This window comes from Candidatus Brocadiaceae bacterium (assembly GCA_012728835.1).
Taxonomy (GTDB): Bacteria; Planctomycetota; Brocadiia; order SM23-32; family SM23-32; genus JAAYEJ01.
Window position 1 is genome coordinate 57672 of record JAAYEJ010000067.1, and the last position, 54847, is coordinate 112518.

The 54847-nt window shown below is 70.4% G+C and carries 48 protein-coding genes (1 of these 48 running past the window's edge); 34 read left to right on the top strand and 14 right to left on the bottom strand.

The annotated features are described in order from the left end of the window. The 12 genes from GXY85_11150 to GXY85_11205 all read left to right on the top strand — a co-directional run. Positions 1 to 308: the 3' end of a type IV pilus twitching motility protein PilT gene (locus tag GXY85_11150; protein NLW51377.1), read on the top strand. The gene continues 913 nt to the left of window position 1, outside the view; the window shows 308 of its 1221 coding nt (coding positions 914-1221); its start codon lies off the left edge, out of view; the stop codon is at positions 306 to 308. A gap of 45 nt (positions 309 to 353) precedes the next feature. Further along, positions 354 to 947, top strand: a complete 594-nt coding sequence (locus tag GXY85_11155; GenBank protein ID NLW51378.1) for a hypothetical protein — start codon at positions 354 to 356, stop codon at positions 945 to 947. Then, complete coding sequence (locus GXY85_11160; GenBank protein ID NLW51379.1) at positions 944 to 1639, top strand: NAD(P)H-hydrate epimerase; 696 nt, start codon at positions 944 to 946, stop codon at positions 1637 to 1639. The genes GXY85_11155 and GXY85_11160 overlap by 4 nt, the downstream gene beginning before the upstream one ends. A 19-nt stretch (positions 1640 to 1658) precedes the next feature. Continuing rightward, positions 1659 to 2141 (top strand): nucleoside 2-deoxyribosyltransferase, encoded by a 483-nt coding sequence (locus GXY85_11165; GenBank protein NLW51380.1) that lies wholly within the window; start codon positions 1659 to 1661, stop codon positions 2139 to 2141. Then, entirely contained in the window at positions 2138 to 2425 is a 288-nt protein-coding gene (locus tag GXY85_11170) for a hypothetical protein (GenBank protein NLW51381.1), read from the top strand. The genes GXY85_11165 and GXY85_11170 overlap by 4 nt, the downstream gene beginning before the upstream one ends. A 116-nt stretch (positions 2426 to 2541) precedes the next feature. Beyond that, positions 2542 to 3339 carry a 3-ketoacyl-ACP reductase gene (locus tag GXY85_11175; GenBank protein ID NLW51382.1) on the top strand — a complete coding sequence of 266 codons (798 nt, stop codon included), beginning with the start codon at positions 2542 to 2544 and terminating at the stop codon, positions 3337 to 3339. Between the two features lie 4 nt (positions 3340 to 3343). Beyond that, entirely contained in the window at positions 3344 to 5401 is a 2058-nt protein-coding gene (locus GXY85_11180) for an FAD-binding protein (protein NLW51383.1), read from the top strand. A gap of 8 nt (positions 5402 to 5409) precedes the next feature. Further along, on the top strand, positions 5410 to 6855 hold the full coding sequence (locus GXY85_11185) for an NADH:flavin oxidoreductase (protein NLW51384.1): 1446 nt from the start codon (positions 5410 to 5412) through the stop codon (positions 6853 to 6855). A gap of 121 nt (positions 6856 to 6976) precedes the next feature. Next, a complete protein-coding gene (locus GXY85_11190) occupies positions 6977 to 8326 on the top strand; it encodes a M48 family metalloprotease (GenBank protein NLW51385.1) in 1350 nt (449 codons plus the stop codon). Positions 8327 to 8372: 46 nt separating this feature from the next. After that, positions 8373 to 9473 carry an AmmeMemoRadiSam system radical SAM enzyme gene (gene amrS, locus GXY85_11195; protein NLW51386.1) on the top strand — a complete coding sequence of 367 codons (1101 nt, stop codon included), beginning with the start codon at positions 8373 to 8375 and terminating at the stop codon, positions 9471 to 9473. 267 nt (positions 9474 to 9740) lie between these two features. Next, positions 9741 to 10265, top strand: a complete 525-nt coding sequence (efp, locus tag GXY85_11200) for an elongation factor P (protein ID NLW51387.1) — start codon at positions 9741 to 9743, stop codon at positions 10263 to 10265. Between the two features lie 48 nt (positions 10266 to 10313). Then, entirely contained in the window at positions 10314 to 11888 is a 1575-nt protein-coding gene (locus GXY85_11205; GenBank protein NLW51388.1) for a DUF2851 family protein, read from the top strand. 9 nt (positions 11889 to 11897) lie between these two features. Here the strand turns inward: GXY85_11205 and GXY85_11210 are convergent, their stop codons facing one another. Genes GXY85_11210 through GXY85_11225 form a run of 4 tightly spaced genes read right to left on the bottom strand, consistent with a single transcriptional unit; the run spans position 11898 to position 16830 of the window. Beyond that, positions 11898 to 13058: a glycosyltransferase gene (locus tag GXY85_11210; protein NLW51389.1), complete on the bottom strand. Its 1161-nt coding sequence runs from the start codon at positions 13056 to 13058 to the stop codon at positions 11898 to 11900. 22 nt (positions 13059 to 13080) lie between these two features. Beyond that, the gene (gene purH, locus GXY85_11215; GenBank protein NLW51390.1) at positions 13081 to 14682 is read right to left on the bottom strand and encodes a bifunctional phosphoribosylaminoimidazolecarboxamide formyltransferase/IMP cyclohydrolase; all 1602 of its coding nucleotides are present in this window, start codon (positions 14680 to 14682) and stop codon (positions 13081 to 13083) included. A 28-nt stretch (positions 14683 to 14710) separates the two neighbouring features. Continuing rightward, positions 14711 to 15346, bottom strand: coding sequence for an MBL fold metallo-hydrolase (locus tag GXY85_11220; protein NLW51391.1), 636 nt, complete (start codon positions 15344 to 15346; stop codon positions 14711 to 14713). A 23-nt stretch (positions 15347 to 15369) separates the two neighbouring features. Continuing rightward, positions 15370 to 16830, bottom strand: a complete 1461-nt coding sequence (locus GXY85_11225) for a hypothetical protein (GenBank protein ID NLW51392.1) — start codon at positions 16828 to 16830, stop codon at positions 15370 to 15372. Between the two features lie 204 nt (positions 16831 to 17034). Between GXY85_11225 and GXY85_11230 the strand changes: the two genes are divergently transcribed. Both GXY85_11230 and GXY85_11235 read left to right on the top strand, forming a co-directional pair. Next, positions 17035 to 19080 carry a beta-galactosidase gene (locus tag GXY85_11230; GenBank protein ID NLW51393.1) on the top strand — a complete coding sequence of 682 codons (2046 nt, stop codon included), beginning with the start codon at positions 17035 to 17037 and terminating at the stop codon, positions 19078 to 19080. After that, the gene (locus tag GXY85_11235) at positions 19077 to 20096 is read left to right on the top strand and encodes an NAD-dependent epimerase/dehydratase family protein (protein ID NLW51394.1); all 1020 of its coding nucleotides are present in this window, start codon (positions 19077 to 19079) and stop codon (positions 20094 to 20096) included. Before GXY85_11230 ends, GXY85_11235 begins: the two co-directional genes overlap by 4 nt. On the opposite strand, the gene GXY85_11240 is transcribed toward GXY85_11235, so the two are convergent. Together GXY85_11240 and GXY85_11245 are read right to left on the bottom strand one after the other, a co-directional pair. Beyond that, positions 20032 to 21147, bottom strand: a complete 1116-nt coding sequence (locus GXY85_11240; protein NLW51395.1) for a DUF192 domain-containing protein — start codon at positions 21145 to 21147, stop codon at positions 20032 to 20034. The two genes, GXY85_11235 and GXY85_11240, sit on opposite strands and share 65 nt — an antisense overlap. Before the next feature lie 118 nt (positions 21148 to 21265). Further along, the gene (locus tag GXY85_11245) at positions 21266 to 21883 is read right to left on the bottom strand and encodes a radical SAM protein (protein NLW51396.1); all 618 of its coding nucleotides are present in this window, start codon (positions 21881 to 21883) and stop codon (positions 21266 to 21268) included. 242 nt (positions 21884 to 22125) lie between these two features. Between GXY85_11245 and GXY85_11250 the strand changes: the two genes are divergently transcribed. Further along, the gene (locus GXY85_11250) at positions 22126 to 23106 is read left to right on the top strand and encodes a hypothetical protein (protein ID NLW51397.1); all 981 of its coding nucleotides are present in this window, start codon (positions 22126 to 22128) and stop codon (positions 23104 to 23106) included. On the opposite strand, the gene GXY85_11255 is transcribed toward GXY85_11250, so the two are convergent. Next, positions 23107 to 23748 (bottom strand): uracil-DNA glycosylase, encoded by a 642-nt coding sequence (locus GXY85_11255; protein ID NLW51398.1) that lies wholly within the window; start codon positions 23746 to 23748, stop codon positions 23107 to 23109. A gap of 208 nt (positions 23749 to 23956) precedes the next feature. Here GXY85_11255 and GXY85_11260 point away from each other — a divergent pair, with 208 nt between their 5' ends. The 10 genes from GXY85_11260 (at position 23957) to GXY85_11305 (ending at position 36811) form a co-directional block, all read left to right on the top strand. Then, the gene (locus GXY85_11260; GenBank protein NLW51399.1) at positions 23957 to 24571 is read left to right on the top strand and encodes an ATP-dependent Clp protease proteolytic subunit; all 615 of its coding nucleotides are present in this window, start codon (positions 23957 to 23959) and stop codon (positions 24569 to 24571) included. Between the two features lie 146 nt (positions 24572 to 24717). Beyond that, positions 24718 to 26808 (top strand): type II secretion system protein GspD, encoded by a 2091-nt coding sequence (locus tag GXY85_11265; protein NLW51400.1) that lies wholly within the window; start codon positions 24718 to 24720, stop codon positions 26806 to 26808. Continuing rightward, positions 26805 to 27065: an outer membrane protein assembly factor BamE gene (locus tag GXY85_11270; protein ID NLW51401.1), complete on the top strand. Its 261-nt coding sequence runs from the start codon at positions 26805 to 26807 to the stop codon at positions 27063 to 27065. Before GXY85_11265 ends, GXY85_11270 begins: the two co-directional genes overlap by 4 nt. 40 nt (positions 27066 to 27105) lie before the next feature. Beyond that, the gene (locus GXY85_11275) at positions 27106 to 28821 is read left to right on the top strand and encodes an ABC transporter ATP-binding protein (protein NLW51402.1); all 1716 of its coding nucleotides are present in this window, start codon (positions 27106 to 27108) and stop codon (positions 28819 to 28821) included. A 96-nt stretch (positions 28822 to 28917) separates the two neighbouring features. Further along, positions 28918 to 29814, top strand: coding sequence for a hypothetical protein (locus GXY85_11280; protein NLW51403.1), 897 nt, complete (start codon positions 28918 to 28920; stop codon positions 29812 to 29814). A gap of 33 nt (positions 29815 to 29847) precedes the next feature. Next, positions 29848 to 30858: an RluA family pseudouridine synthase gene (locus tag GXY85_11285; GenBank protein ID NLW51404.1), complete on the top strand. Its 1011-nt coding sequence runs from the start codon at positions 29848 to 29850 to the stop codon at positions 30856 to 30858. A gap of 206 nt (positions 30859 to 31064) precedes the next feature. Further along, positions 31065 to 32012: an FHA domain-containing protein gene (locus GXY85_11290; GenBank protein ID NLW51405.1), complete on the top strand. Its 948-nt coding sequence runs from the start codon at positions 31065 to 31067 to the stop codon at positions 32010 to 32012. Between the two features lie 78 nt (positions 32013 to 32090). Beyond that, positions 32091 to 32957, top strand: coding sequence for a DUF4438 domain-containing protein (locus GXY85_11295; GenBank protein ID NLW51406.1), 867 nt, complete (start codon positions 32091 to 32093; stop codon positions 32955 to 32957). Beyond that, positions 32954 to 35371: a protein kinase gene (locus GXY85_11300; protein NLW51407.1), complete on the top strand. Its 2418-nt coding sequence runs from the start codon at positions 32954 to 32956 to the stop codon at positions 35369 to 35371. The genes GXY85_11295 and GXY85_11300 overlap by 4 nt, the downstream gene beginning before the upstream one ends. Positions 35372 to 35443: 72 nt before the next feature. After that, entirely contained in the window at positions 35444 to 36811 is a 1368-nt protein-coding gene (locus GXY85_11305) for a replication-associated recombination protein A (protein ID NLW51408.1), read from the top strand. A 39-nt stretch (positions 36812 to 36850) separates the two neighbouring features. Here the strand turns inward: GXY85_11305 and GXY85_11310 are convergent, their stop codons facing one another. Further along, entirely contained in the window at positions 36851 to 38590 is a 1740-nt protein-coding gene (locus tag GXY85_11310; protein NLW51409.1) for a DUF4838 domain-containing protein, read from the bottom strand. 144 nt (positions 38591 to 38734) lie between these two features. Between GXY85_11310 and GXY85_11315 the strand changes: the two genes are divergently transcribed. From GXY85_11315 to GXY85_11330, 4 genes are all read left to right on the top strand, one after another. Then, the gene (locus GXY85_11315) at positions 38735 to 39397 is read left to right on the top strand and encodes a fused MFS/spermidine synthase (GenBank protein ID NLW51410.1); all 663 of its coding nucleotides are present in this window, start codon (positions 38735 to 38737) and stop codon (positions 39395 to 39397) included. Next, positions 39387 to 40331, top strand: coding sequence for a fused MFS/spermidine synthase (locus GXY85_11320; GenBank protein ID NLW51411.1), 945 nt, complete (start codon positions 39387 to 39389; stop codon positions 40329 to 40331). Before GXY85_11315 ends, GXY85_11320 begins: the two co-directional genes overlap by 11 nt. An 846-nt stretch (positions 40332 to 41177) precedes the next feature. Next, the gene (locus GXY85_11325; protein ID NLW51412.1) at positions 41178 to 42392 is read left to right on the top strand and encodes a hypothetical protein; all 1215 of its coding nucleotides are present in this window, start codon (positions 41178 to 41180) and stop codon (positions 42390 to 42392) included. Positions 42393 to 42807: 415 nt separating this feature from the next. Next, positions 42808 to 43005, top strand: a complete 198-nt coding sequence (locus tag GXY85_11330; protein NLW51413.1) for a hypothetical protein — start codon at positions 42808 to 42810, stop codon at positions 43003 to 43005. Here the strand turns inward: GXY85_11330 and GXY85_11335 are convergent. The 5 genes from GXY85_11335 to GXY85_11355 form a co-directional block, all read right to left on the bottom strand. Beyond that, the gene (locus GXY85_11335; GenBank protein ID NLW51414.1) at positions 43002 to 43970 is read right to left on the bottom strand and encodes a hypothetical protein; all 969 of its coding nucleotides are present in this window, start codon (positions 43968 to 43970) and stop codon (positions 43002 to 43004) included. The genes GXY85_11330 and GXY85_11335 overlap by 4 nt on opposite strands. A 71-nt stretch (positions 43971 to 44041) precedes the next feature. Next, positions 44042 to 44470, bottom strand: a complete 429-nt coding sequence (locus tag GXY85_11340; protein NLW51415.1) for a hypothetical protein — start codon at positions 44468 to 44470, stop codon at positions 44042 to 44044. Continuing rightward, positions 44467 to 44865, bottom strand: a complete 399-nt coding sequence (locus GXY85_11345; GenBank protein NLW51416.1) for a helix-turn-helix transcriptional regulator — start codon at positions 44863 to 44865, stop codon at positions 44467 to 44469. Before GXY85_11345 ends, GXY85_11340 begins: the two co-directional genes overlap by 4 nt. A gap of 41 nt (positions 44866 to 44906) precedes the next feature. Beyond that, entirely contained in the window at positions 44907 to 45551 is a 645-nt protein-coding gene (locus tag GXY85_11350) for a protein-tyrosine-phosphatase (GenBank protein NLW51417.1), read from the bottom strand. 258 nt (positions 45552 to 45809) lie between these two features. Next, on the bottom strand, positions 45810 to 46061 hold the full coding sequence (locus tag GXY85_11355; protein NLW51418.1) for a transposase: 252 nt from the start codon (positions 46059 to 46061) through the stop codon (positions 45810 to 45812). A gap of 172 nt (positions 46062 to 46233) precedes the next feature. Here GXY85_11355 and GXY85_11360 point away from each other — a divergent pair, with 172 nt between their 5' ends. From GXY85_11360 to GXY85_11370, 3 genes are all read left to right on the top strand, one after another. Next, positions 46234 to 46728, top strand: a complete 495-nt coding sequence (locus GXY85_11360; protein ID NLW51419.1) for a GNAT family N-acetyltransferase — start codon at positions 46234 to 46236, stop codon at positions 46726 to 46728. Positions 46729 to 46774: 46 nt separating this feature from the next. Continuing rightward, positions 46775 to 47986 (top strand): Zn-dependent exopeptidase M28, encoded by a 1212-nt coding sequence (locus tag GXY85_11365; GenBank protein NLW51420.1) that lies wholly within the window; start codon positions 46775 to 46777, stop codon positions 47984 to 47986. Between the two features lie 63 nt (positions 47987 to 48049). Beyond that, positions 48050 to 48574, top strand: coding sequence for a flavin reductase family protein (locus GXY85_11370; protein NLW51421.1), 525 nt, complete (start codon positions 48050 to 48052; stop codon positions 48572 to 48574). Between the two features lie 18 nt (positions 48575 to 48592). Here the strand turns inward: GXY85_11370 and GXY85_11375 are convergent, their stop codons facing one another. Then, positions 48593 to 49777, bottom strand: coding sequence for a glycosyltransferase family 4 protein (locus GXY85_11375; protein NLW51422.1), 1185 nt, complete (start codon positions 49775 to 49777; stop codon positions 48593 to 48595). A 102-nt stretch (positions 49778 to 49879) separates the two neighbouring features. Between GXY85_11375 and GXY85_11380 the strand changes: the two genes are divergently transcribed. Together GXY85_11380 and GXY85_11385 are read left to right on the top strand one after the other, a co-directional pair. Further along, positions 49880 to 52405 (top strand): DNA internalization-related competence protein ComEC/Rec2, encoded by a 2526-nt coding sequence (locus tag GXY85_11380; protein NLW51423.1) that lies wholly within the window; start codon positions 49880 to 49882, stop codon positions 52403 to 52405. A 51-nt stretch (positions 52406 to 52456) separates the two neighbouring features. Beyond that, a complete protein-coding gene (locus tag GXY85_11385) occupies positions 52457 to 54364 on the top strand; it encodes a hypothetical protein (protein NLW51424.1) in 1908 nt (635 codons plus the stop codon). Positions 54365 to 54847: the final 483 nt, after the last annotated feature.

Consider the following 54847-nt stretch of genomic DNA (forward strand, 5'->3'; position numbering starts at 1 on the left):
CGATCCAGACGGGCCGCAAGTACGGCATGTGCACCATGAACGAGTCGCTCATGCAACTGGTCGAGGACGGCTTCATCGATCTGGAAGAGTCCTTCAGCAAGTCCGTCGACAAGCAGGACATGAACGACCGCGTGAACAACTACCTGCTCGCCCTCGTGCAGCAGGGGCAGATCGCGCCCGTCGAGGCCGTCAAGCAGTCCTACTTCCGCCCCAACATGATCGAACTGCTCCGGGCCCACGGACACGGGAAGAGCCTGCGAGACGTCGATCTGGCCCACCTGGACCTGGCGGACGAGCAGATCATCTGACGGGACGGGGCCGGACCGTTGGACCCCGAGGGGAGGTGACGGCCCGTGCGCTTCTCGGTGGCCCTTCTGGCGGCGTTCGCGGGGCTGGCGCTGGCCGGTTGCCATCGCGGCCAGATTCGCCTGCCGACAGCGGCCGGGGCCGAAGGCCACACCTGGCGCAATCCGGTGGACCTGGAGATCTACCGCGCCCCCGCCCGTGCGCTCCTATACACCGTCGAGCCCCCCGTCGGCTACGCCGAAGCCCGTCACCGGCCGGGCCGTAGCCTTGCGATCGCCCTGCGCCTGAACTGGAACGCCGCCGTTCGCCCGCTGTCCGATGCCTTCGAGCGCCTGGCCATGGAGCACAACGCCGCCGAAATCGCTCTGAGCGACTTCACCGACCGGGAGAGGAACCTGGGCTTCGTCCTGGACGCCCTGAGGCCCCTCAGGGCACGGTTCGACGGGCTGCTGGCCGAGTACGACGACCTCATGTCCGCCACCGAGCCCGACTCCCCCGATCAATACTCGGCTACGAACGCGATTCGAGCCCGGGCACGGCAGATCAACCTGGAGGCTGCCGAGTGCGTCGCGGCCGTCTGCTGCCCCGAATCGCCTCAACACGACCCCGACGCGGTTCACCCTCAGCCGGTGCGGCCATGATCGAGCGCCCCCGCATGACCCGCGAACAGGTGCGGGCGGTCGACCGGATCGCCATGGAACGCTACGCGATGCCGGGCGTCATCCTGATGGAGAACGCCGGGCGCGCCTGCGTCTTGGCCGCTGTCCGGCTGATGGGCGGCGAGGCCGCCGGACGCCGCGTGGGCATCCTCTGCGGACGCGGGAACAACGGAGGCGACGGACTGGTCGTGGCCCGCCACCTGAGCAACGCCGGAGCGCGGGCCGACGTCGTGCTGCTCACAACGGTCGATGAGGCCCTCGAAGCCGGAGGCGATGCCGCCGTGAACCTCCGGATCGTGCGTCATATGGCCCTGCCGCTCCGACAGGCTCCGACCGCTGCAGAGGCGGCCGAGGCCGTCGGCGGCCTGCTGGACGCCGACCTGATCGTGGACGCCATGCTGGGCACGGGAGCCCGCGGCGAGGTGCGCGAACCGGTGCGTTCGGCGATCGAAGCCCTCCAGGGATATGAGGGCCCCGTCCTGGCGGTCGACGTGCCGTCGGGGCTCGACTGCGACACGGGCCGCCCGATGGGCGCCTGCGTGCGTGCCCGGTGCACCGTCACGTTCGTCGCCCGCAAGGTCGGTTTCGACGAACCCGGGGCCGGGGCCTGGACGGGCGCCGTCGAGGTGGCCGACATCGGCGTCCCGCGCGCCGTCCTGGACGAAGTGGCGTAACGCTGGAGAGAGGGGGACGATGGAGATCTACCTGAGCGCGCCCCTGTTCACGCAGGAACAGAGGCGCTGGAATCGCCTGGTCGCGCGGGGGCTGGAGAAGCGCATCGCCGGCGCCCGCGTGGTGCTGCCCCAGGACTACCGCGTCCATTCGTCGTTCAACAAGCGCACCGACTTCCCGCACCTGTTCAGGTCCTGCGTCGAGGGCGCGCGCGAGGCCGACCTGATGGTGGCCGTTCTGGACGGCCCGGACGTGGACAGCGGGACCGCCTTCGAAATGGGCATCGCCTACGAGCGCGACATCCCCATCGTCGGCATCCGCACGGACTACCGCGAGAGCCAGCAGAAGGGCGTGAACCTGATGATCTCCGGCGCCTGCACCGTGCTGCTGCGCGAGATGGCGTTCGGCGAAGACGTCGAACAGCTCCTCAAGGACCTTGCCGACAAGGTCGTGCACGCCCTGAAGCGCACGGGCCGCCGTGCGCCTCCCGGGGAAGAGACATGACGGTGCGGCCGACCGCCGGCAAGCTCATCGCCCTGGGCGTCGCGGCGGTCCACCTCGTGCTTCTCGTCAGCGGAGGGGCTGTCCGGTGGTCGCAGCTTCTCCAGTACCTCGTCTTCCTGCTGCTGGCGCTGGTGCTCGTCTGGTTCCCCGGGCAGATCGGGGAATTCACCGGCTACGTCGGGCGCGGGGGCGGCATCGACGTAGAGACCCCTGCCATCTTGGTGTCGCTCGCCGGCTGGTTCTTCCTCGTGGGTCTTCCCGCCGTGCTGTGGCTGCTGAGCTGAGCGCGCACGAGCGCGCTTCGGCCGGCGTTGACGGTCGGGGAGGGCAGGGTTAGAATGCGCCGGTGCCGCCCTGCGTCGGGCGAGCTTGTCTTGTCCCTCCGTTCCGGAGTGTTCCCATGGCAGCATCCGACCTCCCCGTGGCGCTCGTCACCGGCGCAGGCCAGGGCATCGGCCGGGGCATCGCCCTCCGACTGGCCGCCGACGGGTTTTGTGTCGTCGTGAACGACGTGGTGGCCGACCCCTCGAAGACCGATGCCGGCGCCTACGAGGTCAAGGCGAAGATCGAGGCCGCCGGCGGCCGGGCGGAGGTCTGCCGGGCGGATATCGCGTCCGCCTCCGACCGCCGCACCATGCTCGACTTCCTCGCCGACCGTTTCGGGCGGCTGGACGTGCTCGTCAACAACGCCGGCGTGGCGCCCCGGCAGCGCATGGACATCCTGGAAGCGACCGAAGAGAGCTACGACCGCGTGATGGCCATCAACCTGAAGGGCCCGCACTTCCTCACGCAGGCCGTCGCGCGACGCATGGTCGAATGGAAGAACGCCGGCGTCGTCGAGCAGCCGCGGATCGCCTTCATCACGTCCGTCAGCGCCTACGCGTCCTCGCCCAACCGCGCCGAGTACTGCGTGAGCAAGGCCGGCCTGAGCATGGTCGCCAAGCTCTACGCCGACCGGCTGGCCGAGTTCGGCATCCCGGTCATCGAGATCCGCCCGGGCATCATCGAGACGCCGATGACGTCCGTCGTGAAGGAGAGGTACGACGCCATGATCGCCGGCGGGCTCCTGCCGACGGCCCGCTGGGGGCGTCCCGACGACGTGGCGCGCGTTGTGGGCGCCTTCGCGCGCGGCGACCTGGACTACTCCACCGGCCAGGTCATCGAGGTGGGCGGCGGCTTCGGTCTCCGGAGGCTGTAGCCACATGATCCGACAGGAGACCATCGACTTCGACGGCCTGAGCGTGCCCGTCCGTTCCCTGAACACCGCCGTCATCGGCAGCGGCGCGGCGGGGCTGGCGTGCGCGGCGCGGCTGTTCCGCCTGATGGAGGAGACGGGTGTGCACCGCCCGCAGGACCAGGTGGCGGTGGTCACGCACGGCATGGGAACGGGCACCTCGCACAACGCCGGGTCCGACAAGCAGACCTACTACAAGCTCGGCACGGACGCCGCATCCCCGGACACGCCGGCCGAGTTCGCCGCCACGCTGACGGCGGGGGGCTGCGCCCATGCCGATCTGGCGCTCGTGGAGGGCCTCAACGCGTTGCGCGCCTTCCATCACCTGGTGGACGCGGGCGTGCCGTTCCCGCACAACGCGCGCGGCGGCTTCGTCGGCTACAAGACGGACCACGACCCCAGCCAGCGCGCCACGTCGGCCGGGCCGTGGACATCGCGGTTCATGGTGCGGAAGCTCGCCGCCGAACTGAAACGCTACGGCGTGCCCGTCCTCGAAGGGCTGCACGTGCTGGCCGTCCTGACCGAGGAGTGCGGCGGCCGCCGCGCGGCTTGCGGCCTGCTCTGCATCGACCTGACGGCGCAGGACGGGGCCGGCACCGGCCTGACGCTCTTCCGCTGCCGCAACGTCGTCGCCGCCGGCGGAGGGCCGGGGGAACTCTACGCCATCTCCGTCTACCCCAGGGGCCAGATGGGGCCCTACGCGGCCCTGTTCGAGGCCGGGGCCGCCGCCGAGAACCTCACGGAGTCGCAGTTCGGCCTGGCCTCGCTGGATCCCCGCTGGAACCTGTCGGGCACCTACCAGCAGGTCATCCCCCGCTACTACAGCACCGACGCCGACGGCGGGAACGTCCGGGAGTTCCTGAACCCCTGGTTCGACTCGATGGCGCAACTGGCGACCGCCGTCTTTCTGAAGGGCTACCAGTGGCCGTTCGACCCGGACAAGATCGCCGGGCACGGCTCCTCGCTCATCGACGTGCTCGTGCAGCACGAGACGGTGAACCGCGGGCGGCGGGTGTTCATGGACTTCCGCAGCAATCCGGCGGCCACCGACGGGCTGGAGGCGTTCGACCTGGGCCGCCTGGCGCCTGAGGCGCGGACGTATCTGGAGAGGTCCGGCGCCCTCCAGGCCACGCCCATCGAGCGGCTCGCCCACATGAACCAGCCCAGCATCGACCTGTATGCCGAGATGGGCGTCGATCTGCGGCGGGAGCCGCTCGAGGTGGGCGTCTGCCACCAGCACTGCAACGGCGGCTTTGCGGTGGACACGTGGTGGGAGTCCGGCGTGCCGCACCTGTTCGTCGTCGGCGAACTGGCCGGAACGCACGGCGTCAAGCGACCGGGCGGATCGGCGCTCAACGCCGGGCAGGTGGGCGCGCTGCGCGCCGCGCAGAGGATCGCGCACGTGTACCACGACGCGGCGCCGGACGCCGACGCCTTCCGCAAGGCGGCCGGGAAGGCCGTGCGACGCTTCGCCGAGGAGATCGCCCGGACCCGCGCCGGCGGCGGCCTCGACTGCGCGGAGGTGAAGCGCCAGGTGCAGCGCCGCATGACGGAGCACGCCGGCATGGTGCGCTCGCTGCGCGGCGTGCGCCACGCCCTGGCCGAGGCGCAGGCCCGGTGGCGGGCGATCCGCCGGGAGGGACTCCGCAGCGCCGGGGGCGGCCCGGTCGAGGCCCTGCAGGTGCGCGAACTGGCCCTGGCGCAGATCGGCTTCCTGGCGGCCGTCGAGGGCCTGCTGGCGCGCGGCGGCGGCTCGCGCGGTTCGCACCTGGTCGCCGATCCGGCCGGCCGGCAGCCGCATCCGAAGCTGGGCGATGAGTGGCGGTTCGTGCCGGAGAATCCGTCCCTCCGCAGCGAGGCGCTCGAAGTGGCGTATGATGCCGAGAGCGACGAGTTCCGCACGCGGGCGGTTTCGCTCCGGGAGGCGCCGGCCGAGGAGTTCTGGTTCGAGAACACGTGGGCGGAGTTCCGTCGCGGCGACGTCTTCGCGCGGGACGAAGGCGACCGCCCCCGCCCCTACCGGTGAGCGCAGCCATGGCCGACGGGCGCGAGGCCCCCAAGATCCGACGCGTGGCGTCCCTGACGACGCCGGACGAGTTCCGCCGGCACGTGGCGGGCCTGGGCATCGAACTCCCCCTGGACGACGCGGCGGAGTCCGGCGACGGCGCCCCGCTGGCACAGCCCTGGCGCCTGCCGAACGGACGCATCATCGGCAACCGCTGGTGCATCCACCCGATGGAGGGGTGGGACTGCGCGGCCGACGGCCGTCCGACGGAACTCGTGCACCGTCGCTGGCGGCACTTCGGCCGCAGCGGCGCCAAGCTTATCTGGGGCGGCGAGGCGGCGGCCGTGCGCCATGACGGCCGGGCGAATCCCCGCCAGCTTGTGATCAACGACGACACGGTCGGCGACGTCGCCGCGCTGCGCACGGCCCTCGTGGACGAACACCGCGCGGCGTACGGCCGCACCGACGACCTGCTGGTCGGCCTGCAGTTGACGCACTCGGGCCGCTTCTGCAAGCCCAACGCCGACGACCGTCCCGAGCCGCGCATCGCCTGCCATCACCCCGTTCTGGACCGCCGGCTGGGCATCCCGCCCGATGCGCCGGTCCTCTCGGATACCGAGATCGAGGACATCGCTGCGTGCATGGTGCATGCGGCGGGGCTGGCCCACAGGGCCGGCTTCGACTTCGTGGACGTCAAGCACTGCCACGGCTACCTGGGCCACGAACTGCTGAGCGCCCGCACCCGGCCCGGCCCCTTCGGCGGCAGCTTCGAGAACCGCACGCGCTTCCTGCGCCTGGTCGTCGAGGGCATCCGGCGCTCCGTGCCCGACCTGCTGATCGGCGTTCGGTTCAGCGCCTTCGACACCGTGCCTTTCCACGCCGGCCCGGACGGCACCGGCGTGCCCGATGAGCACCCCCTGCCGTACCCGCATGCGTTCGGCGCCCGCCCCGAGGATCCCCTGCAGCTCCAGCTCGACGACGCCCGGCAGCTCCTGGGCCTGCTTCGGGACCTGGGCATCCACCTCGTAAACATCACGGCGGGAAGCCCTTACTACAACCCCCACGTGCAGCGCCCCGCACTCTTTCCCCCGAGCGACGGCTACAGGCCGCCGGAGGACCCGCTCGTGGGCGTCGCGCGTCAGGTCCAGGCCACCGCCCGCCTGAAGGCCGACTTCGCCGACCTGCTCATGGTCGGTTCGGCCTACACCTACCTGCAGGAGTGGCTGCCGCACGTCGCCCAGCACGTCGTGCGCACGGGCGGGGTGGACTTCGTCGGCATCGGGCGGATGGTGCTGTCCTACCCCGAACTGCCGGCCGACGTGCTGGCCGGGCGGCCGCTGGACCGCCGCCGCATCTGCCGCACGTTCAGCGCCTGCACGACCGGTCCCCGCATGGGCATAGTCAGCGGATGCTACCCCCTGGACCCGTTCTACGGCCGCCGGCCCGAGGCGGAGGCGCTCAAGCGCCGCCGGTAGGCGCGCCTGCGAGGCGCGCCTCGCAGGCGTTGCAGTGCCGACGGGCCGGCCATAGAATGGACGGAAGAGACACCGAGCGGCGCGGGAGGGTCGTCGCAGCGCCGGACAGCGGAAACCGTCGATGCTGCTGCCATTCGTAATGTGCGTTCTCATACTGTACGTGCCCCTGCCGGCCGCGCATACCCCGGCTCCGTGGCCGCTGATGCTGGCCGGAGTGGCCGTGCTGGCCGTGCTGAATGCCGCCGCCGGCTGGCTCGGCAGTGGGCTGGCCCTCCGGCTGGGCAGTGTGCGCACCACGCAGGCCGCAATCGAGGCCGACCGCATATTCGCCCTGCTCAAGGGCGGCGTCGTGGGCTTCGTGCTGGCCGACGTCTTCCTGTTCCGCTGGCCGGTCGTTGTGGAGCGGCTCGTCGGCGTCGGCCCCTGGGCGGCCCTGGCCTACGACCTGGTGCTGGTGGCGCCCGCGCTGGTCATGATCCTCACAGCCATGGCCTGGCAGCACCGCTACGAGCACCGCCAGGGGCGCGTCACGCTGCCGCTTGGCCGCTACGTCTGGCTGCGCGCCCGGGTGGAACTGGGCATCCTGCTGGCGCCGTGGCTGATCCTGGTGCTGGCCGGCGGCGTCGCGATGGTCCTGTTCGGCAACCGCCCCTGGGCGGACCTTGCCAACGGCCTGACGACGGGGGCGGTCCTGGTGCTGCTGGTCGTCCTGAGCCCGCTTCTTCTGCAGGCGATCTGGGACACGTCGTCCCTTCCCGCCGGCCCCCTGCGCGAGCGTCTGGAGGCCTTCTGCCGCGCGCAGCGGTTCCGTTGCCGCGACATCCTGGTCTGGCACACGCACCGCCACATGGCCAACGCCGGCGTCGTCGGCCCCACGCCCCTGATCCGTTACGTGATGCTGACCGACGCGCTGCTGCATCACAGTCCGGATGCGGAGGTGGAGGCCGTCTTCGCCCACGAGGTCGCGCACGTGCGCTGCCGCCACCTGCCCTTCTACGTCGCGTTCGGCCTGGCCTTCATCGTCTTTCTGGCCAACCTGCTGGACGCACTGGCCGCGCTGGGGTGGGTCGCCCCGATCGAGGGATCGCTGGGGGCGGTTATGGCGACCGAACACGGGGTGGCCATGCTGGCCTTCGGCGCGTTCTACTGGGTCGTCGTGTTCGGGTATGTCTCGCGGCGGATGGAGCTGCAGGCGGACGTCTACGCCGTCTCCGCCGTCGAAGCGCCCTCCGCGTTCCTGAGTGCGCTGGCGCGGCTGCGCGCGCTGAGTCGTTCGCCCGGGGGGACTTCGCTCTGGCGCCATTTCAGCCTGGACCAGCGGATCGCCCTGCTGGAGCGGCTGCGGGACGATCCGGCCGCGACGGCGGCCTTTCAGCGGTCCGTGGCCCGGCTCAAGCGCGTGTTTCTGCTGCTGGCCGCCGCCGCCACGCTGCGGCTTCTGGTATTCCGGCCCGAGTTGATCGGACTCTGACCGAAGGGGCGAGACGATGGCACAGAGCATGAGCCGCAGGGAATGGATGCGCTGGGCGGCTCTCGGGGCGGGCGCCTGCCTTCTGCCGGGCGGGTGCAGTGACCGCACGGCGGACGGGGCCACCGGGCCGCCGGCTGGCGGGCGAGACGCGCTGGCCTGGGAGCCGATGGACGGGGGACGGGTGCGGTGCACGCTCTGCCCCCGGGCCTGCGTGGTGGCCGACGGCGGGCGCGGCTACTGCGGAGTGCGCGAGAACCGCGGCGGCACCTACCGGACGCTCGTCTACGGCCGCGTCTGCTCGGCCCACGTCGACCCGATCGAGAAGAAGCCCCTGTTCCACTTCCTGCCCGGCTCGCGCGCCTTCTCGATCGCCACCGCCGGCTGCAACGTGGAATGCCTGTTCTGCCAGAACTGGGAGATCAGCCAGGCCCGCCCCGAGGACGTCCACTCGCAGGACATGCCGCCGAAGGCCGTCGTCGAAGCGGCACAACGCGCCCGATGTCCTTCCATTGCATTCACTTACAACGAACCGACCGTGTTCTACGAGTTCGCGCTCGACACCGCCGCGGCGGCCCGGGCGGCCGGCGTCCATGCCGTGACGGTTTCCAACGGCTACATCAGCGCCGACCCGATGAAGCGGCTCTGCGAGGAACTCTCCGCCGTCAAGATCGACCTGAAGGCGTTCACGGAGGACTTCTATCGCACCTACGTGCGGGGAGAGTTGCGGCCGGTGCTCGACACGATCACGCGCGTGCACGCGCTGGGCCGGCACCTGGAGCTGGTCACGCTGCTGATCCCGGGCCTGAACGATGGCGAGACGGAGATCCGCGACCTCTGCCGCTGGGCGGTCGACAACGTCGGCCCGGACGTCCCGGTGCACTTCTCGCGCTTCCACCCGGCCTACAAGATGACGAACCTCCCGGCGACGTCCGTGCGCACCGTGCAGCGGGCCTGCGAGATCGCCTCCGAGGCGGGCGTGCGTTACGCGTATGCGGGCAATGCCCCCGGCACCGGCCATGAGAACACCCGCTGCCACGCCTGCGGACGGACGCTCATCGAACGCTACGCCCACATGGTGACCGGCCTGCACATCCGCGACGGCCGCTGCCCGGACTGCGACGCCCCGATCCCGGGCGTCTGGCGATAGCGGTTCTCCGGCACGACGCGCTTCCTCTGGGGCGGCCAGTCAGTCCGGCAATGCTTCGAGGAACGCAATGGCACGGGCGACACCGAGCCGGCGCGTGCACGTGCGCCCCGCCGTCGCCGGAGCGCGTCGGGTTGCTTTCGCGGGGGGATTGCCCTATGATCTGGGCACCGTCGGGGCGGTGTGGGAGGCCCCGGCGGGGTCCGGGTGCCGCGTCAAGACAGAGGGACACCGACCGTGCCGAAGGCCGCACAGACCAAGAGAGGCCACGTGATCCGTTGGAAAGACGGGCTCTGGAAGGTGAACGAGGTCCAGCAGACGTTCACCGGGAAGCATGGCGCCTATTACCAGATGAAGCTCCAGAACCTGGCGGACGGCCACGTGGAGGTCCAGCGCTTCAGCTCGAACGACAACCTGGACAAGGCCTACCTGGAAGCGTGCACGATGCAGTATCTCTACCAGGACGGCGGCGGTTACGTCTTCATGGATCCGGCCTCGGGCGAGCAGGTCCACGTGGGGGGGGACGTGCTGGAGGATGTGCTGCCCTACCTGGCCTACAACGCCGAACTGGACCTGCAGCTCTACGAAGGGCGGGCGGTCAGCGTGTCGATGCCGTCCAGCGTTGTGCTGGAGGTGGTCAAGACGGACCCGGCCGTGCGGGGCGACACGGCCACGGGCGTGAGCAAGCCGGCGGAGGTCGAGACGGGCCTGGTCGTCAAGGTGCCGGGCCACGTCAAGCAGGGCGACAGGATCCAGGTGGACACCCGTACCGGGGAGTTCCTGGGCCGCGCCTGAGCGCCCGGCCTCGCCGAGCGGCGCGCAACTCGTGAGGGCGATCAAGCCATGCGGGCCGACGAAGCCAGCGAGAAGGCGCCCATTGTTGACCTCTACGGGCGGCTTCTGGAGGAGTTCTCCGCGCAGATCGGCGAGTCGCGCGCCGTCTACGGCCAGGCCGCCCGCAGCGTGCGTGAGGAGATCGTCCGCTGTGTGTGGTTCGGCGGCCACTACAGCCGGCAGGACCTGCGCACCGAAGACGGCCGGCGGCTGGAAGTCGTCTCGCCCGGCTGGTGGAACGTGGAGGCCGGCCCCGACTTCATCCGCGCGGAGATGCTCCTGGAGGGCGTCGGCCGGCTGACCGGGGACGTGGAGGTCCACACCCTGTCCGGCGGGTGGTATGCCCACGGGCATCACAGGCAGCCGGAGTACAACGACGTCATCCTGCACGTGGTCATGTGGAACGATCGCCAGGAACCGACCGTCGAGGCCGCCTCGGGCGCGGCGATCCCCCAGCTGGCCCTCTCGGGCGCCGTCGGGGGCGACATGGAGGAGCTGGTCGAGCTGATCGACCCGGAGGCGGGGCCGGCCGATCAGCCGGCCCTGCAGGCGGTTGAGGGTAAGTATTGCGGCACCGCCTACCGCAACGGCGAGATCGAGGCGGAATGGCTGGGGCGGCTGCTGGACGCGGCGGGGGACCATCGCCTGCTGCGGCGGGTCGCCGAGCTGGCGGAGCTGTTCCGCACGCATTCGCGCGAGCAGATCCTCTACGAACGGATCGCCGAGGCGCTCGGCTACCGGGGCAACCGCATGCCGTTCCTGCAACTGGCGGGCCTGCTGCCTCTGGCCGAGCTGCGCCGCGCCGTCCCCGCGCAGGACGCCGCCGCCCGGTCGCTGACGCTGGAGGCGGCCTACTTCACGACGGCGGGCCTGCTGGCCGGGCCGCCTGCGGGCGACGAGGACCCGGAGTCGGCCGCCTACCGCGAGGCGCTGTCCTGCGCCTGGGAGCGGTTCGAGCCGAAGCCCCCGACGCGGCTTTCGGCCGAGCACTGGAAGCTGGCGGGCGTCCGGCCGGTCAACTACCCCCCGCGGCGGATCGCGGCCCTGGCCCGGCTCTGCGGCGCCCAGTTGCACACGGGGCTGTTCAACCACTTCCTGCGCGCCGTGCACTCGGCCCGGGCGGCGGGGCGCGGGCGCGACGACGTGGCCGTGAGACACGCCCTGCTGAACGCCTTCCTGCAGTTGGAGCACCCCTACTGGTCGTTCCGCTACACGCTCGGGGGCCGACGGCTGACGCGCGCGCGCGCGCTCGTGGGCGACGAGCGCGCCATGAGCATCCTGATCGACGTCCTGCTGCCGCTGCTGATGGCCCACGCGCACGGCGAAGGGGACGAGGACCTGCCCCGGCGCCTGGCCGAACTGTGGCGGAACCTCCCGCGCCAGGGCGACAACTCCATCACCCGGCGCATGGAGCAGACGCTGTTTGCCGGCAGCCGCGACGCGCAGCGGGTCGTCGGCTCCACACGCCGGCAGCAGGGCCTGCACCAGCTCTACAGGGACTGCTGCCAGGGCTCGGCGGGCTGCGAGCGTTGCGTGCTGTACCTGGCCCGCCAGGCCGGCAAGAGGCTGGACGCCGTCCGCTGAGCGGCCGGCTCAGTCGGCCAGGTAGCCCGCCGGATGCCGGGGGCCGACGCGCCCGCGCAGGACGCGGTCGTAGACGGCCAGCGTCCGGTCGGTCAGCCGTTCGATGGTGAAGTCCCGCAGGACCCTCCGGCGGCCCCGTTCGGCCAGTTCGCGCGCGATGTCCGGGTGGTTGGCCAGCTTCAGGATGCCCTGCGCCAGCCGGCGCGGGCTGCGAATGGGCACGATCAGGCCGGTTACGTCGGGGAGCACGGCTTCGCGCACGCCGCCGGCGTCCGCGGCGACGATGGGCAGGCCGCAGGCGGCGACCTCCAGGAGCGTGCTGCACATGCCCTCCTCGGAGCTGCTGAGGGCGAACACGTCGAAGGTGCGGATGAGCTGGGGGATGTCCTGTCGGAAGCCCGTCAGCACCAGGCGGTCGGCCATGTGCAGGGAGCGGGCCTTGGACTCGATGGCCGCCCGCAGCGGGCCGTCGCCGACGATGACGACCCACGTGTCGGGCCGTTCGTCGCGCACCGTGCGGCAGGCTTCCAGGAGTGTGCGGTGGTCCTTGTGGTCGACCAGGGCGCCGATGTTGCCCACGACCAGGGCGTCGCCGGGGATGCCCAGGCGGGCGCGCAGTTGCGGATCCTGAGCGGCGTGGACGAACTGGCCGGGGTCGGTCACGCTGCGCACGACGAACACCCGCCATTCGGGCACGCCGGCCTCGATGAGCGTCTCCTTGACGCGGTTGCTGATCGCGATGAAGGCGTCGACGCCCAGCACGTACTTCAGGCGTGCCAGCCCGAGCGCCGCCCGCCCGACGGGGAATTCGATGCGGCGATGGGCGATCACCCGCGCGCCGCACTGGAACATGCGCGCGGCCGTCAGGGCCAGCATGTGGGCGTGGGACGTGTGGGCATGGAGGATGTTGAAGCGCTCCCTGCGTGCGATGCGGGCGATCCTCAGCGCGGCGGCCAGGTCCGCCTCGCCCCGCATGGCCAGTTCGTGGACGCGCACGTCCGCGCGCCGGGCGGCGGCCCCAGCGGTGCTGCCCGGCTGCACGGCGACGGCCGTGTCGATGCCGGCCTGATGGAGGCCGCGGGCCAGGTAGAGCATCTGGTGCTCGCCGCCCCTCCATCCGAGCTGTTCGTTCAGATGGAGGACGCGCGGCCGGTAGGCTGAAGCCTTCATGAGCGTGCCCTGCGCGAGCGGCTCAATGGCGGAAGTGCCGCGTGCCGGTGAACACCATGGCCAGCCCCAGGCGGTCGGCGGCGGCGATGATGTCGGCATCGTTCTGCGCGCCGCCGGGCTGGATGATGGTGGTGACGCCGGCCTGGGCGGCCTCCTCCACGCACTCCGCCAGGTGGATGAACCCGTCGCTGGCCATGACGGCGCCGCGCGCCCGATCGCCGGCCTTGCGCAGGGCCAGCCGGGCGGCGTCGAGGCGGTTCATCTGGCCGGCGCCGACCCCCACGACCGCCTCGCGGCGGGCCAGCACGATGGCGTTGGAGCGTGTGTGCTTGCAGGAGAGCCAGGCGACCTTCAGGTCGTCCGTCTTGCCGGGGTCGGGTGCGGCCTTGGTGACGACCTCGAGCGCCGCCGGGAGGAACCCCAGCAGGTCCCTGTCCTGCACCAGCAGCCCGCCGGGGACACGCCGGAAGTCCCGGGCGCGTTCATCCACGGAGCACCGCGTGAGGGGGCCGGTCCGGAGCAGGCGCATCCGGCGGGCCCAGGGCGTGCGCTCGTGCAGAAGCGCCAGCGCCTCGTCGGAGAAGTCCGGGGCTGTCAGGCAGTCCACCGAGTAGGCGAACGTCTTGCCCTCCAGTTCCGCATGGCTCTCGGCCATGGCCTCCGCCGTGGGCACGTCCAGGGGCCGGTTGAGCGCCACGACGCAGACGGATGCGCTGAGCGGGTCGCCCAGGTAGGCCTTCTCGTAGGCCACGTGGAGGGATTCGGCGCAGGCGACGCCGCATGGGTTGCTGTGCTTGACGATGACGACGGTCGGCTGTTCGAACTCGCGGACCAGTTCGATGGCGGCAGCCGCATCGCGGATGTTGTTGAAGGACAGCGCCGGCCCGCCTGCCTGCCTGGCCGTGCTGACGGAGGGTTCCACCACGCCGTCCTCCACGTAGAAGGCGGCCGTCTGGTGGGGGTTCTCGCCGTAGAGCAGGTCCTGCCGCTTCACGAACTCCAGCCGCAGCCGCTGCGGGAGGGCCACCGGCTCGCCGTCGATGCGGGCCAGGTGCTCGGCGATGGCCTCGTCGTAGCGGGCGCAGTGGCGGAACGCCTGGACGGCCAGGGCGTGATGGGTGGCTTCCGAGAGGGTCCCGTCGTTCCGCTCCAGTTCGGCGGCCAGGGCGTCGTAGGTGGCCGGGTTGGTGACGACGGCGACGTGGGTGTAGTTCTTGGCGGCGGCGCGCACCATGGCGGGCCCACCGATGTCGATGTCCTCAAGGGCCTGGAGGTAACCGCCGCCGGCCAGGATCCGGTCGATGAACGGGTACAGGTTCACCACCACCATGTCGATCGGGCGGATGCCGTGCTCGGCGAGCTGGCGCAACTGCTCGGCATCCCCGCGCCGGGCCAGCAGGCCGCCCAGCACCTTGGGGTGCAGCGTGCGCACCAGGCCGCCCAGGATGCTGGGGAAGCCGGTGTACTCGGAGACGTCCGTCACCTGAAGGCCATGCTCCCGGAGCAGTTGCCCCGTCCCGGCGGTCGAAATCAATTCCACGCCCAGCGCGGTGACCCGGCGGGCGAATTCGGCCACCCCGCTCTTGTCGGCCACGCTGATGAGTGCCGTCTGGATCTTGGCCACTGACGGTTCCTTTCTCGGCTGTGCCCGCTCACGCCAGGAGCGGGTTGTGCTTCCTCTCGCGTCCCACGGTCGTGGGGCCGCCGTGGCCCGGCCACAGGACGGTCCGGTCCGGCAAGGGCAGGACGCGTTCGCGAATCGATGCCATGATACGCCGGGGGTCGCCTCCGGGGAAGTCCGTGCGGCCGATCCCGTCCCGGAACACCAGGTCACCACAGAACAACTGGGGCTCGCCGGCGCGGTCGCAGTGCAGGCTGACCCCGCCCGGCGTGTGCCCGGGCGTGGCGAGGACCTCCAGCACCGAGGCGCCGAACGACAGCGTCTGTCCGTCCTGCAGGAGCACGTCCGCCGGTGGCCCGCACTCGGTCCGGCCCAACAGGACGGCCAGCGAGGCCCGCGCGTCGGTCAGCATCGGCGCATCGTCGGCCCCGATGCACAACTGCGCCTGCGGGAACGCCTCCTTCAGCGGTCCGTTGGCGGCGATGTGGTCATAGTGCCCGTGGGTATTGATGATGTAGAGGGGCGTCAGGTCCTCGCGGCGACAGCGCTCCAGGATGCGATCGGCCTCCGCGCCGGGGTCGATGATGACGCCCTCGCCGGTCCGGGCGTCTCGAACCAGGTACGCGTTCGCCCCGAGGGGGCCGACTTCCAGCCGCACGATCAGCAAACCCGGCTCCCGTGGCTCATGTCTCAGGAGGCATCGGCCCCGGGGCGGTAGAAGTCGGTGACCACCCGTTCGAGGTCGCACGGCCTCTCCTCCCCTTCGGGCGCCGCCGGCATGCCCAGCACGGACATCTCCCGGATGGGGTCCTCCTCCGGGTCGCTGGCATGGGCGCGGTTCTGCAGAACGTTCCGCCCGTAGACCTTGCGCAGTTCCTTCAGCCGCCTGCGGATGACGGCCAGGGCGTCCCGGCCGGAGTAGAGCATCGCCATGCACAGGGTCTGCGTGCCGGGGTCCACCGGCTGTCCCGTCGCGGGGTCCTTGCCCGTCATGTAGCGGATCAGCTCGTCGAACTCGGCCTCCGCATTCAGGTCCTTCAGTTCGTCGGCGATCTCGTCGATGATGCGGTCCGGCGGCTCCAGGTCGGTCAGCTTCTCGGCCAGCAGGTCGTAGATGCGGTCCAGCACGACGGGCTTCACCTCGCCGGGGGGAGGCTCCTCGAACGGCATCGTCTCCGTCTCGCGCACCACGGCCAGGGCGTTGGCGGGGATGCGGGCGACGTCCGGGTTGGCGCCGAGGACGGCTACGGCACGGTCGGCCAGCAGCCGGGCGCGCCGGACGATCCAGGCCGCGCGCTCGGAAACCATGTCCCGGAGCTGGCGCCGGAACTGGGGCACCTTCAGGCCGTAGAACTCCCGTGCCCTCTCCACGCTCATCTCCAGCACCTTCAACGCGGTGATGCGCATGCCGGCGCGGGCGAAGAAGTCCACGAGGTTGCCGGGCAGCGGATTGCGGTTGCGCAGGCTCTCCGGCTTCAGGATCACCATGGAGGTCTCGACGTTGGGCGAATCGAGTTCCGGCACCGCGTCCCGGACGAATCCCCCGTCGCTGTATGCATAGCGGCGGAAGAGCTTCAGGTGCGTCTCGACCATCTCGGGACTGACGCCGACGAGGACCGCGGGCTCGAAGAACTCGTTGCGCGGGCTCTCGGCGTCGACCTCGTAGAGCCGCTCGTACTTGTCCAGGAGCCGCAGCCGCCGCCGCAGGGCCGGCGTCTGTTCGACCCGGCGCTGCTCCTCGCGGAAGTAGTCGCCGTAGGTGCCCCGAACGGTGTCGCCCTCGGGAACCGGATGGATGTGGCCGGCCGCCGCGGCGATGTCGCGCACGGCGTTGGGCCCGCGGAAGACCAGGACGGCCAGCCGGTTGGAGATCCCGCGCACGTTGGGCGTGCCGAAGTTCCTCAGGACGTACTCGATCAGGAGCCGTTGGTACGGCAGCGGGATCAGACGCTCCTCGGGGTCGTAGATGGCGTCGCAGTAGTGCTCCAGGAACGCGCTCTCCGGCCGGGGGGCGTACATGCGCGCGGCGACCAGCTTGACGTCCGCCCAGAGCAGCCGGGCCAGGATGCCGCCCGTGCGGCTCTTGTGAAGGCTGTAGGGGGTGATCAGCGCGTAGGCCAGTTCGTCGCGGGGACTCTCAGGAGAAGCCATGGAGCGGGGCGCACCTTCCAATCATCGGGGGATTCCCATCGCCGGCCCACAGACGCGGCCCCGGCGCTCTGCCCAGCACTATAGCAGAGGTGGGGCGGCCGTTCAAGGCGGCCGGGTCTCCGGGGTTCGTCTTTCGTTGCCCGTGGCACTTGCTGTATACTCGGGGCCTTCGCAGGTCTGGCTCCCCGCTTCGGAGGTGCCCGGATGGATCGGAGATTCGCCCCTGTCAGTCCCAAGCTGCCGCGCCTGCTGCACGGCGGCGGCTACAGCCCCGAGGCGTGGCCCCCGGAGGTCTGGGACGAGGACATGCGGCTGATGAAGAGCGCGGGCGTGAACGTGGCCACCATCGGGGCGTTCGGCTGGGCCGGCCTTCAGCCGAGGCCGGAGACGTTCGAGTTCGGCCCGCTCGATTCGGTGATGGACCGGCTCGCGCAGAACGGGCTGCACGCCGGCATGGTCACCCCCACCGCCGCCCATCCGGCCTGGCTCTCGCACCGGTATCCGGAGGTCCTCCGCACGGACGCCGACGGTCGGCGGCGACGCCACGGCGGACGCGGGAGCTTCTGCCCCAGTTCGGCCGCCTACCGCGACGCCTGCGCCACGGTCGCCCGAGCGCTGGCCGAGCGCTACGGCGAGCATCCGGCCCTGCTGTTCTGGCAGGTGGGCAGCGAGTCTGCCGGGGCCTGCTACTGCGCGCGCTGTGCAGCCGCGTTCCGCCGGTGGCTCCAGGACCTCTACGGCGACCTGGACGCGTTGAACCGACGCTGGTACACCGCCTTCGGCGGCCATGCCTACACGGCGTGGTCGCAGGTCGAGCCGCCCTTCGAGAACGGCCGGGGCGGCCCCCCCGCGTTGCGGCTGGACTTCGCGCGTTTCGCCAACCGGTCGCTGCTGGACTGCTTTCTGAACGAGGCGGCCATCCTGCGCGAGGTCACGCCCGGGCTGCCCGTGACCGCCGGCATGAGCGGCTCCCGCCTCGACCTCGACCCGCACGCCTGGGCCCCTCACCTGGACTTCGCCTCCGGGGACGGCCGCCCGGCCGAGGACGCCGGGCCCGTGCAGACGGCGTTCCTGCACGACCTGAGCTACGGGCTCAAGCGCCGCCCGTTCCTCCTGACGGGGCAGGCGCCCAGCCGGCAGAACCGGCAGCCCCTCGATGCCCTGAAGCGGCCGGACCGGCTGCGCCTGGACAGCTACCAGGCCATCGCGCACGGCGCCGACTCGGTGATCTACTCCCGGTGGCGGTGCGACCGGGGAGGTGTCGGGCAGCGGCACGACGCGGTCGTGGAGCACCGGGGGCACGAGAACACGCGCGTCTTCGGCGAGGTGGCCACCATCGGCGCCGAGCTGCGCAAGCTCGACGACCGGCTGCCCGGGGCGGCCGTCGACGCCCGCGTGGCGCTCGTGTTCGACTGGGAGAGCTGGTGGGCCCTGGAAGAGGTCGGCGGCCTGCTGCGCCGCGGGCAGTACCCGGAGGCCCTTCTCCGGCACTACCGGGCGCTCTGGCGGCGCAACGTGCCGGCCGCCGTCGTCGGGCCCGATGCCGACCTGACCGCCTACGCCGTCGTCAGCGCGCCCATGCTCTGCCTGGTGCGGAACGGGTGGGCGGAGCGCGTCGAGGCGTTCGTGCACGGCGGGGGGCGCTTCGTCGCCACCTGCCTGAGCGGCCGCGTGGACGAGACGCACGGCGCACACGAGGGCGGCGCGCCCGGCCCGCTGCGCAAGGTCACCGGCGTGTGGGTCGAGGAGACCGATGCCCTGCGCGAAGACCGGCAGAACCGCATCATCATGAAGCAGCACTTCGGGCCCTGCCGGGGCGAGTACGGCTGCCGGCACCTGTGCGACCTGCTGCACGCCGAGTCGGCCACCGTCCTGGCAACCTACGGCCGCGAGTTCTACGCCGGCTGGCCGGCCGTGACCGAGAACGAGTTCGGACAGGGTTGCGCCTACTACATCGGCAGCGAGCCGGAAGACGACTTCCTGCTGCACTTCTACCGCACCCTGTGCGCCGACGCCGGCGTTTTGCCCGTGCTGGACGCGCCCGAAGGCGTGGAGGTGCGGCGGCGGGTGCAGAACGACCGTTCGTTCCTGTTCGTTCTGAACCACAACGAGGACGTCTCGTTCGTGTCCCTGCCGGACGGCCAGCACGTGGACATGCTCAGCGGGGCCGCCGCGCAGGGGCGGGTGCCGCTGCGCGGCTGGGACGTGCGGGTCTTCGAGGAGACGCCCTCCGACGGAGGGGGCCGATGAAGCGCGCCCTGGTCACCGGCGGCGCCGGCTTCATCGGCAGCCACCTGGTCGAACGCCTCCTCTCGCAGGGCACGGACGTCTGCGTCATCGACGACCTGTCCACGGGCGCCGCCCGCAACCTGGACGCCGTGCGCCGCTCGCCGCTGCTGCACCTGTACCTGGACGACATGTGCAACGGGCCGCTCCTGACGGAACTGGTCGACCGCGTCGACGTGGTCTTCCACCTGGCGGCCGCCGTCGGCGTCCAGCTCATCGTCGAGGACCCCGTCCGGACCATCGAGACGAACATCCGCGGCACCGAGATGCTGCTGGAGCGCTGCGGGCGCAAGGGCAGGAAGGTGGTGCTTGCCTCGACCAGCGAGGTCTACGGCAAGGGCGGCGAGCGCCGCTTCTCGGAAGAGGACGATTTGGTCTTCGGCCCGACCACCCGGCAGCGGTGGAGCTACGGCTGCTCGAAGGCCATCGACGAGTTCCTGGCCCTCGCCTATGCGAAGAACCGCCGGCTGCCGGTGGTCATCGTGCGGTTCTTCAACATCGTCGGCCCTCGCCAGGTGGGCCGCTACGGGATGGTCGTGCCGAGGTTCGTGCGCCAGGCGCTCAGCGGCGGCCCCATCACCGTCTACGGCGACGGCCGCCAGGTCCGCTGCTTCACGCACGTCTCCGATGCGCTCGACGCCGTCTGCGCCCTCGCCGTGCACCCCGAGGCCGAAGGCCGGATCTTCAACGTCGGCAACGACGAGGCCGTCACGATCAACGAACTGGCCGAGCGCGTGCGTGCGCTCATCGACCCGAACGCACGGATCGTCCACGTCCCCTACGGCGAGGCGTACGCCCAGGGCTTCGAGGACATCCGCTTCCGCGTGCCCGACATCGCCCGGCTGAAGGAATGCACCGGCTTCGCCCCCCGGCACGACCTGGACGCCATCCTGCGGGACGTCCGCGACTTCGTGGTCAACGAGGCCGATCATCCGGAAGCGGAGCACGCGCCGGGTCCGCCGGGGCCTGTTCCGGGATGAACACCATGCCGCCCGGGCCGATCCCGCGCTCGGCGAACCAGCCCTGCGGCATCTCCAGGACGTAGTTGACCGACTCCGGCGGCCGCGCCTCGCGCCGGTCCCCGGGGTTCAGCCGCGCAACGTGCACGATCAGGCCGTCGCCTCGGATGAAGGCGATCGACAGGGGAAACGAGACCGTCTTCATCACAAACCCCGGCCGCTCGGCCTCCGGGAAGTAGAACAGCATGCCCTCGTCCGGCCCGAGCCCCCGGCGGCCCTGCAGGCCCCAACTGCGCATCTGCGGCGTGTCGGCCAGCTCGGCGTCCACGGCATGCCCCTGCACCGTCAGGGCCACGCGCCGGACGTCGGTCAGGCGCAGCAGGACGCGCTCCCGGCGCCCCGGTCGGTGCGCGCAGGGGAGGTCCAGGGGATAGTCGCCCGGCTCCGAGAACCGCGCCACCTCCCGGTCCCCCAGGCGGGCCGTGACGGTCCATTGCGGCGGCGGGCCCATCCGCTCCACCACAACGGCCCGAGCCTCCGCCGACAGCGTGACAAGACGACCGGAGACTGTGAATGCGTCTCCGGCCTCGAGGGAAGCGGCGAACGCCCAGACCTCCGAGCGATCCCGCTCCACAAGGCACAGCACGCCCGCGGCCGTCCGGAAAGCATACGCCGGGGGCAGTCCGCCCGGCAGCACGATGCCCGCTGCGGCCGGCTCCGGCTGCGCCATCCCGTCCGTGAACCGCACCGGCAGGGGACCGCCCGCCAGCGGCGCCGTTGCCAGGTCGGCCGGCTGGTAATCCTGCCATCGCGGATCGCCGGGCGGGGTCAGGGCCTGTTCGTCGATCTCGATCGAGAGAGGCATGGTCCGCCCGGGCATGTGGGAGCACGGCAACTGCACGTCGTGGACGCCGCTTCTGCGGATCCGAAGGATGGGAGGCCGGTCCCACTGCTGCACGGTCAGTTCGTGAACGACGCGGTGGATCGGCGGCCTGCGGACCGGTTCCTCACCCCGCGGACGCCATGCCGCCACCGGGAGCAGACCGATGATGACTGCAAGCGCCGCCCGCATGCGTTTCAGCCTCCCGGAGATCGAGAACGGCGACGATACCGGAAATCCCGCATGCGCGCCAGCAGAACGTCCACGGGGCCTTCGCGGGCGCCCTGACGGCCGCCGAAGTCGCCGGCAGTCAGGGGCAGCCGCCCACGCGGTCGGCAACGCCCGCTCTCTCGGCCGCCTTTCGGACGCGCATGCGGAGTGCGGCGACGTATCTGTCGCGGGTCGGCCCATGGTGCAGGATCCGGCCGTACTCATCGTGCAGGTCGGGGAACTCACGGCGCAGCAGCCGGGCCACGGCCGGCCAGACCCGAGGACGCGCATTCATTGCATCCACCCAGATCGCCCCCACCCCGGCGTCGGCCGCCCTGGCCATGAGATCGTTAAGGGATTCCTGCCCGTCGGACAGGAACGGCAGCAGCGGCCCGAACATCACGGACGTCTCCAGGCCCGCCTCGCGCGCCGCCTCCAGCACCGCCCAGCGCTCGTCGACGGGGCTCGCGTGCGGTTCCCAGAGCCGCGCCAGCCGGGGTTCGAGCGTTGTGACGGTGACGCCCACGCGGCTCAGACCGGGACGTAGCACGTCGAAGTCCCGCACGATCAGCGCGCTCTTGGTCAGCGCGTGGACCGCGAAACCGTGTTCGGTCAGAAGCCGGCAGCACTCCCGCGTCAGCCTTCGGTCCCGCTCGATGGGCTGCCAGGCGTCGCAGGCGCTGCTCGTGAAGACGCCGCCGGGCCTCGCCCGCTTCAACTGGCGCGCCAGCGCCTCCGGCGCGGCACGGCGACAATGCGGAGGAAGACAGGCGCAGGACCTGGGGGATGGCGCGGGGACAGCACAGGAAGATCTCACCGCAGAGCGCGCGGAGGACGCGGAGAACGGCAACGGATCAGAAACGACGGACCTGAACGCGGCGGCCTCGCGCCCGACAGATTGCGGAGTCAGGCCGATTCCCGTAAGATACCCGCCGCCACGCATGTGAGAGGGGAACCGCCATGCCGATGTGGGCGGGCATAGACGAGGCCGGCTACGGCCCGGCGCTCGGGCCGCTGGTCGTGGCCGGCACGGCGTTCATCGTTCCGGAGCCGCCGGCGGACGGGGAGGACCTATGGGCGCCCCTGAGGGACGCCGTGGCGCGCCATGCGCGGGGCAGCGACGGCCGGCTCGTGGTCAACGACAGCAAGGTGGTCTACGCCGGACCTTTGGGCCTGCGCCGGCTGGAGGAGGGCGTGCTGGGGTTCCTGCACGCAGGGGCCGCGGCGGCGGTGCGCAGCGGCGCGGACCTGCTGTCGGTCCTGGCGAGCGGGCGGCCGGCGGAGCCCGAGCCGCATCCCTGGTTCCGCGATGCGGCCGCCCTTCCGCTCCCCCAGGCCAGCAACCTCTCCGCCGTGCTCAGCAAGGCGTCCGTGCTGCGCGAGGCGCTTCGGAGGGCGGGCGTGCGCCCGCTGGCGGTCCGCGCCGCCGTGGTCATGCCGCCGGAGTTCAACCGGATCGTCTCCCGGACGCGCAACAAGTCGCTGATCCTGTTCCAGAAGTGCGGGCTGCTGCTCCAGGAGATGTGGCGCCACGTCGGCGAGGGCGAGTCCCGTGTGCTGGTGGACCGCCACGGGGGACGGGCCCGCTACCGCAGGCTGCTGCTGGACGTCTTCCCGCACTGCCGCTGCGACGTGCTGGAGGAGGGCGACCGATGCTCCGCCTACCGCATCCGCGACGACCGGCACCCCGGCCGGACCCTGCGCGTGACCTTCCAGGAGGGCGGAGACCGGCGTGTGCTGCCCACGGCCCTGGCGTCGATGGTCGCCAAGTACGTGCGCGAACTCTACATGGCCGCCTTCAACGCCTACTGGCAGCAGCGCCTGGACGGCCTGAGGCCGACAGCCGGCTACCACGGCGACGCGCAGCGGTTCCTGCGCGACATCGGCGGCGTGCTCGAGGCCGAGGGCGTTGACGCCTCGGCGCTGGTGCGCGTCCGTTGATCAGGACGGCGGCCGGCCCCTCAGGGCCGCCTGCACCATCTTCAGGTCTTCCCAGGAGCGACGTTTCTGGCCCGGCGACCGCAGCAGGTAGGCGGGGTGGTAGGTGGGCATCAGCGGGATGCCCTTGTAGGAATGCCAACGGCCCCGCAGCGCCCCGATCGAGAGTTCCGAGTGCAGCAGGGCCCTGGCGGCGGGCAGGCCCAGCGTGCAGATGACCTCGGGGCGGACAAGCGCGATCTGGCGCTCCAGATAGGGGACGCAGGCCCGAACCTCGTCCGCCTGCGGGTCGCGGTTGCCGGGGGGGCGGCACTTCAGGATGTTGCTGACGTAGACCTCGTCGCGGTCCATGCCCATGGCGGCGATCATCCTGTCGAGCAACTGCCCGGCGGCGCCCACGAACGGCACGCCCTGGCGGTCTTCCTCGGCCCCGGGGGCCTCTCCGATGAACATCAGGCGTGCACGCGCGCTCCCGCGCGCGAAGACGGTCCGTGTGCGTTCCCGATGCAGGGGGCAGCGTGCGCACGCCGTCACCTGGTGCTCGACGGCCCGCAGTTCGGCCTCCGGGCCGGGCCGGCGCATCAGCGCATCGACGCCCAGCATCCGTTCGGTCTCCAGCCGTTTCCGCAGTCCGCTTGCGCTCATGGATCTCCGCCGAGGCCGGTTCGGGTGGCGCCCCGGGGCGCCACCGACCTTCTACAGCCCCGGCCCCGCGATGTCAAGCCGCCGGGAGCCGCCCCGAGGCCGGGTCTTTTGAAACGGGGCGGGCTCTGGGCTACAATGGGGGAACGCAAACTCCAAGGCACACTCCCTTTACGTCAGGTGGACGATGGACGAACCGGTTCTTCAATGGATGGCGGACGACGAGGACGACGACGACGAGGAGGAGGAGGACGAGGAACTCGAGGGCGAGGGTCGCCCGCACAAGCAACTGGCCGAACGCCTGCTTGAGTCGCGCGTTGTCCTTGTGGCCGATCCCATATCCTCGGACCTGGCGCAGGACGTCATCAGCCGGCTCCTGCTGCTGGACGAGCAGGACGCCAAGGCGCCCATCGACATCTACGTCAACTCGCCAGGAGGGAGCGTCGACGCCGGGTTCGCCATGTACGACATGATCCGGTTCATCTCGGCCCCCGCCCGCTGCATCTGCACGGGGCTGACGGCCAGCGCGGCGGTCGTCGTGCTGCTGGCCGCGCCCAAGAAGTCCCGCCTCAGCCTGCCCAATTCGCGTTTCCTGATCCACCAGCCTTCGGGAGGTGTCCGCGGCTCGGCCACCGATGCGAAGATCGAGGCGGACGAGATTCTGAAGATCCGCAGCAAGATCAACCAGTTGATCGCCGACGAGACCGGCCAGCCGATGGAGCGTGTCGAGGAAGACACCAAGCGGAACTACTGGATGGGTGCCGAAGAGGCCCGCAAGTACGGCCTGATCACGAAGGTCGTGAAGTCCAGGAAAGAGATCGGTTAGCGCGACCGAAGCCCTGCGGATCCGTCGGCGCATCCGCCGCCTGCTATAATGGAATGTACTGAAGCTGGGAAGCCGCGCCGCTGAGAGCCGTCCCTTTCGGGTCCTTTGCGCCGACCCCGCGTTCCGACGACCAGAGGTATCCGGTCATGAGGAGAGCCCTCCTCCGTTCGTGCCCTGTGCTGATGGTCTGCCTTGTCGCGTTCGCGTCTCCGCGCGTGCTGGCGCAGGACCAGGAGGCACCGGTCGGCCCGTTCGCCATCGGCGAGCTTCAGGTCGAGACCTACCAGGTCGGCTGCATCGACGTGAAGAGCTGCGTCGAGATCCTGGCCATGCTGGGCTACAACACCAAGGCCCCCTCGGGCCAGGTCGAGCTGGCCCAGCTCCCGGCCGTCTTTTCCCTGCCGTTGGCCGCTCCGAAGGAGCTGGTCGGACTGAGCAGCATTGACGAGAAGCGGACCCCCGACAAGGTCTCGCTGGTCGAGGAGACCCTCAGCGCGCCGCAGAACCGTCTCATGATCCTCTATCACGCCAGCCAGTCCGAGGCCGTCGGTCGGCTCAAGGACCTTCTGCAGAGGACCGTGGACGTCGCGGACCGCCAGGTGCTCATCGAGGGCATGGTGATCGAGCTGACCGAGGACAACCTGCGCGACCTCGGCACACAGTGGCAGAAGCTGCTGGGAGACGACTGGCTGATCTCCTTCAAGCCCGACGGTGACAAGATGCCGTTCGTGGCCACCTACAACCCGGAGGCGAGCGCGACGGCCGCCCTGACCGACCGCCTGCGCGCCACCATCCGGGCGGTCGTCCAGGAGGGCCGGGCCGAGATCCTCTCCAGCCCCTCCGTGCTGGTGCTCAACAACCGCAACGCCCGCATCAAGGTCGTGCGCGACACCCCGATCGTGTCGACCAAGATCACCCGCGACGTCCAGAACGTGGACGTGCGCTTCGAGCCCGTGGGCATCGTGCTGAACATCAAGCCCCGCGTCAGCCAGGACGACTCCGCGGTCACGATGCAGATCATCGCCGAGGTGAGCGAGGTCCCGGAAGGCAAGGCCATCGTGGTCGAGGGCACCGAGATCGCCCCCGTCATCGACCGGCGCATCGTCGAGACCGTGGCGCGGGTGCACGATAACACCCCGTTCATCATCGGCGGGCTCATCCGCAACCAGACGGCCCGCGCCGAGGACCGCGTCCCCGTCCTGGGCCGCGTCCCTTTCGTGGGCGCGCTGTTCCGACGCAGGGTCACCACGACGGGTCGCAAGGAAGTCATCATCGTCCTGACGCCGCGCGTGGTCACCACCGGCGGAAGCCATCGGGCCGTCATGCCGAAGGACTCCAGCCAGTTCGACTTCCTGGGCAACCGCCTGTTCCGCAACACGTACCGCATCAAGCCCGAGGACCTGTTCGACCTGAGCTTCCTCGAACAGAACGAGGCGATCCTGACCGCCTTCGAGAATGCCCAGCGCCTGGTGCGCCGCCACCCCGACTACGCGGGGCGTTCGCCATTCCGCGAGATGGCCGCGCGCGTGATCCCCGGCGAGGACGCCGTCGTCATCCGCATGCTGTATGAGATACTGAGCAGCGACCGGCTGGCCTTCCACAGGGACATCCCCACCGACAAGCTGATCGTCTTCCTGCGCGACCAGGAGCACACGGCCGGATTCCGCATCGGCTGGCTGGAACGGGAGGGTCGCGGCATCCTGGAACGGGCCAGTCCGGACGGAACGGTGGCCGGCTTCTTCAGCCGGCCGTACCCGAAGGACGTCCTGTTCCTGCGCTTCCAGGCCGCATCGGGCGACATCCGGACAGCGATGCAGCACCCGGTCGCCGACCTCGAATGGCTGCCGGTGCAGACCTCGGATCCGTCGGAGGCGGAGGCGATGATCGAGCGGCGCCTGCTCGAACTCAACGGCATCACGGACGACTACGGACCGGCCGGGTATGCGCTCGTCCTGAACACCCCGCGCGACCTGATCCGCCTCAAGACGGCGATCGCCGTGCGGGAGGCCTCCGAGGTGAACAACTTCGAGGACCTGCTGGTCCTGCGCAACTTCCGCGTGGGACGGCGCTTCGGGCTTCCGGAGTTCGACGTCGCCCACAGCCGCGTGTTCCTGATCGATCCGCCGGTCGCCGACTACTTCTTCAAGAGCGACTACTACTACTCCGCCCTGCAGACGCGGCTGGAGCTGGCGTGCCGACTGCTGGGGGAGGCTCTGGAACGCGAGGGCCTGCGATGAGACCGCCCGTCGCACTGTCGGCACTGGCGGCCCTGGTGGCGGTGGCGTGGGGGTGCACGACGAGCCCGCCCCGGGGGCGCCCGGCGGGAATCGAGCCGGGGATGACGGCCCGGCAGGTCGAGGAGGCCCTGGGCACGCCCCTGAAGACCGAGCGCCCCGGCGTGGGGGCCGAAGTCTGGTACTACGAGGACGACGTCGTGGTGCTGGACCGGGGCCGCGTGACCTACCGCTTCCCCGTGCCCTCGCCGTCGCCATAGCCCGGCCATCTGATCCCTTGCTCGACGGACGACACACCGGATGACCTCGGCCGACAATCAGGCACACGCGCTGCGCGCCCTGGGGCCGTTCATCCGACCGCACCGCCGCCGCCTTCTGATCGTGCTGGCCTGCCTGATCGTCCTCGCCTTCTGCAACCTGGCGATGCCGAAGGTCCTCGGCTTCGTCATCAAGAACGTCTTCCTGGAAACGGGCAAGACGGCCGACGAACGGATGGCGCTGCTGACCCGTGTGCTCCTGGCCATCCTGCTCATCTACGGCGTGCGCAACGTGCTGTTCTACCTGCACAAGATCCGCATGACCGAGATCGGCGAGCGCATCGCGTTCGAGCTGCGCCAGCGGCTGCTCCAGCACCTGCACACGCTGTCGGTGGACTTCTACCAGCAGAACAAGCCGGGCAAGATCAGCGCCCGGGTCCTGCAGGACGTGCAGGCCGTCAAGCAGTTCGTGCAGGACGAGATGGCCAACACGCTCATCAACGTCCTGATGGTCGTGGTGGCCATCGGCATCATGATCTACATGCACGCCCTGCTGGCCCTCGTCACGGTGATCCTGCTGCCGGGCCACGTGCTGGTCTACTACGTGTTCCGCAAGCCCATCTCGGCCTACGCCCGGCAGGCGAAGGAGCGGATCGCCGACGTCAGCGGCAACCTGATCGAACAGTTCGACGGCGCGGCCACCGTGACGGCCTCGGCGACCCAGCTTCTGGAGCAGGAGAAGTTCAAGGAATCCATGCGCAAGGGCATGGCCGCCCAACTGAAGCAGAACCAGTACTACGTCCTGCAGAAGATCGCCGCCGACCTCCTGGTGGGGCTCGGGCTGATCATTCTGTTCGGATACGGCGGCTACTCGGTGCTCCACAAGGGCATGGGGGCGGGCGACTTCGTGGCCTTCTACGCCTACGTGGGTCTGCTCTACCCGCGCGTCGTCGAACTCGTCTCCCAGGCCGGCAAGTTCTCGCGCACGGGCGCCTCGGTCGAGCGCGTGCTGGAGATACTGGCCATCCAGCCGGGCGTGCGCGAGGCCGCCCGCGCCGTGCCCTACGAGATCCGCCAGGGACGGATCGAGTTCCGCAACGTCTCCTTCGACTACGGAAACGGCCCCGTGCTGGACCGCGTGTCGTTCGTCATCGAGCCGGGCGACCACGTGCTGGTCACCGGCCCCAGCGGCAGCGGAAAGAGCACCTGCGTGAACCTGATCCCGCGCTTCTTCGACCCCCGGCACGGCACCGTCCTTGTGGACGGCGTGGACGTGCGCGACTTCACGCTCACCTCGCTGCGTCGCCAGATCGGGTTCGTCTTCCAGGACTGCTTCCTGTTCAACGACACCATCATGGCGAAAATCCGCTACGCCTGGCCGCAGGCGAGCGAGGAGGACGTGATCGAGGCGGCCCGCCAGGCCTACGCCGACGAGTTCATCGAGCGCCTGCCCAACGCATACATGACCATGATCGGAGAGGGCGGGGTGCAGCTCTCCCAGGGCGAGAAACGCCGCCTCATGATCGCCCGGGTCATCCTGAAAGACCCCAGGGTGCTCATCCTCGACGAGCCCCTCGTCTCCCTGGACCCTCAGGCCCGCAAGAGGGCCATCGAGGGCCTCAGCAGCCTGATCGGCAGCCGCACCGTCCTCAACATCACGCACTTCCCGGCCGAACTGCCGTTCGCCAGCAAGCAGATGCACGTCTCCGACGGGCGCGTCACCATGCGCGATGCCTCCGGGCGTATCTTGAGGCCGTAGCCGCCCGGCCTGCGCGGGTGTTGCATCGGTACGGGGGCCGCATTACCATTGGAGCGGCGGAATCCGGCCGGACAACTGGGAAAGAGGAAGACGCGCATGAGACACGCAACGACGATGGTCGGCATGCTGGCGGCAACCGCTCTGGCGGCCGGGTGTCTGGGCGTCCCGGCCCCGACGGCCGCCGATCTGGAGGCCCTTGAACAGGCCCGGGCGGACGTCCAGGGGGTCCTCGCGTCGTTTGCCCAGGCACTCAAGGACCGCGATCCCGAGGCGTTCCAGGCCCTGCTGGCGCCGCACGTGCGCCCCGAGGAGGCGGCCCAGCTCAAGCGGAAGTTCGCCCTGGCCTGTCTCATGGCGTTCTACGAGGACTACAGCCCCGAACTCGCCGAGCCGGTCAGGAGCCTGGCCTGGGAGGAGTGGAACCGGGCCGTCCTGACGGTGAATATCCCGTATGCGGATCGCTATCGGATCACAACTGTGGACACGTTCCGCCTGGAATACGCGGACGGGCGATGGTACCTGGTGGGACTCGAACTCAAGCCGGTGGCCGCCGACGAACCCCTCAACCCGCCGGATGAGGTCAAGGTGCTCCTCCGCGACAGGGCCGGCGAACTCCTGGAGATGCTGAGCACGGGCCGCTACATGGAGGTCTACTACGCCATCCCGTCGACCTCCCGGGTCCGTTACATCGAGCTCACCTGGTGGCAGCGCGTCCGCGGCGCGATCCCGCAGGCGGTCGATATCCTGAACGAACTCAGGCGCGTGACCCAGGACTTCAACGTGTTAACCTGGCCGCGCGCCGACGAGGCGGTCTTCGTCGGCCTGGTCGGAGGCGCCATCGGCGTTCACTACGATGTCCCGTACGTCTGGCCGAACGGAGGCATCACGACGCCGGACCTGCTGCGGGTCCAGTTCATCTTCCTGCCCAGCGGCGAGGGCTGGACGTTCTACCAGCTTCGCCTGATCGCCGCGGGCATCCCCTGGAGCCGGTAGACGGGCCGCGCACCGGGAGCGGGAGCCGGCCGTATGACGCGCGACGCCGACAACGGCCGAGCCGGCCCGGCGGCGGCCCTTGAGGTCGCGCCCGAACAGGCGGGAACGCGCCTTCTGGAGTTCGTGAGCCTCCATCTCGTCTGCGAGTCGAAGGCCCGCCTCCGGCGCCTGATCGCCGCCGGCGACATCCGCCTGAACGATGCGGCCGTCTCCACCATCCGGACCGTCTGGTCCGGCGACGTCATCTCCCTGCCCCCCGGGCTCCGGACCGGGCCCCCGCCGGCGGCCGAGCTGCCCATCCGCGCCCTCTACGAAGACGCCGATTACGCGTGCATCGACAAACCGGCCGGCTGGCCCGTCGTGCCCGCCCGGGCCGGCCGCGACGCCGATTTCTCGCGCGCACTCCTGGCCTGGATGAACAGGGATGCGCCGCCGGCGGGGCCCTACGTGCGCCCGCACGTGGTCCACCGCCTCGACCGCGACACTTCGGGCGTCCTTCTGGTGGCGCGCAGTGCCCCGGCCGGTCGGGCGCTGGGCCGTCAGTTCGTGGCCCGCACTGTGTGCAAGACCTACCTGGCGATCGTGGACGGCGCGCCCTGCCGCGATCGGTGCACGGTGGACGCCGCCATCGCGCGGGAGCCCGGCGACCACCTGAGGATGACGGCCCGCGCAGGCGGCGGCCGCCCGGCCCTCACGGAGGTCCTCGTGCGCGAGCGGCTCGGCCCCTTCAGCCTGCTGGAGCTGCAGCCGCACAGCGGCCGTCAGCACCAGTTGCGGGTCCACCTCGCCGCGATGGGGCACCCCCTGGCCGTGGACCGCCTCTACGGGCGCCGCACGCAGTTGACCGGCCGGGACCTGAGCACGCACCAGGGGATCCGCGCCGCCCCTGATTCGGCCGTGCTCCTGGACCGCTGCCCTCTGCACGCACTCCGCATCGCCTGCCGCCACCCGCGCACGGGGGCGCCCGTCGAGCACACCGCCCCGCTGCCCGAGGACATGCGGCGGCTCCTGGCGCTCCTGCGTGCGGCTCACCCGCCGGGGTAGCGGACGCCTCCGGGGGGGCCGCATGACCTCCGGCGGGCCGTGCCGGGCCGCGTGGGGAGCCCGCACGTGCGCACGCCCCGTCCGTGAGACCGTGCGTGCGTGCGTGCCGGCCCGAGCCGACGAGCCGTTGCATCGGGGTGGGACCGGCGGTTACCCTGAAGCGCGGCGGCGCCGGTCGCTGCCCGTCTTGCACGGAGAGGGCGGTCGTGATCACCAAGCAGCCCGTGCTCATCATGATCCAGGGCCCGGAGCCCGGCAGCATCTTCGCGCTTCCGGACAACCGCGTGACCACGATCGGCCGGTCCCCCCGCAACATGCTGCCGGTGGCCAGCGACAGCGTCAGCCGGTTCCACTGCGAGATCGCGTGGGTCAACGGCCATTGGGAGCTGAACGACCTGAACAGCAAGAAGGGCACCGTCGTCAACGGGCTCGCCGTCGACGACAAGCACGTGCTCTGTCCGGGCGACCTGGTGCGCCTGAGCACCACGGTGTTCCGCTTCGACATGGTCGAGGACTCGACGCTGAGCGACAGCGACAGGAAGGCGATCGTCGATGCGGGGCGGGGCCTGGCGGGCGCGTCTCCTGACGATGTGGCCCACTCGCTGGACGCCATCCGTGCACGCAGCCGCATGGGCGGACTGAATGTCCACCACGAGCCCCGGGTCGAAGGACCGTCCCGGCCGAGCCTGGTGTTCATTGCGGGCTCGGCGGCGGCCGTCTGCCTGCTGGCCGCCGGCGTGCTGCTGTGGGCGCACCGGCGGGCCGACGCCCGGGCGGCCGGGGCGCACGCCGAGGCCAGGGCGGAGGCGGCTCGATCGCGCGCCCTGTGGGAGGAGGCCGAGGCGAAGATGGCGCTGGCCGCCGGGTTCGAGGGCGACGGCAGCCACGCCGAGGCGCTGAGGCTCTACGACGAGATCGAGGCCCGGCAGCCGCCCGATGCCCTCCGCGACCTCGTGCGGGAACTCCGCGCCTACACCGTGCGCCTCGCACACGCGCGGTTCGCGGAACTCGAACGCGCGGCGGAGCAGGAACTGAAGGCCGGGCATCCGCAGGCCGCCGTGGCCTACTACCGCGAGGCCGCCGCATCGGTCGGCGTGCCCGAACTGGTGGCCACGGCCCGGCGGAGGATCGCCGAACTCGAACCCGCGGGCTGACGCGCCCGCAACCGAAAGGAGCCTGTGGTGGCGAAGGCCAAGGCGCAACCCGCAACGAACGAAGCGCAACTCGTGGAGATGTCCGTGGTCGGCGAGGTGGATCCGCCCACCTCCGGCGGCGACTGGCGCGTGGGCCCCGACGGCCGGCCGGCCCTGCTGCCAGGCGTTGGCGGCATCACGTACAACGTGAAGGTCGGCGACAGCGCCGTCGACTGGGCGGCCGACCACGTGGAGCCCGGCGTGTCCGTCAAGACGGACAAGCCCGCCCCGAACGCCGGCCTGAACCTGCTGAGCTGCGTGGGCAACACGGCCACCGTCGTCAGCGGCGACGCCAAGGGCGGCCAGGGCATCGTCACGGGCAAGCACGGGGGCATCGAGCACGTGCTCGTTGACTTCCCGGACGGCGTGCTGGAGAAGCTGGTCGTCGGCGACAGGATCCAGGTGCGGGCCCGCGGGTTGGGCCTCAAGCTGGTCGAGATGCCGCACATCGCCGTGATGAACACGGACCCCGAGCTGCTTCGGCGGATGGCCCCGCGCCGCAAGGGCGACCGACTGGTCGTGCGCATTGCGCGCCGCATCCCCGCCGCCCTCATGGGCAGCGGCCTGGGGCGCAGCCACACCTTCGGCGGCGACTACGACATCCAGTTGTTCGACGACGAACTGGTGAAGGAGTACGGCCTGGACAAGCTGCGGCTGGGCGACATCGTCGCCCTGGAGAACGCCGACCACGCCTTCGGCCGCATCTACCGGACCGGCGCCGTCAGCATCGGCGTCGTCGTGCACACCTGCTGCACGACGGCCGGCCACGGCCCCGGCGTCACCTCGCTGATGAGCAGCCGCGACGGGCGGATCGACACGGTGATCGACCCGAAGGCGAACCTGGCCGACTACTTCCGCATCGGGCGCCGGCGTCCCGGCGGCCGCCGCAAAACGGCCGGCAGATGAGCGCCGCCCGGATCACAGAGCACGGCTGCCTCGGCCGCTACGCCCTGCTGGAGCACCTCGGCAAGGGCGGCATGGCCGTGGTCTACCGCGCGACGGACACCGACACGGGCGCCGTCGTGGCCGTGAAGATCTTCCAGTCCGGCCCCGCCCGCGCCCCCGAGGTCAGTGCCCAGTTGCGCGACCGCGAGGTGCGCATGCTCCAGAGCGTGCAGCACCCGAACATCGTCAAGTACCGCGACTCCGGCGAAGAGGACGACACGTACTTCTTCGCCATGGAGTACGTCGAAGACAGCCTGCTGACGTGCATGCGGCGCGGCACGCCCTTCGAACTCGTCGACCGTGTGCTGCTCCTGCGGCAGACGGCCAGCGCCCTGGCAGCCGTCCATCAGCAGGGCATCGTGCACCGTGACGTCAAACCCGGCAACATCCTGCTGGACCATGACCCCAACCACACGCTGCATGCCAAGCTCACCGATCTGGGCATCGCCAAGAACGTCAGCGAGACGGACATCGTGCGGGAGCACATGCCCACGCGCGTGCCCGGCACGCCCAAGTACCTTGCCCCGGAGCAGATCCGCCTCCAGGCCGTCGACGGGCGCGCCGACATCTTCAGCTTGGGCGTCGTCGCCTACGAACTCCTCACCGGCACGCTGCCCTTCCACGCCGAGGACTCCGACGGCTTCCTGAAGGCGAACGTCGGCCAGCAGCAGACGCCCGCCGCCCAGGTCGACAGCCGCCTGCCCGCCTTCCTCAGCGACATGGTCGACCGGATGCTGGCCAAGGACCGGGAGCAGCGCTACGACGCCGAGACCCTGGCGCGCGATCTGGAACTGGCCCAGCAGCACCTGGTCAGCGGCGCCCCGCTGAACGAGCGCACGAACACCGCCTCGATGTTCTACCACCCTCGCGTGCGCACGCCTCGGCCCCCTCCCTCCCCCGCTCCCCACCCCGCCCTGCCGCACGCGGCCGTGGCGGCGGCCTGCGCCCTGGTCGGCCTGCTGGCCTGCATCGTCCTCTGGCCGCGCGTCGGCGACGCGCCGCGCGCCGGCGACGCGCCGCCCTCCCCCGCCCTCACCAACCTCCTGCACGAGGCCCGCAACGCCGTGCCGGAGGGCGCCCGCTGGCGCGCTCTGGCGTCCGTGCGCGCCCTCGCCGGCCGGGACATGCACCCCGAGACGGCCGCAGAGGTGCTCCGGATCGAGCAGGAGGTCCAGGACGAACTCGCCGAGCCCTTCCGGGCCGCCGTCGCCCGCATGCTGGCCGAGAACCGCGTGGCCGAGGCCCGGATCGCCGTGCGCCGCATGCAGGACATCCTGCCGCGCGCCCGGGCGACCGCCCCGCTGGTGCGCGCCCTGGACCGGCGTCTGGCGCTCCCCCCGGACGAGGACGCCTGGCAGGAGGCCCTGCGCGAAACGCACGCCCTCGTGCGCAGCCGGCGCTACCCGAGTGCCCTCGACGCCCGCAAGGCCCTGCTGGCCGACGCCGGGGACGACCCGGAACGCCTCGAGGCCGCTCGCCGCTCCATCGCGGATGTGTTCGAACACTGGGGCCACTACCTGTTGACGACCTACCCGCAGGCCGAAGAGATCGACGACTTCTTCCGCACCTTGGACGCGAACGTCGCCGTCCTGGAATCCCCGCCGGCCAGGGTGCTCGGCGAACTGCGGATGCGGCTGGCGCGCATCTACCGCGACCGCGGCCGCTACCGGGATGCCCTTGCGCAGTACCAGGCCGCCGTGGATGCCGGCACGCCCGACGTGGTGCAGGAGGCCGAACGTGCGCGTGCCGAACTGGTTGCCTGGCTCGCCGACCGGCCGCAGGACCCGGCCGAGTTCGCCGCCGGACTGCACCGCGAGGGGTTCGGCGGCGACGCCTGGACCGACCACGCCGAGGGAGGCGCCGTCCGGCAGGCCGCCGACGGGGTCCTGGTGCTGGAGGTGCAGGCCGGCCGGGGGCAACGCACGGCCCGACGCGAGACGGTCCGCCCCCTCCGCACGCTCGGCTTTGCGTGCCGCGTGGAGTTCCGCGCCTCACCCGAGGTGGTCGCGGAGGCCGGCGGTGCCCGGCTCGGCCTGGCCGTCGTCAGCCAGGGCAAGGACTCGTTCGAGCTGGCGTTCGACGGACGCGCCTACGGCGCCAGCGTGCGCCGGAGATCGGGCGGGGCTGCGCTCGGCACGACCCTGCGCGGCGCGATCGGCGACGAGGACCATCTCTGGCACGCCCTCGTGCTGGACTACGACTACGACACCGGCCGCCTCATCGTCCGGCTGGACGAACAGGAACTGAGGCGATACAGCCTGGACCTGGGCGACCTGCGGCTCTGCGTGTTCCTGGAGGCCGCCCCGGGCGGCGCGGCCGCCGCCTCGTTCCGGAACCTCTCCTTCGACCCGCACAGCGTCCCCCGCTCGCCTTGACGCCGCAGGCCCGGGCATGTAGCCTGACGGTCGGCAGAGCCGGACCCGATACCCAGCCCGAAGGCCGCAGGTATGTCCCTGTTCGACGAGCATGCAGGCGAGGCCGACCCCGAAACGCCGCCCGACGCCCCCCTGGCCACGCGGATGCGGCCGCGCACCCTGGAGGAGTTCGTCGGCCAGCAGCACTTCGTCGGGCCGGGCCGGCTGCTCTGGCGGATGATCCGCGCCGCCCGACTGGCCTCCCTCCTGTTCTACGGACCGCCCGGCACCGGCAAGACGGCCCTCGCCCACATCATCGCCCGCCGCACCGAGGCCCGGTTCGAACCGGTCAACGCCGTCACCAGCAACGTCGCCCGGATCCGCGACCTCCTGGCCGCCGCCGCCGAACGCAAGCTGCGCCGCGGCCGCCGCACCGTGCTGTTCATCGACGAACTGCACCGCTTCAACCGCGCCCAGCAGGACGTCCTCCTACCGGACGTGGAGAACGGCACGGTCATCCTGATCGGCGCCACCACGCACAACCCCTTCCACTCCATCAACTCGCCCCTGCTGTCGCGCTCGCAGATATTCCAGTTCCGCGCGCTGGACCGCGACGACATCCGGACGCTCCTGCGGCGGGCGCTCGCCGACGAGCAGCGCGGCCTCGGCGCCCACCGCGTTCGGGCCGACGATGACGCCCTGGAGCACCTGGTCGAGATGTGCGAGGGCGACGCGCGCCGAACGCTCAACGCCCTGGAGGTCGGCGTCCTGAGCGCCGAACCCGGCCCCGACGGCGTCATCCGCTTCGACCTTGCCCTGGCCGAGGCGTCCGTCCAGAGGAAGGCGCTCCTCTACGACCGCGACGAGGACGAGCACTACGACAGCGCCAGCGCGTTCATCAAGAGCATGCGCGGCAGCGACCCCGACGCAGCCCTCTACTGGATGGCCAAGATGCTGGAGGGCGGCGAGGACCCGCGCTTCATCGCCCGCCGGATCGTCATCTGCGCCGCCGAGGACGTGGGCAACGCCGCGCCCAACGCCCTGGTGCTCGCCACGGCCGCCCAGCAGGCCGTCGAATTCGTCGGCATGCCCGAGGCCCGCATCCCGCTGGCCCAGGCCGTCACCTACATCGCCTGCGCCCCCAAGAGCAACGCCTCCTACCTGGCCGTCGACGCGGCCCTGAAGGACGTCCGCGAAGGCCGCACCCTGCCCGTGCCCGACCACCTGAAGGGCACCGGCTACGCCGGCGCCGAACGGCTCGGCCACGGCAAGGCATACAAGTACGCCCACGACTTCGACGGCCACTGGGTCGATCAGGACTACCTGCCCACCTCCCGCATCTACTACCGCCCCACCGAGCAGGGCCAGGAACGCACCCTCAAGGCCCGCCTGGACGCCATCCGCAAGGCCCGCGGCATCGAAGACACGCCCCAGACCCCGGGCGACGGCGACGCCTCGTGAGGAGCGGCGCACGCGGACCGTCAGTCCGCGCGCGGACAGTCAGCCCGCCCGCAGCCCCAGCACGGCCTCCAGGCGCGTGCGCGCCTCGTCGATGCCGCCGTATTCGTGCGCGTGTGTGACGCCGTGCCGCGCGCACAGTTCCAGCAGACGCCGTGCGAGCGGCCGCATCCGCTCCGCCAGGGCCGCGTCGACCTCCTCCGGGCTGCCGGCATACCAGACGGGCTCCAGCGCCGCCCGCAGCGCGGGGATCGACGCCTTCTCCACCCGCGCGCGGACCTCATCGCTGCACGCGAGCGCCAGAGCTTCATCGAAGGCGTCCAGTCCGGCCTGCGCGATCGTCCCGTCGATCCCGTAGTCGGCCGCCCGGCCGAAGCAGTGGTGGTGCACGCCGCGCGCGGACGCGTTGTCGTGCACCAGGTCGATGAACCGCCGGATCGGCCCCGCCGCCTCCGCGTAGTGCAGCTCCAGAAACTCCTCGAACAGCTCGCGCCCGCCCCGGGACGGGTCCCACAGCAGGCCGGCGATCATGTAGTTGCGCAGGTCGCACAGCTCCGCGCCGCGCGCATTGCCCGCCGCCTGCATGAAGACGCCGCGCGCGCTGTTCCGCACGAAGTAGCGCACGTTCGGCTCGATCACGCGCAGGTTCGGGCACGGCAGCAGGTAGTTGTGGAAGTTCGTGTTGTAGTTCCAGATGCGCACGTCGTCGCAGATGCGGCCCCAGTCGGCCAGGTCGCGGCAGAACTCGACGTTGCGCGGGCAGTCGGGGTCGTCGATCGCGTGCATCATGCAGCATTCGATGCTGCAGAGCTGGATCTGCACGTTCGGGCGCGGCCGCAGCCGGCGCGGGGCCCGGCGCGAGTACTGATAGGCGAACGTGCCGACCTTGACGTGCGGGTGACGGGCGGCCACGGCGTCGGCCACCGCGTTGACGAACGTCAGGAGCGACCCCATCGCGCTGCCCTCGCGCTCGTCCACGGCGCGGCACGCGTCACATTGGCAGTGCTTCTTGTTGTCATTCTGGCAGACCGAGACGTTGCCGCGCGACGGGTTCTCGGCAATCTCCCGCAGGACGGCGTCGGTGACGATGCGCAGCACGTCGGGGTGGCTCAGGCACGGCTGGGTCTCGTAACGGTCGTCCTCGAACGGCGCCAGGCGCACGCCGTCGCGCAGCGCGTAGTACTCCGGGTGCGCGGCTCCGTGAACGCCCGACGGGATCTGGCGCAGGAAGGTGTGCGTCAGGCGCGTCATGGGGTCGCGCCCGCCCAGGCGCGCGTCGTCGGTGACCGTGTTGACGCGCAGACGGGCCGCGAAGGCGGGATCGGCCGTGTTCTCGCCGTAGTAGGGGCAGCGGAACGACAGGCGCGGCCGCACCGTGCGCTCCAGCGGACCGACCAGGCACGGGCCGCTCAGCCGCGGCACGTGCGTGTGGTCGGCCGTCAGGAAGCGCACACCCAGGCAGTCCTCCAGGAACGTGTAGACCCCGTAGAGCGTCCCGCGCGGGCGCCCGCCGGCGATGGCGATCCGGCCATCGCCGGCCGCAATGCGGGAGTCCTCGGCTCCGAAGGCCTCCGCATTCCAGCCGGCGGCGCCCGGGCCGATGCGCACGTGCCCGCGCGCGCCCTCCGCCGCCGTGCGCACCACGGGAAGCGCAGCGCCGGTCGCCCGACGGAAGTGGTCCCGGAACTCCTCGGCCGCATACTGCTCCGCCGGCGTCGCGTCCGGCGCCACGACGACGTCCCACTCCCAAACGTCCCATAGGTCCACGCCGCGTGCCGTCATCTCGCGGGCATCTCCCATGCGTCAGAGGATCGGCGGAACGTATTCTACCCGATCCGCCCCGGCCCGTCCGCGCCCTCAGGTCTTGCGGCAGACGACACGGCGGGCTATAGTACGTGCCGGCGTTGTCACCCTCGGGGAGACTCCATGGACGAAGACACGGCTCGGCGCACGGGCCCGCGCGCCCTGGGCGTAGTCGGCACGCTGTTCATCACCGCCGCCTGCGGCTGGATGGTGATGCAGATGGAGATACTGGGCGGCCGCGCCCTGACGCCCTACTTCGGCAGCGCCGTCTATGTGGTCATGGGCAGCGTGATCGGCGTGTTCCTGCTCAGCCTGTCGGCGGGGTACGTGCTGGGCGGCCTGCTCTCCGGCCTGTCCGCCTCGAAGGCGGTGCTGGGCGGCAGCGTGGCGGTGGCCGGGGCGTGGTTCGCGCTGCTGCCGCGCTTCATCGAGCCGGTTTGCGATGCGCTGCTGGACGCGGGCTTCGACGACAAGTGGGGCTCCCTGACGGCCGCCTTCATCCTGTTCGCCGTGCCGACGGCGCTCCTGGGCACCGTCTCGCCCACCGCCGTCCGATGGCTGACGCGTAGCGCCGCCGAGTCGGGCCGGATGGCCGGCCTCGTGCTGGCGTTCTCGACGCTCGCCAGCTTCGCCGGCTGCCTGGCGGCCGCCTTCTACCTCATCCGCCTCAGCCTGCGGCGGACGCTGGCCGTCTCGGGCGTCGCCCTCCTGGCACTGGGCGTCCTGGTCCTGCTGCACGCGCTGCGCCGAAGGCCGGCGAAGGGAGGGAACCGGAATGGCCCGTGAGTCCCGTCGAAGCGCCCTCTTGGCGTTGGCGGCGCTGCTGGCCGTGGCGACGGCCGCGCACGCGGTCCGCGCGCAGACCCGCGGCCGGCTCGTTCACCAGCAGAACACGCTCTACCACCGCGTCTACGTCTACCAGGCCGGCAGCGTGTTCGCCCTGGAGTTCGGGCGGCAGCGCGCGGCCAGCGTGCAGAGCCGGGTGGACGTTGCCAACCTGCGCCGCCACATGCTGGAATACAGCGTGCTCACCTTCTCGGGCCTGCTCTACCAGCCGGAGCCCGAGCGCATCCTGGTCCTGGGCCTCGGCGGCGGCACCATCCCCCGCGAACTGCACCATCACTTCCCCGACGCCGCCATCGACGTGGCGGAGATCGACCCCGACGTGCCGCCCATCGCGCAGCGCTACTTCGCCTTCCGGCCGGACGAGCGCCTGCGCGTGCACGTCGCCGACGGACGCCTCTTCATCCGCAATCGCGCGCGCGCCACACCCGTCGAGCGCTACGACCTGATCATCCTCGACGCCTTCAACAGCGACTACATCCCGTTCCACCTGATGACGCGCGAGTTCCTGGAGGAGGTCAAGGGCGTGCTGGCCGAGGACGGCGCGGTGGTGGCCAACGTCTTCTGGAACAACCGCCTGTTCGACGCCGAACTGAAGACCTTCGAGGCCGTCTTCCGGCGCTGCCAGGTGTTCGTCGGTCAGCAGTCCGGCAACGCCATGATCGTCTCCCCGGGGCCGAAGGCACCCACCTTCACCCCGGAGCAGGCGCACGCGCGCGCAGCCGAACTGCAGGCGAGACACCGCTTCGACTTCGACCTGCGATGGGTGGCCGGCCGGCTCAACCCGGACGTGCGCCCCGACGGCCGCGCGCGGGTGCTCACCGACGACCGCGCGCCCGTCAACTGGCTGCGCGAGCAGGAAACCAGCAGACGCTGAGGGAGGCCGAGCCATGCGGTCGGCGCCGCGCACGAAGCCCGGCCTATCCACCCGGCTCAACCCGAATCCCTTCTACGGCGGGCAGAAGCAGCTGGCGGATAGACACCGAAGGGCAAACGTTCGCGGGTCTTCTGAGAGTCTCACCTCCGTCTTCGCATGTTCTGCCGCGTCATGGCCGATGCAGCGACGTCCGAGTGCCCGAACAGCAGGAAGCTCGAAGGCCGTCTGATCGCCGTGCCCCCCCCCGGCTTGACCCGAGAGCCGTGACCGGTTCCTGTCCGTTGTTGCTCCACGATCTGCGCAATCGGTGGACTCTGCGGAGGCCTCTTTCGTGCCCCTCGCGAAGCGGCGTGGCACCTACGCACGAGCGGTGAGACAGGCAAAAGGAGCAACCGGCAGGGGATCCACGGATTTCACAGATGTCACAGATTGACGGCGGAACCAGACCCGTTCCGGTCACCTTCTCCATCGCCCGCATTTCGGAGTATCTCCGGGTTATAATGCGCATCCGTGCTGCGGATTGTCCCATGGGCTAACCACAAGGGGAAAGGGGAATAAGATGCTCGCAACATGGATCGGTTTCCTGATGGTGTCCGCGATGGCGGCGCGGACGCTGATCTGGGCGACGCTGGAACAGGACCGGCTGAAGTAGCGCGGCGTCCAGATGGACAAAGAAATCCTCGAAGCCGTCGCCGGTCTCGGAAAGGAGGCATTCCCGCAAATCGACCTATCCGTACTTGACGCGTATCGAGACGTTGCGCAAACTGCCGCTGGATTCAGGCTTCAAGCGGGTCGCGCCGAGCCTGGATTTCCACCAACTGTTGGGACGCGACCTTGGAGGGTACCGTGTACTGCGAGGCGGAGAAGCAGAGGGTCTGGTGTCGGAGCGAACCGCTATGCGGACTCCGTGGTGCGCGATCCGTCCTGGCCCTACTCGCGTGCTGCGGTCTGGTCCCAGCAGTTGTCGGAGCGCAGCGCATAGACGTCGAGGATGTCTGCAGGGGCATTGAGGTGCACGCGGGCCAGATCGACGACATCAGCGTGAGTTTCACGTGGGCACAGGGCAGCATCGCGACTTCGGAATCGGGGGAAATGCAGTTCCTGGCAAGTAGTCCTGGGAGCGGTGGCGCTGGGGGCAATGTCGTGGACTGTGTTTGGGGAGAGAGGGGGAGCAAGGCCTTTCTGGAAAGGCGCTGGCAGGCAGACGACGGCGTCGACACGCTCTCGCGTTCCGCTTGGGACGGTATTAATAGCACGTATTATGTTCGCAGCATGGACAAGGACTATGGCCAGGGGATTGTGTCAGGCGAGGCAGACGGAAACCTGAGACTGCAATGGCGAATGCCGTTCCTGTTCACCTCACGCATGTGGGCGGAGGAAGGCGAGACACTTGCGGAGGTCTTCCGGCTTCCTGGCGTGACGGTAACGTCGGATGAAACGGCAGATGGTCGTCGTTGCGCGGTACTGACTGTGCCAGGCCATTCGGCCGAGGGAGTGACTGAGAAGTACTGGATTGATCTGGACAGGGGATGTAGCCTCGTGCGCTTCGAGCAGATTGGTTACACTGGCATCTGTGTGTGGGTTCTTGGAGGTATCGTGCTCAAGGAGGTGGCCCCCAATGTCTGGTACCCCGTGGAAGGCATTAGCTTCGAGCCAGTAACAAAAAGAGCACAGAAGTACACTGCGCGACAGATCGCTGTGAATGAGGGACTGCCTGATTCTGCCTTCACTGTCGAGTTCCCGCCAGGCACCTTCGTGAGCGATGAGCGGGTGGGGACAAAATACGTGATTCACCCTGCTGGCCGTCTGGCTCCCGACATGGACGCACTGGTGAGCCAGAACATTAGCGTAGCACAGGAACTGCTCGTAGAGGGCGAACCTGTGTCACTGCCAGTTGAGCGGGACGGTGGATCGGTCACTTGGAGCGAGCCGGCCACGAACAGCCGTGAACCGGATGAGACCCAAGGGAAGTGGCCTCTGACTTGGGTTATCGCGGCTGTCGGGGGGATCGTTATCCTTGCCGGAGGCGTCAACCGCATGATGCGGAGCCGGAAAGGATGAGGAGCCTGTCTCGGGACCGGTCTTCTTCCATGACCATTCGCATAGGCCTTGTTTGTTCCGGTTCAGACGGAGGTAACCGTTCACGGTTTTTCGGTCAAGCCGGCAGGAGGGACGGCGCGGGCTGGCTGGTGAAGTGGGCCTGGAGGGCGTGGTGAAGGAACTCATACACGAATCGGCTCTGCTGAGCGCGGGTGGCACGCACCGTCCCTATGCGTTCGCGCCATTGCCTTCCTGCCTCCCGGCGCGTGCACGAAGGACCTCCAGTAGCTGTCATCGACCTCGACGTGGCCGAGCCCCCGGCGGCCCCTCACCGACCGCACCCACCAGTGGTGGCCGATGCCGTCGTGGCGCTTGCGGGCGTACTCGCTGATCGGCTTCCGGCTCGCCGTGATCCCGCGCCCGCGTCACCCAGATCATGAACCTCCTGCAGCTCGCCCCGGAGATTCAGGAGGCGCTCCTGTTCCTGCCGCCGACCGTGAAGGGCCGCGACGCGATCCGCGAGCGCCACGTCCGCCCCATCGCCGCCGAACTCGAATGGCGCAAACAGCGGCGACTGTGGAAGGGCCTGGCGGCCGATCAGAAGGTCGAGCCGGTCACGGCTTCCTCTGATTAGGGTTTCTCTTGCAGGTAGCCAACATCGAGGCCAATCCCCACACCATCGCCACGGCGAAGTGACGCGAAGCCGGACTCATAGAGCATCTTTCGGCAGGCTGCCATGTCCGCGCCCCGATTGCCCGCCGTGTCACGTTTCACGTCGCGGGGATTCGCGCCCGTCTCCGCATAGACCGTATTCGCCCCGGCCGCCAGACCGAGGAGGTTGGGTTCGTGGACCGCGATGCTTTGCGTTTCGGAACAACCCAGCGTCGCCAACGTCACGACGGCGACGACCTGAGCGAGTCGGCGTTCCGTGATCTGCCCGTGGTGTGCCAGGGGTGCGCCGGGGATGTAGACGCGGCGCATGGCCGCATGCTGAAAACAGCCGTAGTCGATCCCCATGAACATCTGGTCGACCATCTCCTCGGCGCTGTGTTCGGGTCCGACAGGTTCGCAGCAGTAGTAGAAGTCCATCCCCGCATCCTTGATGACCTTGAAGGTTGCCTTGCGGGCATCAGGGAGGAGCGATGTGTCCGTTCCCTCACGGAGGCGGCATACATGGTAGGCACCATTCACGCCTGCATCCTTGAGCCGCTTCGCTGCCGACAGATCGAAGTCGCCGATGTTCACGACAATCTGTGTGTGGGAAGGCATCTCCTGGCGGACGGCCGTGACGGCCTCGACCAGCCAGTCCAGATCGAACTCGTGCATCGTCATCAGGAACAATGCGTAGAGATCGCCGCCATCCGCGAAGCCGTGCGCCCGATCCCGAATCTCGTCCAGCGACAGGCGGCTCGTCGGCAGAGTCGTGTGTCCCTTTCCGAAGACGCAAAATCCGCAGTTGCCGGGACACGGGGACGTCTCGATACCGATCTGGCCCAGGAGAATCCCCGTGTTGCGGAACCGTCGGCGGGCAACGATATCGGCAACGGCTTTGATGGCTGATGCCTCCAGGGAATCCTCGGGCACCTTCAGCAGATGCACGCATTCCTCTTTCCGGGGAGCCCGCCCTTCGATAGCCCTGTCGAGTATCCCCTGAAGAAGTGTCGGTAGTCTCACTTGTCGTCTCCAGTCTTGCTCCTGAAGCATAGCCGGTCAACGTGCGCCACAACCGCTTGGGCGACAAGTTCAACCACGGCCAGTTCCGGTTCTTGAAGTGCCCTGCGGGACTCCCCTGCAATCCTTATGCCCCTGCCTTTCATCACGTCCGGCACGAACACCGTTGCCAACGGACTGCCGCCCTGCGTTGATAACGCGTGCGCGGCACAGCGTTCCTTGCAGCCTTCGATGAGCACCACAGGACATTGACGGATCATCTCGATGTCCTCCTGAACGCCTCGCACGAGCGCCGGTAGGCACAACAAGACGGTGTCATCGGGACGCATGTCCTCACACACGCGATACGCGGCATGCCGTGCGATCGTTCCGACCACTTGGCCGATTCCGGTGCATGGCAGAATCGCGACCTTTCCGGCGAAGTTCATCTTTCGTTCTTTCCGCGAGGGTGCCGCGTGTGCCCGCACGCGGTTCTGGCGCTCGCCAGCAACGCGCCCACCGCACCGCAATACTCGTCGAGCGTCTTGACCCAACGTCGGAGGCAATCCCGTCCGGACTGCGTCAGCCGGTACAGCCGCCGATCTGGCCCGACCTCCGACGGTTCCCATTCGCCGGTGACGAGGCCCCGCCGCTCCATCGTCTTGAGCGTCCTGTACAACCCCGTCGTGTCCAGTTTGCCGCCCTTGACAACCGGCATCTCCGCAAGTTCCTCCGCTATGCGGTAGCCGTACAAAGGCTCCCGAACCAGCGTCGTTAGGATCGCCGGTTGCACGAGCTTGTTCAGCGTCGCACCGGTACACGGACAGTTGACCATTTCGCTCATGGTTCACCCTTCGTTGAAGCCCGTCTGCCGTGTCAGGCGTCTCACGGTTTCGCGGCATTCGCGTCCATGCGCGCTCGCACGCGCTCCATGATGTAGAACATCTCCCGAGCTATCTCCTGGCATCGCTCGTTGTAGGCGACGGGCTCGTCCGGCGTGTCGTCACACAGCTTCGGGTCGACGTAGTGGATCGCGTAGCGGGCGATGGCCCCCTGGACCACCGGGCACGTCTTGTCGGCCTGGCTGCACGTCATCAGCGCGATGAAGCCCTCGGTCGGGTTCCCGTCGGCGTTGTAGAGTTTCGAGTAGGCGCGTACTGGAGCATGGTCATCGGAATACTGCACCAGATAGACGGGGTTCCCGCCTTCCGTGGTCTTCACGATGGAGAACCCCGCCCTGCGCATCGCGGCAACTGTCCGGCAGTTGCAGGCGGTCGCTTCGGTGCCCCCGGAGAAGGCATGCACCCGGTCGAGGCCGTAATAGCATGCGGCGGTCTGGGCCCAGATCTGCGACATGTGGCTGCGACGCGAGTTGTGCGTGCAGATGAACGTCATGTTGGCGTCCTTCCCCTTCGCCAGAAGGTCGCATGCCGTCGCGGCGATCTGGTCCAGCATGACCTTCCTCTCGGCTGGCACTTCCCCCAGCGAGGCGGCAACTTGCTGCACGTAGGGGCGAAGAGGATCAACCAGAGACGATTTGGAGGTGTAGCTGGGGGTGGTTGGACACCCAGCGCCCAGAAGTGCCACGAGAGCCGCCCATCGCATGAGTTTCATTCGATGACCTTTCATGGTCACGACCTATCTATAGGACAAGGTCTGATAGCATAGCATTTATCGGCTCGGGGTCAAGCGTTGCATCGCCCTCGCAAGGGCTTTACGGCTCCTCACAAGAATCTGTGCACCAATCGTGGCTCAGGCAGGTTTCCCAGGCAGTGAAGTGCCCCCATTCTATGCGCCAAGTGCTATGAGAGTTTCGTCTGCCAAAGGCGTGGGGTGCGAAGGGGCGAGGGAACCGAGCCCCGAAGCAGCCCACGCCGTCGCCGCAGCATGCTCCGCCGGGGTCCGATACCCCAGCGCGCTGTGCGGCCGCCTCAGATTGTAGTCGTCCTTCCACGCCCTCGCCAGCGCTTTCGCTTCCCGCGCGCCGGCATCCACCTTGTCGGTCTTGACGTGGCCTTTGGCGATCAGGTCGGTCTTCATGGGATTGGAGATGAGCACCGGGCCGGCGGAACGCGTCGGGGTACCGGTGGGAGGCCGGTCTGCCGGGCGTTGAATCGGCCGATGCCGGCGGCTACCATGCATCGAGATGGCGCCGTTCGGCCCGCGCGTGCCGGCCGAGGGGGGATTTCCGCCCGCCAACGGACCGGAGACCATGGCCGAAGACGTTCTCATCAGGGATGTTCGCCCGGACGACGTGGAGACGCTTGTGGAGATCGCCGTTGCCGCCTGGGCGCCCATTAATGCCGAACGCCTCCGGTTCATGGGCGAGGAACTCTTCGGCATCCTCCACAGCGGCTGGCAGGAGCGGAAGGCTCGCCAGGTGCGCGCCGCTTGCGCGCCGGGCAGCCGCGCCGGCGTCTGTGTGGCCGAGATCGACGGCCGCGCGGTCGGCTTCGCCACCTACTGGACCGATGACGCGACCGGGATCGGCGAACTCAGCAACAACGCCGTGCATGCCGATGTGCGCGGGCGCGGCCTCGGCGGCCGGATGTACGAATACGTGTTCGAACGCCTGCGGGAACGCGGGATGCGCTTCGTGGTGGTCCGCACGGGGGGCGATGCGGGGCACGCGCCCGCCCGGCGCGCGTATGAGAAGGCGGGGTTCGACGTGCAAGACCCCAAGATGGTCTACTACCGAAGGCTGTGACGGCGACGGGCCCCGTCCGGCCTCAGGCCAGAGGAAGGAGCGGATGATGGCGGCCAAACGGCCTGCGGTGAATCAGGAACGCCTGTGGAACCATGAGCGCGTGCTCTGCGAGGAGATTGGCGCGCGCCTCAGCGGCACCCCGAACGACGAAAAGACGGTCCGGTACGCCGTCGAGCATTTCGAGCGCTGCGGCGCCCGGGTGGAGGTGCAGGACTGGCCGACCCCGTGCTGGGAGCACGAGTCGACCGAGCTGACGCTGCAGACCGACGCGGGCGAGGAGTCGATCACCGCCGTGGCCCAGACGTTCAGCGAGTCCTGCGACGTCGAGGCCGAACTGGCGCCCGTCGCCACGTTCGAGGAGCTGGAACTCGCCCCGGACCTCGAGGGCAAGGTCCTGGTCCTGCACGGCAAGCTGGCCACGGCCATGGCCGCCGACCGCAACCGCAACCTCCTGTCCGCCGAGGACCGCCGGCCGGCCGCCGTCGTGCTCGTGAGCGCCACCGAGCCGGTGCCGACCAAGATGATCCGCGACCCCTACGCGCGCGTGCCGTCGGCGGCCGTGCCGCTCTCGGCCGGCCCGAAGCTGCTCGCCAACGCCGGCGCGCGGCTGCGCCTGCGCATCCGGGCGCGCCGTTACCGGTCGACCGGCCACAACGTGATCGCCCGCTTCCCGGGCGACGGGCGGGGGAGCCTCTGCATCCCCGCCCATTACGACACGGCGGCCCTCTGCCCTTCGGCGGTCGACAATGCCTCGGGCACGGCGGCCGTGCTGGAGCTGTGCGAGCTGTTCTCGAAGGCTGACCGGCGCGGCGTCGGCATGAACTTCATCGTCTACGGCGGCGAGGAGTACGGCCGGCACGGGGGCGCCTGCAACCTGGGCGCCGTCGAATACGTCCGGCGCCACCCGGAGGAGGTCAGCCGGACGGTGGCCATCATCGAGCCGGACTGCATCGGCACGGCGGAGCTGCCGCCGAAGGTGCGCGTCATGGCCTGGAAGGGCGCGCTCAAGGACGGCGTGCTGGAGGTGCTGTCGCGCTTCCCGCGCTACCAGGTGGACGTACGCCCGGACGACGAGCCGCCCCACACGGCCTTCGACGTCATCGGCGTGCCGGCGCTCTGGTTCGTGAACGACTACGGCAAGGTGCCCATCCACTGCATCGAGGACCGGATGGACCTGATGACGCCGGAAGAGCTGGCCTTCACGACCAGCGTCATCGCCGAGGTCCTGGACTACCTGCTGGGGGCCGTGGGCCGGTGACGGTCCACCGGCGCCCCCGCCATCGCCGCCGGGGGGCCCGTGCGGATGGGAGAGGAGCCGGGCATGGTGCGACGAGAGGTGGAGTTCGGGCAGGTGATCGGGCCGCTGCATGAGCAGATGTACTGCCGGGGCGGCGGGATGGGCGTGCTGCTGACCTCGTGCGGAGGCGACGGCCGGCCGAACGTCATGACGCTCGGATGGGGGCTGTTCGGCTCGTACTACCACGACCGCTGCGTCGTCGTCGTGGCCGTGCGGCCCGCCTGTCACACGTTCAAGCTGCTGGCCGATGTGCCGGAGTTCGCCCTCTGCGTGCCCACGCCGGAGCTGGCGGAGGCTGTCTCGTTCTGCGGCAGCGCCTCGGGGCGGGACTGCGACAAGTTTCGGGAGACGGGCCTCACGCCGGTGCCGTCGGCGCACGTCCGGCCGCCGTCGATCGCCGAATGCCCCATCCACGTCGAATGCCGCATCTACCACCCCCAGCGCCCGCCGCACATGATCCTGACGCCCGAACACCGCCGGGCGCCCGTGCACGCGCAGCACACCATCTACTTTGCCGAGGTCCTGGGCGCCTACGTCCGCGAGCCGTGAACGCCGGGTCGGCGCCCGTCAGGTGGCAGCCCGACGGAGGACGTCGTGCACGGTGCGGGCGTTGACGTGCAGGTCGAACTGCTCCTCGGCCAGCCGGCGGCCGGCGGCCGTCACCCGTGCACGCAGGCGCGCGTCGGTCAGCATGCGCTCGATCGCGTCCGCCAGGGCGTCGGGGTCGCCCGGCGGGCAGAGCAGGCCCGTCTGGTCCGCCCGGATCGCCTCCGGAAGCCCGCCGACGGCGCCGGCGACCACGGGGGTCCCGCAGGCGAGCGCCTCGACCGCCACGTTCGGCAGGCCGTCCACGTCGCCGTCGCGCGCACGCACGGAGGGCACGGCCAGCAGGTCGGCGCCGTGGTAGCGCTCGGGCATGTCCGCGTGGGGCAGCCAGCCGGCGAACGAGACGCAGTCGCCGAGGTCCAGTCGCCGCGCGAGCGCCTCCAGGGCCGCGCGCAGGGGGCCGTCCCCGGCGATCTCGCACAGCACCGCGCACCGCGTGCGCAGCCGCCGCAGGGCGTGCAGAAGCACGTCGAAGCCCTTCTTCGGCACCATGCGGCCCACCGCCAGGATGCGCGCCGGGCGCCCGGGCTGCGGGCGCGGGCGGTAGGCGAAGCGCGCCAGGTCGGTGCCGTGGTAGATGCGCACGACCTTGGGCCTGTCCGCCGGCCGCAGGAGCGCGCGCAGCCGCCCCGCGCCGGCCTCGGTGCAGGCGATGCAGACTCGAGCGCCCCGCCCCTTCCGGGCGATCGTCTTCGGGCGCACGTACAGGTCGCGCGCGTGCGCGGCGAAGCTCACGGAGACCTCCGGCAGCTCGCCCGCCATCGCCAGCGCCATGAGCGTGGGCAGGCCGGCGAAGTGCGCGTGCAGGTGCTCGACGTGCAGCTCGCGCGCGCGCCGCACGAAGAACCCGAGCACGCGCCGCCTGCGCAGCAAGCCCGCCAGCGCGCGCGGAGCGCCGAGCCCGAAGCCGCACGCAAGGCGCACGGCGCCGAGCGCGTCCGCCGCGTCGGCCGCCCCGGCCTGGTCCGCCCGCGCCGTGCGCACGCCTGCGTCGACGCCGTCCGGGCCCCGGCTCAGGACGAAGGCCGTCACCTCGGCGCCGCAGGCCGCCACGGCCCGCATCTCGGCGGCGATGAACGTCTCGCTGGCGTTCGGGTAGCGCTCCAGAACGTAGCCGAGGCGAAACGGTTCGGACGCAGCCGCCATGGGTCCCCCGGAACACATTCCTCTGCCACATTGCAGCCGGACAGGTCGCTGCACTATCCTAACGGAGTCGCAGAGGGGGGTGCAATCGGCGAGGGACGACGCATGGAGCAGGACGGGCAGGACGCGCCCCGGGCGCAGTCGGAACGACCTCCGCGGCATCGCCCGCTGGTGCCCGTGCTGGTGGGCCTGGCGTCCGGGATCGCCCTGGATGCCCGGCTGCAGCCGCCGGGGTGGGCCTGGCTTGCGGTGCTGGCGCCCGTGGCGGCGCTCGCGTGGTGGGGCGTGCGGGGCGGGCTCGGGGGCCCGGGCTGCTGGGTCCTGGCCGTCGTCCTGACGGCCGCCTTCGGAGGGTTCTGGCACGAGGCGCGCTTCCGGCATCGAGGGCCGGAGCACCTGACCGAACGGCAACTCGACGGCGCGGCGCTGTATTGCGTGCGCGGGCGGGTCCGCGATGCCCCGCTGCGCCACGTCGGCCGGACGGGGACCGGGGCCGCCCCCTACTGGTCCACCCGGGTGGCGCTGGAAGGCCTCTCGGCCGACGGCCGCGTGTGGCGCCGGGCAAGCGGCGGCGTGACGGTCTTCAGCGACGGCGAACGGCCGCCCGTGCGGGCGGGCGACCGGGTGGAGTTCCGCACGAGTCTGCAGGGCAACCGCCCGCCCACGAACCCCGGCGAGCGCGACCGCGCGCTCGTCTACGACCGCCAGGGCAGCCATGCCACCGCGTCCGTGCACGGGCCGGAGGCCTTCCGGGTCCTGCAGGCGGGCCGCCTGCACCGGCCGGCAGTTGCGGCGGGGCGGGCGCGTGCGTTCCTGGACGAGCGGCTGGCTGCGCTGCTCGCCGAACGTTCGCCCGAGGCATACGGCCTGATCGGCGCCCTGCTCCTGGGCCGGCGCAACGAACTGACGGCCGAACAGGACGCCCTGCTCAAGGAGTCCGGCACCCTGCATTTCCTGGCCATCAGCGGGCTGCACGTCGGGCTGTTCTGCCTCTTCTGGCAATCCGTGCTGGCGCTGACCGGCCTGCGGGTGGGATGGCGTTCGTCCGTCTGCATCGTGCTCATCTGGGGCTACGTGCTGCTCACGGGGGCGCAGGTCTCGGCGACGCGGGCGGCGCTGATGCTCACGCTCATGCTGGCGGCCCCGCTGGTCGGGCGGCAGTGGGATTCCCTCTCGGCGCTGTGCGCGGCGGCCGTGGTGATCCTGGTGGTCTGGCCTCCGCAGCTCTTCAGCGTCGGCTTCCAGCTCACGTTCGTGGCCGTGTGGGCGCTCATCTGCGTCTACCCGCGGCTGAGCGGCCTGCTCTGGCCCTGGCAGGACCTGGTGGACGACCTGCAGCATCCGGCCGAGCGGAGCGTGTGGGGCGACCTGTGGCGGGTCTCAAAGGCCTACCTGCTGCTCTCGTGCGTGGTCTGGGCGGTCACGGCCCCGCTGCGCGTCTACCACTTCCACATGCTGTCGGTCTGGGGGCCGCTGGTGAACCTGCTGATGTGGCCCCTGGTGCTCGCGGTCCTCATCTCGTGCCTTCCGCTGGCGGCCGGCATGCTGCTGGGAGGCCCGGCGGCGGGGCTCACGGCTGCCGTGGCCGCGTTCTTCGCCGACGCCGCGCACGGCCTGCTCCGGGCGGTCGTACGGCTGCCGGGCGCCGCCGCCTGCCTGGCCGGGCCGCCGGCATGGTGGGTGGCGTTGTGCTACGCCGCCATGGCCCTCTGGGTGCTGGGCGGCCGACAGCGCCGGGGGCGCACGGTGTTCATCATCGCAACCGCTCTATTGGGGATGACTTATGTGGGCAACGACGTCGCCGTCCGGCTCGGCAGGCACTTCCGCCTGACCATCGCCGACGTCGGAATGGGGCAGGCGGCCCTGATGGAGGTGCCGGCCGGGCAGACGCTGCTGCTCGACGCCGGCTCCCGGCGCTGGAGCGCCCGAACGGCCGTGGCCGAGCTGCTCTGGCACCGGCGTGTGAGGCGGCTGGACGCCGTCGTGCTCTCGCACCTGGATAGCGATCACTGCAGCTTCGTGCCGTTCCTGGCCGAACGGTTCGCCATCCGTCGGATCATGGTGCCGGAGGACGCCCTGCCCGACCCGCCGGCCGACCGCGTCCGGGAGACGCTCCGCGACCTGGGCTTCGAGTGGCGGCCCCTGCGCCAGGGCGCCCACATCTCCGGAGGCGGCCTCTGCTGCCGCGTGCTGCACCCCAGTCTCGTCTTCGCGACCACGCCGGGCCTGTCCGACAACGACGGTTCGCTGGTGGTCCGCTGCGACTACGGGGGCGCACGCATCCTGCTGACGGGCGACGTGCAGGAACGCGCGATGCACCGGCTTGTGAGCGACTGCGCGCCCGAACTGCGCGCCGACGTGCTGCTGATGCCACACCATGCGCACTTCCACCCCGGGCTCGAGGCGTTCGTCGCGGCCGTGAGGCCGCGTGTGGCCGTCGTCAGCGGGCGGCCCGCCGACTGCGACCCCCGCGCGGCCGCGCACCTGGCCGAGCGCGGCACTTCGCTTTGGATCACGGGGCGGGAAGGCGCTATCATCGTGCGCGTCCAGGGCGGCCGGGTGTCCGTGCGCGGCCATGCCTCCGGGCGGACCGAGTCGTTCGCGCCCGCGGAGCCGTCTTCGCCGCCCTGAGGGCGCCACGGTGCACCCGTCGCAGCCGACAGCCGGCAAGGAGGTCACCATATGAGTCCAGGGCCGGTGCGCAGGGTGGCGGAGGACGCGCGGTTCCTGTTTGCCGTCACGGTCGCCGCAGCGGCGTTCGCCTACGTCGGCCCGATCAGGGCGTACGACCTGTGGTGGCACCTGAAGGCGGGCGCCATGATCCTGGAGTCCGGCGTGGTGCCGCAGACGGATCCGTTCTCGTTCACGGCCGCCGGCCGGCCCTGGACCTACCACTCCTGGCTTAGCGGGGTCATCCTCTCGCTCGTGTGGCGCAGCGGCGGCGCGCCGGGCATCGTCATCTTCCGGTCTCTGATGCTGGCGGCGGCCCTGGGAGTCTCGTGGATCGCCGCGCGACGGCGGGGCGTCGGGGCCGGGGCGGCCACGGTGTTCGTCCTGACCGCCTGCCTGCAGATGCGCGTGCGCGCCCTGGCCCGGCCGTTCCTGTTCTCGTTCGTCCTGTTCATCCTGTTCGTGGTGATCCTGCAGCCGACGGCCTCGCGCGACAGGCAGGGAGAGGCGGGCGCGCGCCCCGGCGTGGCGGCATTCCTGTGGGGACGCGCCGGGCGCCTGCTCCTGCTGCCGGTGCTGATGCTGCTGTGGGTGAACCTGCACGCGGGCTTCGCGGCCGGCCTGCTCGCCATCGGCGCATACGGTGCGGGCGCACTGGTGGCGCTCGCCGTGCGGCCGAACCGCCCGCCATGCGCCGCCGCGCTCCTGAAGGGGCCGGAGGGTGCGCGGTTCCGGGCACTCCTGGCCGCCGGAGTGCTGAGCCTGATCGTCTGCCTGGCCACCCCGAACTTCACCGGCACCCTCCTGTATCCGTTCCGGCTGACGCGGCAAGTCCTGCTGCTCAGGCGCGTCCAGGAATGGCAGCCCGTGCCGCTTAGCGCGCCCTACACCATCTTCTGGGCGGTTCTGGCGCTCGGGCTCGTTCTGATGGCGCGGTCGGCGGTGATCGGCGCCCGGACGGGCCGGCTGCGCGCGGAGGCGGGGCAGTTCGTCACCGACGCCCTGCTGCTGGCCGGCTTCGCGGCGCTGTCCGCCCAGGCCGTACGCCACATGGCCTGGGTGCTGCTGCTGGCGCCGCCCATCCTCGGCTGGCACCTTGACGCGACACGGCGCGGCGAAGGCCCGCCCGGCCAGCCCCCGGCCGCCCGGCCGCTGTACGCCTATGCGGGCCTCGTCCTGGCCGTCCTGCTCGGCGCCGGACCGTTCCTGAGCAGCGACGCCGCGCACCTGCAACCATCCCGCTACCGGGTGCCCATCAAGGCCTGCGACTTCATCGAGGAGCACCGCCTGTACCTGCGCCCCTACAACACCTATGACTGGGGCGGCTACCTCATCTGGCGGCACTGGCCGCAGATGAAGGTCTTCGTCGACGGCCGTTGCCTCCTCTACGGCGACCGCATCATCGGCCAGACCCTCCAGATCGAGGACGGCGCCGAAGGCTGGCCGCAGGTCCTCCGGTCGCACGACGTCCAGATGCTGATCGTCAACTACAGGAAGCGCGACTGCCGCCACCTGTTCGCCGACGACCGCTGGCGGTGCGTCTACTGGGACGACATCGCGGTGATCGCCCTTCGCGACGATCTGGCGGCGGCCCCCGCCGACGGACTGCGCACGTTCCCGCTCACGAACCCCGCCCTGTCCCCGGAACAACGCCAGGACGCCGACCCCGAGATGGTGCTGGCCGAACTGGACGCCGTGCTGGCGCGCGACCCCGAAGTCTGGACGGCATGGGCGTTCCGCGCACAGACCCTTGTGCGGGCCGGGCGCCCCGACGAGGCACTGTCGGCGGCCCGACGAGCCGTGGACCTGGAGGCATGGCACGCCGAGCCCTGGCGCGCCGTTCGGGACGCCGCCCAGGCCGCCGGCCGAGCCGACCTGGCCGCCGAAGGCGCCCGCAAACTCGCCCGCCTCGCCCCCTGACGCCGGGCGTCCTCAATCGGCAGCCCCGGGCGTCCCGCCCCGCCGCGTGCCCCGCCGGCGTCCCCCCCCGCATGTCGTCCTGAGCGCCGCTCCGGCGGCGCGAAGGATCACGCCGTTCCGCGCGTCGGCGCACCGGCCGTCCTCGCGTGTGCCGTCCCCTATGCAGATGTTTTGTAAATAAATATTTACACGAGATTGAATAAATAGCCAATTGCCGCCTCCCGCCCCATGGGCTATAGTACATCGACATGAAGTGTGCCCCCGGGGCGGAGGGGCCGGGGTGGCGGACTTCGGCATGGGGTGCGGCAGCCCGGCGGGCCGGCGGCGGCAGAACAGCCGCCTCTGCCCCGCGGAGTGCCGTGCCATGTGTCGGTGATCGGCCCTCTTGCTCTCGGGGAGGCGGCCATGGCAGGCACGCATCGGGGACGCACGTCGGCTTCCGTACGGACCGTATCGGCATTCCTCTTCCTCTTCGCCGCGGCC

Bases quoted from the DNA above. Each gene is read 5' to 3' on its own strand.
- GXY85_11160 (NLW51379.1), top strand. From the start codon at position 944: ATGATCGAGCGCCCCCGCATGACCCGCGAACAGGTGCGGGCGGTCGAC.
- GXY85_11165 (NLW51380.1), top strand. From the start codon at position 1,659: ATGGAGATCTACCTGAGCGCGCCCCTGTTCACGCAGGAACAGAGGCGC.
- GXY85_11170 (NLW51381.1), top strand. From the start codon at position 2,138: ATGACGGTGCGGCCGACCGCCGGCAAGCTCATCGCCCTGGGCGTCGCG.
- GXY85_11175 (NLW51382.1), top strand. From the start codon at position 2,542: ATGGCAGCATCCGACCTCCCCGTGGCGCTCGTCACCGGCGCAGGCCAG.
- GXY85_11180 (NLW51383.1), top strand. From the start codon at position 3,344: ATGATCCGACAGGAGACCATCGACTTCGACGGCCTGAGCGTGCCCGTC.
- GXY85_11185 (NLW51384.1), top strand. From the start codon at position 5,410: ATGGCCGACGGGCGCGAGGCCCCCAAGATCCGACGCGTGGCGTCCCTG.
- GXY85_11190 (NLW51385.1), top strand. From the start codon at position 6,977: ATGCTGCTGCCATTCGTAATGTGCGTTCTCATACTGTACGTGCCCCTG.
- amrS (NLW51386.1), top strand. From the start codon at position 8,373: ATGCGCTGGGCGGCTCTCGGGGCGGGCGCCTGCCTTCTGCCGGGCGGG.
- GXY85_11205 (NLW51388.1), top strand. From the start codon at position 10,314: ATGCGGGCCGACGAAGCCAGCGAGAAGGCGCCCATTGTTGACCTCTAC.
- GXY85_11210 (NLW51389.1), bottom strand. From the start codon at position 13,058: ATGAAGGCTTCAGCCTACCGGCCGCGCGTCCTCCATCTGAACGAACAG.
- GXY85_11225 (NLW51392.1), bottom strand. From the start codon at position 16,830: ATGGCTTCTCCTGAGAGTCCCCGCGACGAACTGGCCTACGCGCTGATC.
- GXY85_11230 (NLW51393.1), top strand. From the start codon at position 17,035: ATGGATCGGAGATTCGCCCCTGTCAGTCCCAAGCTGCCGCGCCTGCTG.
- GXY85_11235 (NLW51394.1), top strand. From the start codon at position 19,077: ATGAAGCGCGCCCTGGTCACCGGCGGCGCCGGCTTCATCGGCAGCCAC.
- GXY85_11240 (NLW51395.1), bottom strand. From the start codon at position 21,147: ATGCGGGCGGCGCTTGCAGTCATCATCGGTCTGCTCCCGGTGGCGGCA.
- GXY85_11250 (NLW51397.1), top strand. From the start codon at position 22,126: ATGCCGATGTGGGCGGGCATAGACGAGGCCGGCTACGGCCCGGCGCTC.
- GXY85_11255 (NLW51398.1), bottom strand. From the start codon at position 23,748: ATGAGCGCAAGCGGACTGCGGAAACGGCTGGAGACCGAACGGATGCTG.
- GXY85_11260 (NLW51399.1), top strand. From the start codon at position 23,957: ATGGCGGACGACGAGGACGACGACGACGAGGAGGAGGAGGACGAGGAA.
- GXY85_11265 (NLW51400.1), top strand. From the start codon at position 24,718: ATGAGGAGAGCCCTCCTCCGTTCGTGCCCTGTGCTGATGGTCTGCCTT.
- GXY85_11270 (NLW51401.1), top strand. From the start codon at position 26,805: ATGAGACCGCCCGTCGCACTGTCGGCACTGGCGGCCCTGGTGGCGGTG.
- GXY85_11275 (NLW51402.1), top strand. From the start codon at position 27,106: ATGACCTCGGCCGACAATCAGGCACACGCGCTGCGCGCCCTGGGGCCG.
- GXY85_11280 (NLW51403.1), top strand. From the start codon at position 28,918: ATGAGACACGCAACGACGATGGTCGGCATGCTGGCGGCAACCGCTCTG.
- GXY85_11285 (NLW51404.1), top strand. From the start codon at position 29,848: ATGACGCGCGACGCCGACAACGGCCGAGCCGGCCCGGCGGCGGCCCTT.
- GXY85_11295 (NLW51406.1), top strand. From the start codon at position 32,091: ATGTCCGTGGTCGGCGAGGTGGATCCGCCCACCTCCGGCGGCGACTGG.
- GXY85_11300 (NLW51407.1), top strand. From the start codon at position 32,954: ATGAGCGCCGCCCGGATCACAGAGCACGGCTGCCTCGGCCGCTACGCC.
- GXY85_11305 (NLW51408.1), top strand. From the start codon at position 35,444: ATGTCCCTGTTCGACGAGCATGCAGGCGAGGCCGACCCCGAAACGCCG.
- GXY85_11310 (NLW51409.1), bottom strand. From the start codon at position 38,590: ATGACGGCACGCGGCGTGGACCTATGGGACGTTTGGGAGTGGGACGTC.
- GXY85_11315 (NLW51410.1), top strand. From the start codon at position 38,735: ATGGACGAAGACACGGCTCGGCGCACGGGCCCGCGCGCCCTGGGCGTA.
- GXY85_11320 (NLW51411.1), top strand. From the start codon at position 39,387: ATGGCCCGTGAGTCCCGTCGAAGCGCCCTCTTGGCGTTGGCGGCGCTG.
- GXY85_11330 (NLW51413.1), top strand. From the start codon at position 42,808: ATGAACCTCCTGCAGCTCGCCCCGGAGATTCAGGAGGCGCTCCTGTTC.
- GXY85_11340 (NLW51415.1), bottom strand. From the start codon at position 44,470: ATGAACTTCGCCGGAAAGGTCGCGATTCTGCCATGCACCGGAATCGGC.
- GXY85_11345 (NLW51416.1), bottom strand. From the start codon at position 44,865: ATGAGCGAAATGGTCAACTGTCCGTGTACCGGTGCGACGCTGAACAAG.
- GXY85_11355 (NLW51418.1), bottom strand. From the start codon at position 46,061: ATGAAGACCGACCTGATCGCCAAAGGCCACGTCAAGACCGACAAGGTG.
- GXY85_11360 (NLW51419.1), top strand. From the start codon at position 46,234: ATGGCCGAAGACGTTCTCATCAGGGATGTTCGCCCGGACGACGTGGAG.
- GXY85_11365 (NLW51420.1), top strand. From the start codon at position 46,775: ATGGCGGCCAAACGGCCTGCGGTGAATCAGGAACGCCTGTGGAACCAT.
- GXY85_11370 (NLW51421.1), top strand. From the start codon at position 48,050: ATGGTGCGACGAGAGGTGGAGTTCGGGCAGGTGATCGGGCCGCTGCAT.
- GXY85_11375 (NLW51422.1), bottom strand. From the start codon at position 49,777: ATGGCGGCTGCGTCCGAACCGTTTCGCCTCGGCTACGTTCTGGAGCGC.
- GXY85_11380 (NLW51423.1), top strand. From the start codon at position 49,880: ATGGAGCAGGACGGGCAGGACGCGCCCCGGGCGCAGTCGGAACGACCT.
- GXY85_11385 (NLW51424.1), top strand. From the start codon at position 52,457: ATGAGTCCAGGGCCGGTGCGCAGGGTGGCGGAGGACGCGCGGTTCCTG.